Source organism: Indiicoccus explosivorum (assembly GCF_002167005.1).
GTDB lineage: Bacteria > Bacillota > Bacilli > Bacillales_A > Planococcaceae > Indiicoccus > Indiicoccus explosivorum.
Genome location: NZ_NHTN01000041.1, coordinates 1 through 48,205, shown reverse-complemented (window position 1 = coordinate 48,205; position 48,205 = coordinate 1). Strand labels below are relative to the sequence as shown.

Here is a 48,205-nt window from a genome sequence, read left to right as displayed (position 1 = left end):
CCGGACGCTTTTTGACCCACACGATGTGGGAAATGCAGCCAGCGCGACAGGACGTCGCGATGCTGGCTGCCCGGACGGACGGCCGAGCCACCGCCGCTCATGCTTCGCAGCGGTTGTCTCGGCCATCCGTTCTTCCGCAGGAGTCGCCGGTTTCCTGTCCATCCCAAGACCGGATAGGCAGGCGATCTGCTGGCTGCCCCTGTCTGAACTTATAGGAAAAAAACGACGGGAACGCAAAAAAGGCGGGAAGAGGGCATTAGTTCCTCTTTCCGCCTTTTCGGTTGGCAGTTTCGCTTCTGAGAGACAGGGCCGGCAGGAGCAAGCGGAAATGCGAAAAAAATTTCTGCTCCTGCGCAAGCTCGTCGCAAAGCCGCAGACGGCTCGCGCGCGGCCTGCAGCTTGCCCTGCGGAAAAACGGGCGGCTCAAGACCCCGCATGCCGGTGAAACCGGCAGAGGAGGCTTGAAAGGAAGAGGACCCGAGAGCGCGGCATCGTGCGGGCCCACGGCAACGGTTTTAACTGCGACGAGCAGCGCAGCTGCGCAGGAGCAAGTGTTTTAATGCGACGAGTAATCGCAGGAGCAAGCGAGCGTTTGCGCCAGCTGTTGCTGGTCCCTTCCAACTGAATTCTCCAATCATGATGAATCGGAAGAGACTTTTGGACAGCCGCTATTTTTACGTTCATTTTTCCGCCGTTCAGGAGATGTAGCCTTCGTGGATTTTGCTGATTCGCTGGCGGAATTCCTCGATATGCACGAATCTGGCTTCCCGGAGGACTTCCTTGCCGTCAGCGAATAAAATCAGGACCGGGACGGTGAAAATCGACAAATAGCCGGCCAGCGCTTCGATTTTTTCCGCATCCGCCACTGCCGTCCGGATATCAGGGAAGGCATCCATAACTTCCGCAACCTGCGGAAGCAAAGCATGGCAAACCCCTCAGCCAGGGCGCAGCACATACAAAAAGTTCAGGCCGCCCTGCTGTGTGAACGTTTCAGCAGCTGCGAGAGATGTCAGTTCCTCCATCCGTTTCCCCTCCTCGTGTGCGGTTTCTTCTTGCTTACCCTGTTTTGCGCCGTATAACCGCTGGAAAAAACGGGGAAACCTGCGGGCTCCGTTTACGGACGGCCCGGGGTGGCATACAATCAGCATATGGCTGTGGCCCACTGCAGCATTTTAGGAGGCGTTTATGTGTGAACGGAAAAAAGAGATTCAATCCCGACAATGCCCATCTTTTATTCAGCGAGGAGAGGAGAGCTTCCCTGCCGCCTGAGCAGGTTCTGCGTTACTTGAAAGTCAAGAGGGAGGACGAAGTGGCGGATTTGGGGGCGGGCAACGGGTATTTCACGATTCCGCTTGCCCGGCTGACAGACCGGGTGGTCCAGGCAGTCGATATTGAACCGCGCATGCTGGCCATGCTGAAGGAAAACGCGGAACGGGAACAGGTCGGGAATATCCGCTTCATTGAAAGCGATCTGGAAGCCCTCCCGCTTGAAGACAGCTCGGCTGATAAAGTGCTGACCACATTCGCGATCCATGAAGTGGGCGACCCGGAAAAAATGCTGCAGGAGATCCGGCGGATCCTGAAGCCGGGCGGAATGCTCCTGCTGACCGAATGGGAAGAGGTGGAAATGCGGGAAGGGCCCCGGAAAAGCCAGCTCATTCCTTCGGGGAAACTGCTGGCGGCTGTCAGCCGAAGCGGATTCGCCGCGGAGCGGATCCGGCTCAATTCAGCACAGTACGCATTGCGGGCATATGTGAAAAACAGGGGGAAATAAGAGCGGATACCTATAGATAAAAGAATTTTTTGAATTCCGACCGATTCCCCCTATAATGGAACTAACCATAGGGACGGAGGGATCGCATGGAAGATAGACGCAGTGAGACGATTTATGAAGTGCAGATGAACCAAAAGGAAATAGAATCCATTCTGCATGCATTCAAAGTGACAGGAAATGAAATGGGATTCACAGAAACAGACAAACAAGTGATCCGTAAAATCGCAAAACTCGACGACCGGTTTCTCGCTTATATAAAAGATCAGAACTGGTTTCGGGCCATGTTCAAGTAAAGCAGCGCGCCGGAATACAAAAGCAGCCGCAAGCGTTGAGCCTGCGGCTGCTGCTGTTCACTCAATGAAGATCGAAGTGGGTGCGGACCGCATCGAAGTTCTCTTTAAGCGATTTGCTGTCATCGACCTGGATCGATTCGAAGCCATACTTTTTTACGCTCTCCCGCACGCTGCGGGCGAAACCCATCTCTTTTTCCATCCATCCCTGGAACGCCAGATCCGGATCTTCGGTGAGTTTGAGGATGTGATGGATCCATTCACGCTGTGAATAGTGCTTCACTTGAAAATCGGGGGTCGGGAACAGCCAGATCGCCCGGTTCGGATCCGCGAGAAGCGGTGCGACTTTCTTTGGCAGCACGACAGAACCTTCCACCAGCACCGGCGAGGTATCGGGAAGTGCCAGAAGGTCCTCGACCACCATGGAAAACTGCTCTTCATAAAACCCGATCGATTCCTCCACCTGGCGAGGGACGGGAACGGTCGAGAAGCGCGCCGACCAGTACTCACCCCACGTGAGATGCCGGGACCGGTTCATGTTCGGATGCTGTTCTTCCGTGCTCCGCTCGACGTGCGCAGGATGCTCATCATCCGCTTTGTAATAAATAAAGCCATACTTCTCTTTGAGCATGCGGGCGACCGATGTCTTCCCGGCACACGGGGAACCGCCGATCCAATAAACATGCGATAGTTTTTTCGCTAAATCACTCATACAAAAAAATCTCCTTCAGCTGATATCAATACTCGGTCTCCATCGTAACGCATGAACGGGAAGCGGGTACAGGATAACCATTTCCGGCTGGGAAGGCGGCTGAACAGTAACTCCCGGCCCGATGGGATTCAAGGGAACAAAAAAATCCCGTCCGCTTAGAAACGGACGGGACGGTCTTCGAAGCAGCCTGCTTCGTTTTGTCAGATACTTCAGCCGCCGGATGAGCAAGCCGCTTCTGAAGCTGCCGCAGTCTCATTCAGTTCGGACAGAACCGTGCCGAGCACGAAGGCATTGCATGAATCGGTCAGAGCGGTTTGGTCTATGCGGATCTGGTGTTTAGCGAAGACGGCTTGTGTTTCCGGCCATTCCGCCACAATCGTCTGAGGGCTCATAGTGGATGTGATCACTTGTACAGACACTCCTTTTTCGTCGCTTCCATCACAATGGTTTACATTTCTTATCTTAATACGCTGGCTGCCGGGTTAGCAATCAATTGATTTCAGCAGTTGAAAAGGCCAGTCCGCAGAACCGGATGGCAGGACATCGGTGTCAAGTCTTTTTCGGTTCTTGTATAATGGAGGGATCAGGAGGTGACAGGATGAAGCCGAAGAAGTTTTTGGACAGGGTAAAAGAGCATACACCTTCCGTCCTCGGCCATGAGGATTTTGCAAAATATGCCGTGCTCCTGCCACTGATAGAGAAGAATGGGGAAACCCACGTGGTGTTCGAAGTGAGGTCCTACAGTCTCCGGAGGCAGCCGGGGGAAATCTGTTTTCCGGGCGGCCGCATCGACCGGGCGGATGAAGACGCAAAAGAGACGGCACTCCGTGAAACGGAAGAGGAGCTCGGCATCAGTCCGGCTGAAATCTCGGACGTCCATTCACTCGACTATCTCGTATCGCCTTTCGGCATGATGGTTTACGCGTTCGCCGGTGAGATCAGCGCAGAGGCGGAGCTTGAGTTGAATAAAGCGGAAGTCGATCACGTGTTCACCGTGCCGCTGTCTTTTTTCTTCAGCACACCGCCGAAAGTCTACCGGATCGGTTTTTCGGTACAGCCGGAACCCGATTTTCCGTTCGATCTGATCACAGGCGGGGAAGAGTATGACTGGCGGACCCGGCACATGGAAGAGTACTTTTATTCATACGGGGATAAAGTGATTTGGGGACTCACCGCCCGCATCCTCGCCCATTTTATCAGTGTGGTGAAATAAGGGGCCGTACTGCAGCGGACGCCAAGTATCGGAAACAAATGAATTCATAAATCAGCTTCGTCTAAATCAGCCTGTGAGGAGGTTCGGTGATGGAAAACCATGGATTGGTCATTGAAGAACGGAAAGAACGGAAAGCAAAGCCGGCGGAAGGGGAAATGCCGTTCGGCACGATTTTCACAGATCATATGTTCATGATGGATTACACAGAAGGCAAGGGGTGGCATGATCCGCGGATCGTTCCGTACGGGCCGCTGGAACTCGATCCTGCCGCCATGATTTTCCACTACGGACAGACCGTGTTCGAAGGCATGAAGGCATACCGCACACAGGACGGCCGCTCCCTTTTGTTCCGGCCGGAAATGAACATGAAACGGCTGAACAAGTCATGCGAGCGGATGAGCATCCCGCCGATCGATGAAGAAAAGGTGCTCGCCTGCCTGCTGGAACTGCTGCGCCTGGATCAGGAATGGATTCCCGAAGCGCCGGGCACTTCCCTGTACATACGCCCGTTCGTCATTTCGACGGAGCCCAATCTCGCGGTCGGCCCTTCACGCTCGTATCGGCTCAGCATCATCCTGTCGCCGGTCGGCCCGTATTTTCCGGGAGGGCTGAAACCGGTGACCATCCACGTGGAAGATACCTTCACACGGGCGGTCAAAGGCGGGACCGGCACGGCGAAAACCGCCGGCAACTATTCATCGGGCTATCGGGCACAGGCGAATGCGAAACAGCAAGGCAACGCGGACGTGCTCTGGCTGGATGGCATTGAGAAAAAGTACATTGAAGAAGTGGGCAGCATGAACATCTTTTTCAAAATCGGCAATGAAGTGATCACACCCGCACTGAACGGAAGCATTTTGGAAGGGGTGACCCGGAAATCGGTCATTGAACTGCTGGGATCGTGGGGTCTCCCGGTTACGGAACGGAAAATCGCGATCGAAGAGCTGTTCGATCTGCATGAAGCCGGGAAGGTGGAAGAGATTTTCGGGACCGGCACGGCAGCTGTGATTTCTCCGGTCGGCGAACTGAATTGGCGGGGAAAGAAGGCGGTCATCAACCAGCACGGAATCGGCGATTTATCGCAGCGGCTGTACGATACGATCACCGGTATCCAGAGCGGGAGACTGGAAGATGAGTTCGGCTGGACGGTGGAAATCGGATGAATGAAACAGGCAGGTCCGGAAAATCCGCGGAACGGTTTTCCAGACCTGCCGTTTGTATTTTTCGGACAAGCAATGCATCCGCCGGACAGAAGCTTCAGCGGATCAGGCGTCTTTCTCACTGACAAGCGCATGGATGTTCCGGTCCGGATCTTCGAAAAATACCATCCAGGATTCCGAATCGCCCATCTTGCCGACGACATGCGGTTCATCGATGAATGTGACGCCTTTCGCCAGGAGCGCTTCATAAGCCCCGCGGATATCCGCCACATCAAAGTAAAGGACAGAACTTGATTTTGCGAAACGCTCATCCTCGGGAATATTGAGTAAAACACGCGTGCCGCCGCATTCGAAAAACGCGAGATTTCCGGTCTGGAACAAAAGCGGCAGACCGAGTGTATCACGGTAGAACGGGATGGCGGTTTCGAGACTGTGGACAGGTACACTGACTTGGCCGATTTTCCGGATGGCTGCCGGCTCCATAATGATCTCCTCCATTTCCGTTGTCCCTAAATCATACAGGATTTTTCCCTGATTTTCTCGGGAATTCCCCGCTTAAGAACCGGGTGGATGATAGAATAAAAGAAAAAAGTCAACTTTAGGAGCATCTGATCATGGGTTCTTTTTTCAAACAAGGGGCAAAAACGTTATTCCCCGGATACTTTGCGCTCGTCATGGCGACCGGTGCGCTGTCGATCGGCGCTTTCCTGCTCGGCATGGCCATCATCGCCTACGCGCTTCTCTTCGTCAACGTCATCGCTTATGTGGCATTGTGGCTTTTGACCATCACCCGGCTCGTGCTGTACTTCCCGCGGCTGACGGACGATCTGACGAGCCATGCGCGGGGGCCGGGCTTTTTTACGCTCGTCGCCGCCACTTCCGTGTTCGGCAGCCAGCTCTTCGTCGTCGGCGGGCTGCACACGCTCCCGCTTTACCTTTGGTTTCTGGCCATCGTTTTGTGGTGCATCATCATGTACACATTCTTCACGGCTGTCACCATCCGGCGGAATAAGCCGACAATGGGCGAAGGGATCAACGGCGCCTGGCTCATCGCGGCGGTCGGAACGCAGTCCCTGTCCATTCTGGGCACGCTGCTTTCCCCGTTCGCGGAAGAAGGCCGGCCGGTCATGCTGTTTTTTACGCTCTGCATGTATTTCCTTGGCTGCATGCTTTACTTGAACATCATCACGCTCATCTTCTACCGGTTCACGTTCCTGGAGCTCCAGTCGTCGGCCCTGACGCCGCCGTACTGGATCAACATGGGCGCCGTCGCCATCACGACATTGGCCGGCTCGACGCTGATCCTGCATGCGGATCTGTGGCCGCTGCTCGGGGAAATCACGCCGTTCCTGAAAGGGTTCACCCTGTTCTTTTGGATTACGGGCACATGGTGGATCCCGCTTTTATTCATCCTGATGATCTGGCGCCACGTCATCCATGGCAATCCGCTGACGTACGACCCGCAGTTCTGGGGGATGGCGTTCCCGCTCGCCATGTATACGACGAGCACATTCCAGCTGTCCGAGGCGCTGGCTCTGCCATTCCTGGCGGTCATTCCGCATATCATGGTCTATATCGCTCTGGCGGCCTGGCTATCGGGATTCGCCGGCCTGCTGCACCATTTGTTTACCGGCTATCGGCGTACGAGGCGGCTGGAAGGCGCCGATCACTCAGCGTCCGGCTGATATGAAGGACAGAGAACGACAAAAGGAGAAAAACGATGGAGCTTTTCAGCACAATCAGGAAAGAGGGCGAGTACTGGCTCGTCGATCAGGTGAAACAGAAGGAAGTCAGTGAAGAACGGTACCGGGAAGCATTCGCCGGTCTCCTGTCCGAATGGCGCGGGGAGAAGTCGTCTTTCCTGTCGCTCCTCATGGACCCGGCATACGAGGACTGGCTGCTCGGTCAGGGCTTCCGGAAAATTTCCGTCATCACGGAATATTCCAAGCGGCTCGACGGCAGCGAAGAAGCCGGCGGGACGGTGCGGGTGGAGTCCCTCGGCGCAAGCTCCATGTTCGATCGGGAATTCGCCGATTTGTATGACCGCTGCCGGAGCGGCTCTGCCAACAAGAACAAGCTGTTCACCATGGACCAGATCATGGAGTCGCTCAGTCATGAGCTGGGTGACGGCTGGCGGTCCCACTGCTTTATCTTTTGGCAGGGAGAAGAGCCGGCCGGCGTCAGTATTCCGCACATCGAGGCCGGCACAGAAACCGAAGGCCGCCTGTTTTACTTCGGCGTCACGCCTGAAAACCGGGGGAAGGGGCTCGGCACTTTGTTTCACCGGCTGTCGCTCGGTCTGCTGCATGACCGCTTCGGTGCGGAAACGTATGTCGGCAGCACGGACGAAGAAAACCGGCATATGATCGGCATCTTCGAGCGCAACGGCTGCAGGCTGCGCGATAAAAAAGGGATTTACCGGCTGGAGCGGCAGTCCTGACAACAAGATCAGAAACGGCGGGAAGGAGAGCGGTCGGCTCCTTCCCGCCGTTTTTTGCACCCGGAAATTTTTATTTTATTCGGCCATCAAAGAGGGAATATAGAAGAATGCGGCTAGACAACAGCAGGAAAAAACGATAATTCATTGTAAAGGAAGGTGCTGACGCTATGGGAATAAAAGAAATCATCCGAAACCAGAACGCGCGCGATGACCGGTCGCGCGAGCATACTGTCCGCGGAAAATATGGCATGGCGGCAAGTGCGGTCGAGGAAGCGACGGAAGCGGGAGCGCAGGTGCTGCGGGACGGCGGCAATGCGGCTGATGCGGTGATCGCCATCCAGCTGGCGCTCGCGGCTGTGGAAGGCATGAACACCGGCATCGGCGCGAGCGGGTTCATTACGTATTACGATGCAGGGCGGGACGAGACAAAAGTGATCAATGCCCACACGGTCGCTCCGGAAGCGACCGAACCGGACCTGTTTTTGAACCAGGAAAATGAAGTGCCTCCCTTCATCAAACGGTCGACCCGGGCGGAGGCGGTCGGCATCCCGGGCATCATGAAAGGAATGGAGACCCTGCATGACAAGTGGGGGACGATGCCGCTTGAACGGCTCATCGATCCGGCGATCCGGCTCGCGGAAGAGCCATACCGGGTGGATTCCCTGTGGGAGAAAACGATCAAAATGATGCATTACCGGCTGCACGATGAAGCGAAAAAAGTGTTCATGCCAAAAGGGGTTCCGCTTGTCGAAGGGGATTCCGTCACGCAGAAGGATTTGGCGAAAACATTGAAAATCATCCAGGAGCACGGCTTCAGCGCTGTGTACGAAGGTGAGATCGCGGAGGCGATCACGGATACGGTCCGCGCCAATAACGGCCTTGTGACAAGTGAGGATCTCCGGAACTACCGGGTCTCCATCGATGAGCCGCTGCGCGGCAGTTACAGGGACTACGAATTCGCTTTCCCGGCTCCTCCGAACGGCGGCGGCTTCGCGGTCGCCCAGCTTCTGAAAATCCTGGAACCGTTCAACATCAGCCAGTACGGCGTCAATTCCTGGGAAAAATACTTTATCCTGACTGAAGCGCTGCGGCTGACGCTTGCCGACAAAAGCACGTATATCGCCGACCCGGAATTCAAGGAAATGCCGATCGAAGGTCTGCTGAGCGATGCGTACATCGCTGAGCGGCGCAAGCAGATCAGGCTGTGGAAGCGGAACAAGGACATCAGTTACGGGGATCCGTGGAAATACCAGGACGGGGAGCCGAACAGCTTGGTCCATTCCGAACCGGCTGAAGAAGGGAACGAGACGACCCATTTCACGGCTGTCGACCGATGGGGGAATGTCGCGGCGTGCACGTCGTCGATCGAGCGGATGTTCGGTTCGGGCATCATGGTGCCGGGCTACGGATTCCTGCTGAACAATGACCTGACAGATTTTAATCCCCACCCGGGAAGAGTCAACGAACCGGACAGCGGGAAGCATGCGGTCAGCTCCAAAACGCCGCTGATCGCGTTCCACGGAGGCAAGCCCTTCCTGACGCTCGGTTCACCCGGCGGTTCGACGATCGTATCCTCGGTCCTGCAGGTGCTGCTGCACGTGCTGGATTACGAGATGGACCTGAACGAGGCAATCGCGGTGCCGCGGATATTCAGCAGCGTGAACGACCCGGTGCAGCTCGAAGTGGAACTCGATGATGAAGTGAAGAAAAAGCTGAGCGCGATGGGATATGACCTTAACGTGAAAACGCTCCGGATCGGAGACGTGCAGGCGATTTTGATCGACCAGGAAAACGGGATACTGTACGGAGCGGCGGACAGGACACGGCCCGGCTTGGCCATCGGACTGCTGGAGCCGCCGGCTGGGGGATAAAAACAATACCGCTTCTCTCTGCGGGAAGCAACTGGAAAAAGACCTGGAAAGTCCGCTTTCGGGGTCTTTTTCCTTGGAGCAGCAGCTGATACTTTTTTTCGATAAAGAGACTGGCTGCAAGAAATACCTGCTATCCGCCTGCAGATCCTTGCGTTATAATTAAGTGAAACTAGGCCTTTTTTGCCAGACGGAGAGATTGCCATGCCCCCTGAACTTTTGCCTTATATTACACTGCTGCTGCTCGGAGGCGGATTGAGCAGTTTTTTAGGGATCTATGCGCTCGTGAAGATCCGCCGGGCTGCGGGCGCCCGTCATTTTATTGCAGCTTCATTCCTGGCTGCGGTTTTCACCTTTGCCTATGCCGCGGAACTGTCGAGTGATACGCTGCGGGAAATCCGTTTTTGGGCGGCTGTCGAATACCTCGCCTTGCCGTTCATTCCGCTTTTTGTGCTGTTTCTGTGCATCGAGTATACAGGGAAGAAAGTCCCGTGGCGCTGGCTGCCGCTGCTGGCGGCGGCACCCGTCATGACGCTCGTCCTGAACTGGACGAATCCGCTCCATCACCTTTATTACACGTCGGTCACATTGCGCGAGGACTCGCCTTTTCCTATAGCGGATTTCGAGCCGGGCCCTTGGCTCTACGTAAATTATCTCTACGTCTATACTTGCCTGGCAGCGGCCGCAGCTGTGCTCCTGCGCCAGTTCCGGAAAATGCAGCGCCCCTTCCGTCTCCAGGCGCTTACAATGATTTCCGGCATTTCGATCCCCCTTGTGTCGAGCCTGTTCTACCTGACGGGCAGCAGCCCATACGGCATCGACCTCGGAGCGGTCTCCCTCAGTCTCACGTTTTTATTCATCGGGGCGGCGCTGTTCTCTTTTCAGATGTTCGACGTCGTGCCCATCGCGCGGGACAGCGTATTTGAGAGCATGGCGGATGGCGTGCTCGTGATCAGCGAAGGACAGCTCGTTGTGGATTTCAACCCGGCTGCCGCAAAGGTTCTGCCGGAACTTGAAATCGGGAAGAAGGTGGAGGAGGTCCTTTCCGCCGATCATCCGCTTGCCGTCATTCTGGATGGCGGGCAAGATGGCGACTTCTCCATCACGAAAAACGGCGCTGAGCGGAATTTCAATGCCCGCCTGTCGGCTGTCAGAAATAAATACAGCCGGCAGATCGGCCGCATCGTGACGCTTGTGGATGTAACCGAGCGGGTGAGAATCCAAGAAAAGATGACGCAGCTTGCAAGCATCGACGGGCTGACGCAAGTGCTGAACCGGACTTTCTTCATCCAGGAAACCGGGCGGGCACTCGGTCATAGCCGCAGAGCGGTGCTTATCCTGTTCGACCTCGATTATTTCAAAAACATCAATGACACTTACGGCCATGCCGCAGGGGACCAAGTGCTGATCCAGACCATGGAGACTGTAAAGGCTTGCCTCGGGCCGGATGACCTCCTCGGCCGGTACGGCGGCGAGGAATTCATCATCCTCCTCCCGGATGCCACGCTGGAAAAAGGGTTTGCCCGCGCGGAAAAGATCCGGCTGGAGATCGAAAGGCAAAGCATACAGGCGGAGGGGCAGGAGATCCGGGTCACTTCGAGCTTCGGCGTCGCGGCGGCCGACTGGACAGACGGGAAGGCGCCGGATGCACTCGAATTGATGAGGCAGGCGGATAAAGTGCTTTACGAAGCGAAAGAGAACGGGCGGAACTGCGTCTATGTGTTCGGCACCGGCAGCGACTTCCTCAGGTTATGCTGAAGGCGGGATCGGCTGCTGCTGTTAACTTTCCCGGAGCCGGGCCGATATAACAGCTAAACAGCCGAAACAAGGCTGGATGATTATTGCGGGCAAATGCCAAAGACGGGTGAAAAAATGGAATCATTGACACAATCGGAATCCTTATTCGATATCTACAAGTCGCTTTTTGACTTTAATCCGGACGCCTGCTATGCCATCGACCTGGATGGCCGGTTCCGGCTCTTTAATGAAGCGGCTTCCCGCATCACCGGCCTCTCGCAGGAAGAGGCTGTCGGGTCGCCATTCTCTTCACTGATCCCGAAAGATCAGCTGCCCGGGACGGTATCGTTTTTCCAGCGTGTCCTCCAGGGGGAAAGAGGACAGTTCGACACCGCCATCCGAGGCAAGGACGGCAGCCGGTTGACGCTGTCCCTGACCGCAGTTCCTGTGTACGCGGACGGGGAAGTCTGCGGTGTTGTCGGAACGGCGAGAGATGTCACGGAAAAAAACAGGATCACCCTGCTGCTGAATGAGCAGAACCGGGTCCTGGAAATGATTGCGAACAGCCACCCTCTCCAGGAAGTGCTCGAGCAGATCCTCCAGATCGTGGAGCAGGTATCGGATCAGAACATCTGCTCCATCATGCTGGCTGACGAAGATCATGAATCCCTCTGGATGGCGGGATCCCGGAACTTGCCGGAAGCCTACAGTTCCCTGATCGACGGGATCGCCATCGGCCGGAACATCGGGTCCTGCAGCACGGCGGCCCATGATAAACGGGTAGTGGTCGCTTCGGATATCGCCAAGGACAGCCAGTGGCCGGTGTACCGGGAACAGGCACTTGAATGCGGTCTCCGGGCCTGCTGGTCGGCGCCGATCCTCGACAGCGGCGGAGACGTGCTGGGCGTGTTCGCCATCTACCACAGCAGGCCCCACGTCCCGACGGAAACGGATATGCACGTCATCGAGAAGACGGCCCATCTGGCCAGCCTGGCGATCCGGCATTACCGGGCGGAAGAGCACATCAAATTCATGGCGTTCTATGATCCGCTGACAGGCTTGCCGAATAAGCGCCTGTTCAGTCAGCGCGTCGCTGAAGCGGTCGGCAGATGCCGGACGAAAGAGAACGACACATTGGCCGTCCTCTATATCGATCTGGACCGGTTCAAGCTGATCAACGATACACTCGGGCACAGTGCGGGGGACAGTCTGCTGCAGCAGGTGGCCAAGCGCGTGGCCGGCTGCATCCGGAAAACGGACATCGCCTCCCGGCACAGCGGGGACGAATTCACAGTGCTTCTGGAACATACATCGAAAGAAGCGGCCGGACTGGTGGCCAAACGGATCCTCACTGAACTGGCGAATCCGTTCGACGTGGAGGATAACGAAATTTTCATCACGCCGAGTATCGGGATCAGCATGTATCCGCCGGATGGCGAAACCCCCGAAGATCTTTTGCGGAAAGCGGATATGGCGATGTACCAGGTCAAGAAAGAAGGGAAGAACTCCTTCCATTTCTATGATGAAACGCTCAGCAGCCGGACGTTTGACCGGCTTCAAATAGAGAACGAGCTGCGCAAAGCAATCGGGGCGGACCAGTTCTCGCTGGTGTTCCAGCCGATTGTGGATCTGACAACCGGAAAACTGGCCGGCGCCGAAGCGCTGCTGCGGTGGGAGCACCCTGAGATGGGGAACATTCCGCCGGACCGGTTCATTCCGGTGGCCGAAGAGACGGGCCTGATCATTCCGATCGGGGAATGGGTGCTCCAGACGGCATGCCGGGAATTGAGGGAATGGCAGAAAGCCGGAGCTGAAACGTTCACGATCGCAGTCAACCTTTCCCTCCGGCAGTTCTATCAGCCGGATCTGACGGAAATGATCGGACGAATTTTGGAAGAAGCAGGAATTTCACCTGAAAAATTGACAATCGAAATCACCGAGAGCATGACGATGAATGTCAAAAAAGCGACATCCATCCTGTACCGGCTGAAACATTCGGGCGTGAAGATCTCCGTGGATGATTTCGGGACCGGCTACAGTTCCCTCAGTTACCTGAAAGAATTTCCGATCGATTACTTGAAGATCGACCGCTCGTTCATCCGGGACATCGCCTTGTCGAACGGGAACAAAAATATTGCGGCCACCATCATCACGATGGCTCACAACCTCGGCATGAAAGTGATTGCGGAAGGCGTGGAAACGAGCGAGCAGCTGAGTTTCCTAAAACAGCAGAACAGTGACGAAGCGCAAGGGTACCTGTTCAGCAAGCCGCTCACCGGCCTTGAATTCAACATGCTCCTCGGGAATGGGCAGCAGGAAGCGAACTGAAGAGAAGGCTGTGCCGGCTCTGAAACTGTCCGGCAGGACCGCATGAAAAAAGCAGCATCCGCCTGCCAGAGGTGGATGCTGCTTTTCTACATGAATCTCTATTGGTGTCAGCTGAAAATGAAGCCGGCTCCGAGGAACAGCACAGCGGCGATCGAGGCGGCCGTCAGCGCGTATGGAAGCTGGGTGTTGATGTGGTCCATATGCTGACAGTCTGCACCGACCGACGACATGACACTGGTGTCGGAAATCGGTGAAGTGTGGTCACCGAACGTTCCGCCTGAAAGGACCGCCGCGGCGGCAAGAATCGGGTCGCCTCCCGTCGCCAGAGTCAGCGAGATGGCGATCGGCATCATAATGGCCCATGTTCCCCAAGATGTTCCCATCGAGAAGGAAACGAACGCTGAAATGATGAACACCGATACCGGAATGATGCCGGCAGGAATGACATCGCCCGCGACTTCGGCAAGGTAACCGGCGGCACCGGTCCCTTCAGGTGCCGGCGCGCGCATGATATCCCCGAGCGTGACCGCGAGGATGATGATGATTCCGCCAAGGATAACACTTTTGCTTCCTTCGAATAACTCATCCAAAAATTCTTTCGGCCTCATCAGCTTGCTGGAGACATACTTGATGAACGCGACCGCGATACCGATCGAAAAGCTGAGGATCAGCATTTGATTGCCGCCGAATGGAATGGTCGGCACATCCGCAAAATTGACGATCGTATAATTCCATAGGCCGAGAATGACGAGCAGTCCGACAGAGACAGCCAAAGGCACGACCATGTCCGACGCCTTGCCGTCCCGGATAACTTCCGCTCCGTCCTGGTCCGTATCCGAATAGGCATCCTCCGGGTCTCCGTCGAGGTCATCCGGCTCATATCCTTCACGAGCCCGCAGCTCCGCTTTCCGCATCGGTCCGTAATCTTTGATGACACCGGATGCAAGCAAGTAAACAAACACAATGATGAGCAGGTTATAGAAGTTGAATGGGATCGTCTGGGCGAGCCCGACAATCGGATCTTCGACGGATGGAATGTTGTCCACCATAAGCGCTCCCATAAATGCGACCCAGCCCGATATCGGAACGAGTACGTTGATCGGCGCTGAAGTCGAATCCAGGAAAAACGCCAGTTTTTCACGCGAAATTTTCATCCGGTCATAAATCGGCCGGAAGACGGTACCGGTCGCGAGCGAGCTGAAGTAGGCGCTTGTGAACAGCGCACTTCCCATGACCGCCGTTGAAACTTGTGCTCCATTCTTCGATTTCACTTTGTCGGCGAGCCACTTTCCGAAAGCGAAAGCGCCGCCGGAGCGGTTTAGCACGGCAATGAAGGCGCCGAGCAGCAGGACGACGATGACGATTTCCGCCCGTCCCGGACTGCTGACGAGCCCCATGCCGTAAATGCCCGCTTCCTCATCGGCCGGATGTCCCGCAATCGCGCCGAAAAGGTTCGTGATTGAAAATAATATGGCATGGAAAAATCCGTTTTCAGCCGTGTCGATGATGATGGTGCCCACCAGGATACCCAGCAGCAAGGACGGGATGACCCGCTTGGACCAGATGGCGAGTGTAAGCGCCAGGATGGAAGGCAGCAGTGAGATAATACCGAAGTGCTCCATCGGTTTTCCTCCTTTTTTCTGTTTTGGTCTCTTTGCATAACCCCTACCCTATCCGATACCCGAAAGGGAAGTCAAGAAATCTGTTAATATTCAAACTAAATTGTCAATATTGCAAGAGAAGGCAGGAAAAAATGGAAAATTACGGTCTGAAGCTGAAAGTCCGCAGCTTATCACGCAAATTATGTCACCCCGCTTCAATTCTTCGGAAAGAAAAAGGGCAAAAGGTTTTTACAAACCATTCTTTTGGGGTATCATTAATTAGGCATATTTTCCTGTTAAGAGTTCAACTGTAGGGAGAGAGTACCATGACGGAAGAATCGTTATTAAAATTGCGTCAGTCGGTGACAAGATTAAGAGCTGAGGGGAAGTACAAAGAAGCGATCGAAAGAAGCTACGAGCTGCTGGAGCTCGGCATGGCGGCGAATGACCACAAATCCATTCTGGTCGCTCACCTGAACAGCGCCGCTTCCTACTACTATATCGGGGAAGCCGAAGAGGCGTTCCGGAACATAGAAGCGTACCGCGAAATCTGCATCCGCTACGGAACGGAAGAGGACTATCTGCAGCTGTATAATATCCTGTTTCTGCTCCATGAATACAACAAAAATTACGACAAGGCGGAAGAATCATTGCACAAAAGCATTGAAATCGGCCGCCAGCTGAAGAAGTATAATATTCTGAGCAACAGTTACAGCAACTTTGCTCATCTTCTCATGGGGAAAGGGGAGTTCGAACAGGCGCTCGAGATGGGGAAACGCGGACTCCGGGCGGCTCAGCGGCACGAGCCGGCGAGCCGGATTCTGGAGTACCGGGTGAAGCTGAATATTACCCGGGCGTACATCGAACTCGGCCAGTTCCATAAATCCTGGCCGCATATCGAAGAAATGACTTCCGATCCGCTGCTGGATTCATTCGACCGGGAGAAAGCGCAGTCGCGCGATCTGCTCGGGCTGTGGTATGCGCGCCAGGATAAGCATGCGGAAGCTCTCGCCGCCTATACGGAAGCGAAAGAGATCGTGGAGAGCTACGGCGACGATTACATGCTGAAATCCATCCAGGAGGCGCGCATCAGCCTTTGTGAAGCGCTGGGTGACATCACCCTGGCTTACAGCGTGCAGAAAGAATACATCCGCCTCCTCAATGAAATCAGCCGGCGGGAGCTGTCGCTCGTAGCGATGAAACTGCAATTGAAGCACAGCATCGAGGAGATCGAACGGCAGGCGAATACGGATCATCTGACAGGTCTGTACAACCGCAGTTACCTGGAAGTGACGGCGGACCGATGGCTGGCGGAAGCGGCGGAAAAAGGCTGGAGTGTCGTTTGTATCGCGTTCGACATCGATAACTTCAAACAGATCAATGACGACTACGGCCATTTATTCGGGGACGAGGCAATCCGCCAGGTCAGTGAAGCATGTGCCGGTGCCTTCCGCAAACAGGACTTGATCGGACGCTACGGCGGAGATGAATTCGTTGTCGTCCTGCAGGATATGCCTTTTGAAGCGGGTCTCCAGAAGGCGCAGCAGCTGGCGGAGACGCTTCAGCATCTCCGGGTCGAACGGGCGGGAAGCGCGGCGTCCGTAACCGCCAGCATCGGGGTCGCGGATAATGACGGCGGGCGGATCCGGACATTCAATGAACTGTTCCACAATGCGGACATGGCCCTTTACCAGGCGAAAGGGGACGGAAAAAACCGGGTGGTGGCAAGCGGCTGAACAGGGGAGGGGAAGCGGGATCCGTACCCTGTCCGATCCAGCGCCATCCGCGGGCTTTACATGATTCATGCAATGGGTTAAACTGTTGGCAGCGAATAATCCCGAAACATGTATCAAACTTGGAACGGTAAAATATCACAGACCATTAGCGCTGCTGATAAAGCCGAAAAAGAGTCTTTCACCAGACTCTTTTTCGGCTTTTTTCGTGTTTTGTGAATAAAGAAGGGAGCACCATACGATGGCCTATTTCGTTGACCATGACCAGAAGAAAATCCATTGGAAAAGCTTTGCGGGGGACCGCTGCGGCTTCATCGGCACGCCTGCGGAACAGCGTGAATTCACCGATTCCTCTGCGTATGTTGAAGAACTTATGCAGGAAAGATCCTACCGGCGCTGTCCATATTGCAAATCCATGCAGGTCCCGACATAACCGGACGGCTTCATCAATTCTGCGTTTCCAGCATGATCACCATGTAGCCGGTATCCCCCGAAAAATCCCAATCGACGAACACTTCCCGGATAGGATGGTGCAGCACCGTTTCCATGTCCACCAGCTCAAGCGATCTCCGTTCGAGTGGCCGTTTCGCGATTTTCAGCGGTTCTGTGAAGCCATTAGCGATCAGTTCCTTTTCGATCTCCACGAGGATCTTCTCGCGCACGACCAGGACAGTCCGCTCATTCAGCCAGTAGACCGCCGTGCTGCCGGGCCGTTTCTCGACTTTCATGCTGGCCCTGTTGATGGTTTTGATGACCTCCTCGTGACTGACCCCTTCCGGCCATGCAAGTGTTTCCTGTGCGGTTTCCTCATCAAGTATGCAAAGGATCATGCCGGTTTCGGCTTCCAGGTTCCAGTCCGCGAACACATCTGTTACATCCAGCCCGGCCAGTTTCCACAGGTTGAGTTTAATCTGCGGGCGCAGTTCATCCATCAGCAGATCCCGGAGTTCCAGGAGACGTTTCGATTCCTGCTGTTTCAGCAAAATCCGTTCCATGGGGGACAGGAAGTCTCGCAGATGGATGAAGGCAAAAGGCGGTTTGATCAGAACATGTACAGAAGCGGGACCCTTACCGAAATGGTCGCGAAGTAAAGACGAAACATAACGGCCGACATCAGCGGCTTTTTTTTGGTTTGATTCCATAAAACCATCTCCTTGGATACAGTGCGCCATAAGCACTTCGAAAATTTTTTTCGGACGGCTGGAACGAAAGATTCCCTGTTCCATCATAACACTCCAGGGTGCCCGGCGAATCACAGGACTTCCATTGACGGCGGAAAATGAAAGATTTATACTGGCAGAGAAGAGGACAGCAAACACTAAAAAGAACGTTTACCGAAACAGAACCGGGAAACGTCTTTATTTTTCTTTTCAACTAAAACGTTTTCGGGATTTTCGTGAAAACGTTTTCAAATTTTTTTATCCGAAAACTAAAACGTTTTCGGAAAGGAGGGAAGCCGGTATGATGGATTACGGGCAGGGCAGCGGCCCATTAAAAAACTGGATTGTGGCAGAAAAAGGTTTTTCAACCGCCCATTTAGGGAAAAGTGAGGCGATACTGTCGCTTGGCAACGGGTATCTGGGACTGCGTTCTGCCACGGAAGAACCTTATCTCGGTGAAAAGCGCAATTTGTTCGTGAACGGAACGTTCAATCAGGCGGCTCCGAATGAAGTGACGGAACTTCCGAATATGGCGGATGTCACGCGGATCGATATCCGGGTGGATGGCGGGCGCTTCAGTCTGGAACTCGGCGGGACGGAGACTTACATACGGCAGCTGAACCTGAAGACGGCCGAATTGCAGCGGACCGTCGACTGGACATCACCGGGAGGCAAGAAATTCCGGTTCCGCTTCCGCCGTTTCGTTTCGCTCCAGAGCCTCCATCTCATCGGCATGAAGTGGGAGGCGGAAAGCCTTACCCATCCGGCGGAAGTGGCGTTCGATTCGGGTATCGACGCCCAGCAGAGCAATTCCGGCGCCCAGCATTTCCTCGAAGGGGAGCGGCGCGTCTTCGGGGATAGCATGCTCCAGCTTGTCCAGCGGACTGGGCAGTCAGGGGTCGATGCGGTGATCAGTACGGTCCATCGCCTTTCACTGAATGGACAGCCTGTCGGCGCAGCTCCTTCCAAGAACATGGCGCGCCGCAAAGTATGGCTGTCGTTCAGCGTGCAGCTCCAGCCGGGTGATAAGCTGGAGGCGGAAAAGCTGAGCACGGTCCATACGAGCCGGGACAGCGAGTGGACCGGCAAACCTTACAGCCTGGAAAAACTGCAGGAACGGTCGGTCCGTGAACTGGAGGAACACGCAGCGGCTGGATATGAGACGCTTTTCAGCCGGCATGCGGAAACGTGGAAAAAAGAAGTGTGGGACAAGAAGGCGGTCGTTGCGGACAGCGACGATCCGTTCGACCAGTTGGCGCTCCGCTTCTCGCTGTACCACCTGACCGTGATGGCGCCTGCGCATGATGACCGGATGGGCATCGGGGCGAAAGCGCTGAGCGGAGAAGGCTACAAGGGCCATTCGTTTTGGGACACGGAAATTTTCATCCTGCCGCATTTCCTCTATGCCGATCCTGGAACAGCGAAATCCCTCCTGATGTACCGCTTCCGCGGTTTGGAGGGAGCGCGGAAGAAAGCAAAAGCGAACGGCTTCCGGGGCGCGATGTACCCGTGGGAGATGGCCTGGCCGTCCGACGGGGAAGTGACGCCGGAGTGGGGTGACATCGACATCGTCACCGGCACCCGTCAAAAAATCCTTTCGGGACTGCTCGAACAGCACATTTCAGCCGACGTCGCATTCGCTGTGTGGCAGTACGTGAACACGACAGGCGACCGGGAGTTTTTGGAACACTGCGGTTACGAGATGGTTTTCGAAACGGCCGATTTCTGGGCGAGCCGCCTGGAGTGGGACAGCGGGCGCTGCGAGTACGTGATTACAGACGTCATCGGTCCCGACGAGTACAAGGAGCATGTCGACAACAATGCCTATACGAACTGGCTTGCGTATTTTAATTTGACCCTTGCCGTGAAGTGGGCAGAAGAGCTGGCGGCGGATGCATCGGCGCAGTTCGGCGGACTGCCGGCACGGATTGCGGAATGGCGGGAAAAAGCGGAAAAGCTTTATCTGCCTGGCCCGCGCCAAGACGATTCGGTGATCCCGCAGGACGATACGTACTTGCAATTGCCGGAAATCGACCTCTCGAAGTACAAGGAACAGGCGAAAGTCCGGACGATTTACCGCGATTACAATGCGGAGCAGATCAACGGATTCCAAGTGACGAAACAGGCGGACACGATGCTTCTGTTCGATCTGCTCGGACAGACGTTCCTGCATGACGACCCGCGTCTGTCGGAAGCGGCCAAGCGGGCCAACTTCGCTTATTACGAGCCGCGGACGCTCCACGACTCCTCGCTCAGCCTGGCGACGTATGCGATTGCGGCGAATGATATCGGCAATACGGCACTCGCTTATTCACTGTTCAAAAAAGCGTGCGGCATCGACCTCGGTCCGGCGATGGATACGTCCGATGAAGGCATCCACGCCGCGGCGATCGGCGGCATTTGGAAGACAGCGGTGTCCGGCTTCGGCGGCGTCCGTCAGAAGGACGGCATCCTGGAGATCAGCCCGCGTCTTCCGGCGGCCTGGCACGCATTGAAATTCCCGCTCCTGTGGCGCGGAAGACGGCTGACGGTCGAAGCAACAAAAGACCGTCTGTCCGTCAGCGTACAGGACGGCGGCCGGATCGAGTTCGAATCGCACGGCAGGAAGTACGGAGCGGAAGGCCGGATCGAGCTTCCCCTCGGCCGGAATTTAACTGTCAACCGGTAGCTGTAAGGCGGCTCTGCCGCTTTATTGACTATAGTATCTATCAAATCAAAGGGGGCAACACACATGATATTCAATAAGAGACTTGTTGCAGGTTTAGCGGCCGCCGCGCTGCTTCCGGCACTCGCTGCGTGCGGCGACGAACCGGCGGAAGAAGTGGCCGAAGAAGTGGAAGGTGAAGTGGAAGAGATTTCGATCTTCCAGAGCAAGGTGGAAATTTCGACCAGCTGGAAGCTGCGGCCGAAGCGTATGAGGAAGAGACAGGCATTGCCGTGGAAGTCATCGGGACGACGGGTGACGATTATTTTCAGCAGCTGCAGATCCGTCTGAGCAACGGCACTGGCCCATCGATCTTCAGTCTCCAGAATACTTCGGAGGCGGAGCGGCTGGAGTCGTACGTGTACGATCTGAGCGGTGAGGCGTTCACGGAAAACATCGCACCGAACATGGCCCTGATGCTGGACGACAAACTGGTCGGCATCCCGTACGGTGTTGAAGGATTCGGTCTCGTCTACAATGAAGAGCTCGTCAACCCTGAAGACATCACAGATTACGAGTCATTCGTCAGCACAATCGAGGAACTGGAAGCTGAAGGGATCACTGGCCTGAGCCTGTCGCAGGAAGCCTACTTCCTGATCGGGCACATTCTCAACTATCCGTTCTCTCTACAGGAAGATCCTGTCGAATTCATTGAACAGCTGAATGCCGGTGAAGTCAGCCTGGCGGAAACGGAGGAATTCCAGGAATTCGCTGATTTCCTTGAAGCGATCCGCGCGCAGGAAGTGAATCCGCTCGAAGTGACCTATGACACGCAAGTCGGTGATTTCGCAGCAGGCAACACAGCGATGATTCACCAAGGTAACTGGGTGGCGCCGATGCTTGAAGATTTCGGCGTGGACTTTGAAGTCGGTCTCGCACCGTTCCCGCTTGAAGGCAATGATAAAATTGCAGTCGGCGTCGGTTCGAACTGGGCTGTGAATGCCAATAAAGAACCGGAAGAGATTGCAGCATCCATCGCTTTCCTCGAATGGCTCCATACGAGTGAGGAAGGAAAACGCATCATCGTGGAAGAGTTCGGCTTTATCCCGGCGATGACGAACATCGAAGCGGAAGGACTCGATCCAATTTCGCAGGCGGTGCTGGAAGCGTCGAACAGCGGAGAAACGATCATGTGGTCACACAATTACTTCCCGGCAGGAATCATTCCGAACGATTTGGCACCTGCTGCACAGGAGTTCTTCATCTCTGAAGACATGACAGGGGAAGAATTCCTCGAGAACCTGGATGCCGCATGGGATAACGCAACAGCAGAATAACCTTGCCGGCCGGACAGGCAGATGAAAAGAATGGTACATCTAAGGACACGCCTAAATGGCGTGTCCTGCATTTTCAAGGGCCGCTTCGGCCAATTTTCACAACGGGAAAGAAGGGATGGACGTGGCAAATAAAAGCAAACTGGGCTGGTACCTGCTCTTTACCGTACCGCTGCTCATAATCTTCACCATTGTGGTCATCATCCCGTTTCTGATCGGGATTTATTACGCGTTTTTTGACTGGGACGGCATCGCGGCCAACCCGATGGAATTCGTGGGACTGGATAACTTCGTGACGCTGCTGCAGGATGACCGGTTCCTCCAGTCCGCATGGCTCACCGTGCTGTTCACATTGCTGTCGGTGATCACCGTCAACGTGGTCGGCCTCGCGTTCGCGCTGCTTGTCACATCGAAACTGCGGACAGCGAACCTGACGCGGACGATGCTGTTCATGCCGTATTTGATCGGCGGGCTGATCCTCGGGTACATCTGGCAATTCGTATTCCTCGATGTGTTTGCTTTCTTCGGTGAAGTGACGGGGCTGGATGCGGTTTTCTTCAACTGGCTGCTTGATGAGCAGTTCGCGCTGTTCGCGCTCGTGACAGTATTCACCTGGCAGATGGCCGGCTACGTCATGATCGTCTACATTGCAGGCATCCAGGGCATTCCGGGTGAAGTCATCGAAGCATCGAAAATCGACGGCGCCAGCAGCTGGCAGCGGCTGACACGCGTAACGTTCCCGCTCCTGATGCCGGCATTCACGATCAGCCTGTTCCTGACGCTGTCATACGGCTTCAAGATCTATGACGTCAACCTCTCGCTCACAGGCGGCGGCCCGGCGAATGCAACCGAGCTGTTCGCCATGAACATTTACAATGAGATTTTCGGCTACGGCAATTACGGCTACGGCCAGGCGAAAGCGATTGTCTTCTTCATCATCATCGCGGCGATCACGCTGACGCAAGTGTATATCACGAAAAAACGGGAGGTTGAGATGTAATGCGGAAAGCGAGCCGCTTATCGAAAGAGATTTTGCTGGTCCTGATGGCATTGCTCTTTTTGTCTCCTGTTTACATCATTTTTGTGAACTCCTTCAAAACAAGGAAGGAACTGTATGAGAATACACTGGCCCTTCCGGAAGACTTCAATTTCCGGTTTTATACGGAAGCGATGGAACAGATGGATTTTTTTAACGCGTTCATCAATTCGATGATCGTGACGGTCGTCTCCGTCGCCTTCATCGTCATCCTGTCATCCATGACGGCGTGGATGCTGGCCAGAACGGGCGGGAAGGTGAGCACGATCATTTTCATGACCCTCATCGCGACAATGCTCATTCCGTTCCAGACGATCATGATGCCGCTCATGCAGCTGGTCACCAATATCACTCAGAACCTCGGCATCCCGCTCTACAATACGCTCGGCGGCCTCATCTTCATGAACATCGGGTTCAATGCGGCGCTGTCCGTGTTTCTGTACCACGGCTTCGTGAAGTCCATCCCGCTGTCGCTGGAAGAAGCGGCGACGATTGACGGGGCTTCGAAGTTCGGTGTGTTTTGGCGGATCATCTTCCCGATTTTGACACCGATCACCGCGACGGTCATGATCCTGAACGTCATCCTGATCTGGAACGACTTCCTTCTGCCGTCACTGACGCTGATCGATAAGGAACTGCGGACGATCCCGCTGTCGGTGTTTTATTTCTTCGGCGAGTTCACCATCGAATGGAACCTTGCCATGGCGGGCCTGACACTGACCATCATCCCGGTCGTGATTTTCTACATCATCGCACAGAAGTACATCATCAAAGGCATCGGGGAAGGCGCCGTCAAATAAGCGGAACCGGCCTGGGAGGAGAGAACTGTTATGAAGGACCTGAAAGGCATCACCGGCGTCCTGTATGCATTCAGTGAATGGGTGATGCGGCTGTCGGCGGTCAATCTCATGTGGTTTTTGCTGAGCCTGCCGCTGTTCGCGGTGCTTTTGCTCCCTGACATCAGCACAGCGGCCGGTGTCGTGCTGTTCGGCATCGGCCTGCTGCTGTTCGTGCCGCTGCTGTTCTTCCCGGCGACGGCCGCCGCCTTCAGCGCGGCCCGCGACTGGGTGATGGACGAGCCGCAGCCTTCCGTGGTGCGCGCATACTTGAACTATTTGAAAACCGATTACATGGACAACCTGAAGGCGGGCGCCGTGTTTGCTGTCCTGTGGCTCGCCTGGTATTCCGGATTCTTGACAGCAGGGCCTGCAGACACCATCATAGGCATGGTGCATCTCATCGCCGGTGCCGGCCTGTTCGTCTATACGGCCGTTTTTCTGGCGGTCAGTGCCCATTACCGGATGAATCTCAAGGAGCGGCTGATGAATGCATTTTTCATTTCAGCCGGAAGCCCGCTGCTCGGTCTGTTCCTCATCGCCGTCAGCGGGCTCATCGTGTGGGTCAGCATCACGCAGCTGGTCGTGCTGCTGCCGTTTTTTACTTGCTCACTCAGTGCGTTCCTGTCCTTTGCGGCTTTTTACCGATACACACAGCGGATTGAACAGAAAGCGAAAGACCGGCAGAACGGCGAAGGAGGCCATGCGGCGTGACGACGATCAAAGATGTGGCCAAGCAGGCCGGTGTTTCCGTCAGCGTCGTCTCCAAGACGTTCAACAATTACGCCGATGTGAAAGAAGCGACACGCCAGAAAATATTTGCGGTCGCCAAAGAACTGGGGTACACACCGAACATCGTGGCGAAGAACCTGTCATCGAAAAAGCAGATGACGGTCGGGCTCATCTCTTCGGGCGTGCTGAACAACAACGACAAAGACAACAACGCGTTTGATATTTTCAAAGGCGTCTATACAGCGGTATCCGTCAGCGATTACGAGCTGTCGATCTACCTGATCGATACGGAAGAGCAGCAGGAAAAAAGCTATGCGCAGTACTGCCGCGAGCGGAACATCGGCGGAGCGATCCTGCAGGGCATCCGGACGGATGATCCGTACTATAAAGAGCTGATCGATACGAATATCCCGTGTGTGGTGCTCGATATCATGCGCGAGACGGAGAATGGCCTGATCGGCAGTGTCTCGATCGACAACGCGAAGGCGGCGGAGGACATCACGTCGCACCTGCTCGCCTGCAACCACCGGGACATCGTGATCATGGCGGGGACCGCCGAAACGTATGTCAATAAAGAACGGCTCCGCGGGGCGCGGAAAGCCTTGTCGGAAGCCGGCATACCGCCTGAAGCGGTCCAGGTGCTCGACGGGGAATTCTCTGAAGAGAAGGCGTACGAACTGGCCAAGCGGCACTTGCTGACGCACCGGCCGACCGCGTTCATCTGCTTCAGCGATCTCATGGCGTTCGGCGTCATGCGGGCGGCGGAGGAAGCCGGACTTAAAATACCGGATGACATGTCCGTCACCGGCTTCGATGATCTCGTGATCAGCCGCTACACACAGCCGCGGCTCACCACGATCCGGCAGGATTTCACGGAAATCGGCCGGACGGCGGCGCAGCTGCTTCTCGATCTCATCACCCAAAAAGAGGAGCGGCATCACATCACGGTGGGCCACCAGCTCATGGCACGCGGGACCGTGCGGACAATCGACCGGATGAACGGATGAAAGGAAGGGACGATACAATGGCACAGCAGCCAGAAGCAATCATTTACGATCTTGACGGAGTGATCACCGATACGGCGGAATTCCATTTTCTTGCCTGGAAAAAACTCGCGGACGAACTCGGCGCGCCGATCGACCGGCAGTTCAACGAACAGCTGAAGGGGGTCGGGCGGATGGATTCGCTCGAGCTGATCCTGAAACGCAATCCCGGGCTGAAAGGGATGCCGCAGGAAGAGAAGGAGCAGCGGGCTGCTGAAAAGAACGGGTATTACCTGGACCTCATTTCACAGCTCACGCCGTCGGATATCCTGCCGGGCATCGAAGAGCTGCTGAAGGCCAACCGGGCGTCCGGTGTGAAAATCGCACTCGGCTCTGCCAGCAAAAACGCCGCGTTCGTGCTCGATAAACTCGGACTCACCCACTATTTCGATTACATCGTCGATGCGGCGAAAGTGAAGAACGGCAAACCGCACCCGGAGACGTTCACGACAGCGGCGGACGCGCTCGGCGTCCCGTACGCAGCCTGCATCGGCATCGAAGACTCGGCGGCCGGCGTGGAAGCGATCAACGGCGCGGGCATGTTCTCGGTCGGTGTCGGGCCGGCGGAGCATCTGCCGCACGCCGACTGGCGCGTGGACAATACGGAACAGCTTGAATTCACTGAAATACTGAAGCAATACAGCGCAAAGGGGGAATGAGGACACCATGGCATGGAAAGTGATCAAATCCGAGAAGGATTTAAAGAACCTGCTGCTGAATGAAAGCCTCCTTTCACTCGGCAACGGCTACCTTGGTGTGCGCGGCAATTTCGAAGAGGGCTACACGGAAGACGCGAAAACCATTCGCGGCACATACCTCAACGCCTTCCACGATGAAACGGAAATCAAATACGGCGAACGGCTGCACGGCTTCCCGCTCACGCAGCAGAAAGTGCTGAATGTCATCGACGGCCAGTCGGTCGATATCTACATCGGTGACGAGCGGTTCTCCCTGTTCGAAGGGGAAGTGCTCGAGTTCGAGCGAAGCCTGCATATGGACCGGGGGTTCGCGGAACGGTTCATCCGCTGGCGGTCACCGGAAGGCCTGGAGACGAAGCTGCACTTCAGACGCCTTGTTTCATTCACCGTCAAGGAACTGTTCGCCATCAACATCCGTGTCGAACCGGTCAACCACAGCGAACCGGTGACGTTCGTCTCGACCGTGGACGGCGATGTATCGAATTACGTCGACGTCAACGATCCGCGGCTTGCGTCCGGCCATTCGAAGCGGCTCAACGTGACGGATGTCCGCCATGAGCACGGCCTGAGCATCGTCCGGGACATGGCGATGATCACGAATCTGGAAGTGGCCTGTGTGACCGCGACCGCGGTCGAAGCCGGCGCTTATATCTTCGCTTCCCACTCAACGGATACATCCGTCCAGGAAACATACGAATGCGAAGGCGGCGAAGCGGTGACATTCACGAAATTCAACGCCTATACGGACACGCTGCGCCACGGCAACGCGCTCGTGGAGACGGGGATCGCCATCCAGAATTTGCAGCGGGACACGAAATTCAACGACCTGCTCCGGGCGCAGCGGGAATACCTCGACCACTTCTGGAGCGTCTCGGATGTCGAAATCGACGGCGATGCGGAACTGCAGGAAGGCATCCGTTTCAGCCTGTACCAGCTGCTTCAGTCGGTCGGGAAAGACCCGTTCAGCAACATCTCGGCGAAAGGGCTGTCGGGCGAAGGATACGAAGGGCATTACTTCTGGGATACAGAAATCTATATGCTGCCGGTGTTCCTCATGACGCAGCCGGCGATCGCGAAAAACCTGCTCCTGCACCGGTACTCCATTCTGGAGAACGCCAAAATGCGCGCGCGGGTGATGGGGCACGAGAAAGGCGCACTGTTCCCGTGGCGGACCATCACGGGACCTGAAAGTTCCGCGTATTTCCCGGCCGGCACGGCGCAGTACCACATCTCGGCGGACATCGCCTACAGCTACATCCAATACTACCTCGTGACGAAGGACGAAGAGCTCCTGCGGAACGAAATGGCGGAAGTCCTGTTCGAGACGGCGCGTCTCTGGATCGAAGTCGGCCACATGCAGGACGGCCAGTTCCGCATCGACAGCGTCACGGGGCCCGACGAATACACATGCATCGTCAACAACAACTACTACACGAACGTCATGGCGAAGCATAACCTGGCGTGGGCCGTGAAAGTATACCGGTATCTCGAAAGGGAAGACGACAAGCAGCTCCGGAAGCTCGAAAAGAAAACCAGGCTCGAAAAGCATGAAGTGACCGACTGGCAGGAAGCGGCGGAGAACATGTTCCTGCCGTATGATGAGAAGTTGAAAATCAACGAGCAGGATGACAGCTTCCTCCGGAAAAAGCGCTGGGACCTCGGCAACACGCCGAAAGAGAAATTCCCGCTTTTGCTGCACTACCACCCGCTCACACTGTACCGCTATCAAGTGCTGAAGCAGGCGGATACGGTGCTCGCGCACTTCCTGCTGGAAGATGAGGAAAGCATCGAGACGATCCGGAACTCGTACGACTACTATGAAGAACTGACGACGCACGACTCATCGCTGTCCTACTGCGTGTACGGCATCATGGCATCGAAACTCGGCTATAAGGACAAAGCCTACAGCTATTTCAAAGAAACGGCGCGGCTCGACCTCGACAACATCCATGGCAACACGAAAGACGGGCTGCACATGGCCAGCATGGGCGGCACGTGGCTGTCGATCGTCTCCGGCTTCGGCGGGCTGCGCGTCAAAGAAGACGGGCTGTCGCTCGCTCCATGGCTGCCGGAAAACTGGAACGGCCTCGGCTTCCGGCTCCGCTTCCAGGACCGGCTCATCAAAGTGCGTGTCGAACAGAACCGCATCATCTACACGCTCATCGAAGGCAAGGATCTCACCATCACCCATCACGGGCGGGAGCTCCTGCTCGAAAGCGGCCGGGAGACCGTCATCCACCGGAACGGCAGCATGCAGAAAGCACTGATCTGATAAGGGGGGCCAACAGTGAAAGTACTCGGCGTGGACATCGGCGGAACAAAAATCCGCATGGGCGTCATCGACGAAAAAGGCAACATCCTGTACGACGAGCGCGTGCCGACCGAACTCCCGCTCTACCCGTACCTTGAAGAACAGGTGCTGCGCATGCTCCGGCAGCACCCCGGAATCGAAGCGGTCGGCATCGGCACCCATGGCTTCGTCGATCCCGTGGGCGGCCGCATCATCTATGCGACCGAAACACTGCCTGGCTGGACAGGCACGCCGGTGAAAGAAAAGCTGGAGAGCGCCACCGGACTGCGCGTTGAAGTGGAAAACGACGCGGCGTGCGCCGCGCTCGTCGAAGCGAAGCTCGGGGCGGCGAAAGGCAGGGACCGCATTGCGGTCCTCACGCTCGGCACCGGCCTCGGCGGTGGCATCATCTGGGACGGGAAGATTTTGAGCGGCGGTCCCCATGGCGGCGCGGCGGAAATCGGGCACATGATCCTCTACCCGGGCGGCGCGCTGTGCACATGCGGCCGGCGCGGCTGCTTCGAACAGTACGTCTCCGGCACCGGCCTGCGCCGGCGCATCGCGGAAGCGGGGCTGGATATGACGCCGGACGAACTGTTCAGGCGATCGGAGGCGGACCCGGAAGCCCGGAAACTGGTCGAAGCGTTCACCTATGATCTGGCCGTCGTGATTTCGACCTTGCAGGCGGCATTCGATATGGAGACGGCCGTCATCGGCGGCGGCGTCTCGGACTCGGCGGAATACTGGTGGGACAGCCTCCTCAGTAAACTCGATCCGCTTTTATTGCATCCGCTCGAAGTGAAGAAAGCGCAGTTCGGCAACGATGCCGGCATCCTCGGCGCAGCCCTGCTCACAGCGGAAGAACGGAATGCCTCCTGAAAAGGGGGCGTTTTTTGTTTGCGCCTAACTTAGTGAAACAGCCGGCTCCACAGGGAGGGCCGGCTGTTATGGAGAAGCGTTACGATCAAATTAATAATCGATACTATCGGAACTGCATCGGTTATTTCCGGGGTTTTTTCTTAATATTTACAATTATGATTTAGGTGTTTCCAAATAAAAGAAATCACCCGCGAATCATTGAAAATTGCCCAGTGGAGATTGCTGCCTTTCGATGCTTATTCTCGAAACAGAGCCGTTTATTCTCGAAACGGAGTCATTTATTCTCGAAATACCATCATTTATTCTCGAAACGCCATCATTTATTCTCGAAACGCAAAAAATCACCATTTGTCAGTATCTTTATCTTTGCAGCATTACACACAAATTAAACATGGCTACTAACTATTTGACCAGTGCCCAGTAATGCTCGCCGGCAGGCAAGATCTATGCAAAAACAGCCGGCCCTCAATGCGAGGGCCGGCTGTTCCGGTCAGTATCCGGGTTTATTGAGCAGCTTGAAGATGTTGTTCTTGTAATCTTCGACCCCCGGCTGATCGAACGGGTTGATGCCGAGCTGGTAGGCGCTGTACGCGCATGAGAGCATATAGAAATACAGCAGATGGCCGACGTGGAATTCATCGAGCTTCTCCACCGTCAGGCTCATCTGCGGCACACCGCCGGACAGGTGGGCTTCCGATGTTCCGCGGTAGGCGACGTGGTTGAATTCCTGCAGCGTAATGCCCGCCATGTAGTTGAGCTCATCGCCATCCTCATCCGCCTGGAACACGGTCACGTCTTCCGCCGCTTCCTTCACGAGCAGGAACGTCTCGAACAGGTTCCGCATGCCGTCCTGGATGTACTGGCCCATGGAGTGGAGATCCGTCGTGAAGACGACGGAAGCGGGGAAGATGCCTTTGCCTTCTTTCCCTTCACTTTCCCCGAACAGCTGCTTCCACCATTCCTGAACGAATGACAGTTTCGGTTCGAACACCGCACTCACTTCATTTGTATAGCCTTCCGTGTACAGGTAATGGCGCACGGCGGCATAGCGGACCGCGGTATTGCGTTCGAAGTCGAGCTCTTTGTACGCTTCCTCCGCGTCCCGCGCGCCCGCGAGCAGCTGTTCCACGGAAAAGCCCGCTGCGGCGATCGGCAGGAGCCCGACCGCTGTGAAGACAGAGTAGCGGCCGCCGATGTCATCCGGAACGACGAAGCGCTCATAGCCGCTCTCTTTCGCCAAGTTCAGCAGCGCGCCTTTTTCCGCGTCGGTCGTCACGATGATGCGGGATGCCGCCTCGTCGCCGTACCGGTCTTCCATGTACTTTTTCAGGAAGCGGAATGCGAGCGCGGGCTCGGTCGTCTTGCCGGACTTCGAGATGACATTGACCATCACTTCTTTGCCGTCGAGGTGGTCGAGCAGCTGCTTCAAGTATTCCCCGCTCACGTGATGCCCAGCGAATAAAATCTCGGTCCCGTTATCTTCTTGGCTGAAATACGGCGATAATGCGCTCAGCACGGCCTTCGCGCCCAGATAAGATCCGCCGATCCCGATGACGACGAGGACATCCGCCTTATCGCGGATCGCATCCGCCGTCTTCTGGATCCGTCCGAGCAGCTCCGGGTCGATCGTGCTCGGCCAGTCCAGCCAGCCGAGGAAGTCGGAGCCTTTCCCGGTTTTATGGTAGAGGCGATCATGGATCTCCTGGAGTTCATTCTTTTTCGTGTCTGTCAGCACCGATTCCATCGTGCCTGAAAACGTGAAATCAATCATGCGATCACTCCTTTCTTATATTCCATGATTGATTTTACCATACCGGGAACCCGCCAGGACAGCCGCGGGCGGAGCATCCGCGTTATCAGGCTTTCCGTTCCTGGGCTTCCAGAAAGACGGCCGCGAACGTCTGCGCGGCTAGCACCATCGCCGGTTCATGGAAGTCGAACTTCTCGTGGTGATGCGGCCAGGATGTCTCCGTGCCGGGCGGTTTCGCGCCGACAAAGAAAAACGCGCCCGGCCGGTGCTGAGTATAGTAGGCGAAATCCTCGACCGGCATGATGGGCTCGATATCGGTGTATCGGCTGCCGGCTGCCTGACGCACCGTCTCCATTTGTTCCGGATGGTTATAAAGCGAGTCATAGCCCTGTTCGACCGCGACGTCAGCAGTACAGCCGAGGCCTTCCGCCACCGACGCCGCTGTCGCCTTCAGCCGTCTCCGCGCAAGTTTCCGGAGTTCCGGGTCGAACACCCGGATGGTCCCTTCCATGACCGCGCGCTCCGGGATGACATTATCCGCTTCTCCGGCGTGGAACTTGCCGACAGACACGACGAGCGATTTCAATGGATCGGCATGCCGGCTGACGATGGCCTGCAGCGCGACCATAATATGGCTCGCCGCCAGGATCGGATCCGCGCCGAGATGCGGTTCCGCCCCGTGGGTGCCTGAACCGTTCACCGTAATGGTGAAAGTGTCCTCCGCCGCCTGCAGATAGCCGTCCCGTCCGTAAATAAACCCGGCTTCGAGCTGCGACTGCACGTGCGCTCCGTATACCTCGTCGACGCCGTCCAGGCAGCCGTCGGCGATCATGGCCCGCGAGCCGCCGGGCGGAGCTTCTTCCCCGAATTGATGGATAAGGATGACGTTACCGGACAGTTCATCCTTCATTTCGTTCATCGCTTCCGCAAAAACGAGCAACGCCGCGGTATGGCCGTCATGGCCGCACGCATGCATCACGCCGGGGACGGTCGACTTGTACGGCACATCCTTCGCGTCCTGGATCGGCAGCGCATCGAAATCCGCCCGGAAGGCGATCGTCTTTCCCGGTTTCCCGCCCCGGATCGTCCCGACGACACCCCGCCCGCCGACGCCGCGGCGCACTTCGATCCCGAGCTTCTCCAAGTAGGCCGCGATGAATTCCGGCGTCTCCGATTCCTGGTGGGACAGTTCCGGGTGCATATGCAAGTGACGCCGGATGCCGGTCATTTCCTGAAAACCGGTTTCGATCCGGCGGTGAATTTTTTCCTTCAGCATGGCGATCCCTCCTTCATTCCATAAAGATAACACGTTTTTACCCGAAATTTCTGTATACTGGGAGATGAATCGGCAAAAAAGAGGGGGAGAGAACATGGACATCATCGACTTACATTGCGATGCGCTTCTGAAGCTCGCGGACGCGAAAGGGGAGCTCGATTACCGGAACGCGCAGGAACTCCAGACCAATAAAACCCGCCTGCAGCAAGGAGGGGTGCGGGTCCAGTGCTTCGCCGTCTTCATCCGGCCGCAAATGAAAGCGGAGGAGAAGTTCCAGGCGGCGCTTGATCAGGTGCACTATTTCCACACGGAAATCCTCGACAAAAACCCCGATATGAAGCACATCCGGGAATGGCGCGACTTCGCTTCCCTGGAGGACGGGGAAATCGGGGCGATGCTGACGCTTGAAGGGGTGGATGCAATCGGCAACGACCTGCACAAACTGAGCATCCTCCACCAGCTCGGCGTGCGGTCGGTCGGCCTGACGTGGAACAATGCGAACCTCGCCGCGGACGGCGCAGGCGAACCGCGCGGAGGCGGGCTGACCCGATTCGGCAAGGAAGTCGTCGGATTCCTGAACGACAACCGGATGCTGACGGACGTCTCCCATTTAAGCGTGGATGCGTTCTGGGATGTCATGGAATTGGCGGATCATCCGATCGCGAGCCATTCGAACGCCCGCGCGCTGTGCGATCATCCGCGGAACCTGGACGATGAACAGGTGAGCGCGATGTTCGAAAAAGGCGGCCGGATCCACGTCGTCTACTGCCCGCCGTTCGTGAAAGCGGATGGGGATGCGGCGATCAGCGATGTGATCCGCCACATCGACCACTTGTGCAGCCTCGGCGGCAAAAAGCAGATCGGGCTCGGCTCCGATTTCGATGGCATCGCGACGTTCGTCGAAGGACTTGAAGATGCGTCGCGCCATCCGAATCTCATCAATGAGCTCTTGAAGCGTTACTCCGAGGAGGATGTGAGAGGGTTTGCGTCGCGGAACTTCCTGGATTATGTGGAAGGGAAGTTCTATTAAGAGCGGCAATGAGTATTACCAAAAGTGGTCCCGTTACTGCCAACTGGCTGAAAAGTGCCTAAGTTCCGGTGAAACATGCACACCATACATCGGTAAAAACCAAAACCCCCGCCGGTCATCCCGGGCGGGGGTTCATCGTTGCTTACTTATCCTTTTCCTGTTCGCGCTCTTTTTTCTTATCCATCATCCGGTGCGTTTTGTCGACCGTCGCGCTGGAGGAAATGGTGTCTTCCTTCGAAGGGTCATGTTTCACGTCTTCATTTTCAAGAATCGGTGATTCGTTGCGCCCGCCGACCATGTCGCTCTGGTCGAACAGCGCGTCGATTTTCTCGTCATCATCCGTCCAGGCGACATCGCGGTCATACGCCGCGTCCGCCACCGTCTGCTTATTCTCGGAACCTTCCATTTTCCGCATCTTTTTCTGGCGTTCGGCATTGCCGCCTTCGCTCGTGCGGCCTGTGCCTTCTTCGCGTTCCGCAAGTTCATCCTTCCGGTAACTGCGCTCCTGGCTGTCCTGATCGACCGGACTGCTGCCGAACCACTTCTTATCGCGTGCCTGATCCTTGTCTTTCATGTTGATTCACCTCTCCGGCATTTGACGTCTTACTTAGTATTTGACCGTTTTCGGGCGGAATTAAACCCGAGGCGGGCCGCCATCCAGTTTCACACCGATGAACTTGAGCTCGAGCATCTCGTCGACGGCGTATTTCACGCCTTCCCGTCCGATCCCGCTCTGCTTCACGCCGCCGTACGGGTAGTTATCCTGGCGGTACGTCGACGCGTCGTTGATCCAGACGCCGCCGCTTTCAATGCGGTCCGCCACCCGGAAGGCGCGGTCGATATTCTTCGTGAAAACCGCCGCCTGCAGGCCGTAGATGGAATCGTTTGCGCGCCGGACCGCTTCATCTTCCGTCCCGAAGGGAATGACGGCGAGAATCGGTGCGAACACTTCCTTTTGAACGACGTGCATATCGTCCGTCACATCCGTCAGAATGACCGGCGGCAGCATCGCACCGCTCCGTTCGCCTTTCAGCGCCGCTTTCGCCCCTTTGGACAGCGCGCTTTCCACCCATTCTTCCGCGCGTTTCGCTTCATCTTCCGTGATCATCGGCCCGATATCGACCGACGCATCCGCCGGATCGCCGATTTTAAGGTTATTGGCGAGGCGCACCAGCTCATCCGTGAACGAATCAAAGATGTCCCGATGCACGTAAATGCGCTGCGCTGAAATGCACGTCTGGCCCGAATAGCCGAAGCCGCCGGCGACGATGCGTTCCGCTGCATCTTTCCAGTCCGCATCCTCGAAGACGATGTTCGGTGAATTGGAGCCGAGTTCGAGCGTGACTTTCTTGAAGCCGGCCGCTTTCTGGATGCTTTTGCCGACCGGGACGCTGCCAGTGAATGAAATCTTCGCCACTTTTTCGTGTTCGACGAGCGGCGTGCCGATTTCCGAGCCGGTCCCGATGATGAGGTGCAGCGCGTCTTCCGGCATACCCGCTTCATGCAGCAGTTTGACGAGCTTGTAGCCGGTCACCGGCGTTTTCTCGGCCGGTTTGAAAACGATCGTATTCCCCGCGGCGATCGCCGGGGCGAGCTTATGCAGCGACAAATTCAGCGGAAAGTTGAACGGCGTGATGGCGCCGACGACGCCGAGCGGGGTCTTCTTCACGAACCCGAGCCGGTTGTCACCGCCGATCGCCGCATCCATCGGCACAACTTCTCCGCCGATCTTCTTCGCTTCTTCCGCCGCATAGAGGAGCAGCTGTTTCGAACGCTCCACTTCCTTGCGCGCCTGTTTGACCGGCTTGCCGGATTCCGCTGTGATCGACTGCTGGAACTCATCTTCGCGCTCCCCGAGCAGCCGGGCCGCTTTGCGGAGAATGTCCGCCCGTTCGTGGGCGGGCATCGCTTTCATCTTGTTTTCAAATGCTTTGTGCGCAGCTTCGACCGCCTCATTCAGGTCATCCGCGGTGGACAGCGCCAGCGTGGCGACCGTCGAGCCGTCGAACGGATTCTTCACTTCGTGGGTGGTGCGGCTTTTTTCATTGCGTTCCTTACCGCTGATAATTGAACCGATAATCATCGCACATCCTCCTAACAAAGAATTTCGCCGAGTTTCTGCGTCAGTTTCACGTTCTCGCTGTAATCCACCGGGCAGTCGATCAGCACGGGTCTATTCAGCGAAACCGCCCGCTCCAGCGTTTCGCGGAGCTCGGAGGAATCCGTCACTTCCATGCCTTCAAACCCGTACGCCTGCGCCAGTTTAATAAAATCGGGATTGCCGAACTTGATGTTCGACGGGCGGCCGAACTCATTCTGCTGCTTCCATTCGATCAGCCCGTAGCCGCCATCCCGCCAAAGCAGGATGACAATCGGCAGACCAAGGCGGACGGCCGTTTCCATCTCCGCACTCGTCATCTGGAAGGCGCCGTCCCCGACGACCGCCACGACGGTGCGTTCGGGATGGGCCAGTTTCGCGGCGATCGCACCGGGCACGGCGACGCCCATCGAAGCGAGTCCGTTCGAGATGAGGCACGTCTCCGGCTCATCGCAATGGTACATGCGGGCCATCCACATCTTGTGCGCGCCGACATCCGAAATGGCGATATCCCGCTCGCGGAGCACGCTCCGCAGATCATGCACGATTTTCTGCGGCTTCACCGGAAAATGGCTTCCGCCCTCGAACTGTTCCAGTTCATCCAGCGCTTCCCGCCGCACATCGGCGATCCAGCTGTTGTCCCGTGTCCGGCGTTCCGCAGCTTCCGTCAGTTTCCGGAGATTCGCTCCGATGTTGCCGGTGACGTTCAGCCTGACCGGATAATGGGCATCCGTCTCCGCTTCGTCCGTATGGATATGGAGCACATCCAATCGCTTGTCGGGATTCCACCGCTCCGGCGGGTATTCGACCATGTCGAAACCGACAGCGATGACGAGATCCGCTTTCGCAAACCCGCACGTAATGTAATCCTTTCCGCCGATGCCCGCTGACAGCAGGCTGTGGCGGTCTTTCCGCGACACCGTGCCTTTACCCATGAACGACTGCACAGCCGGCAGGTCCAGGACATCGATGAATTCGCGGAGTGCCTCCGAAGCGCCTCCGCGCGCCACACCATCACCTGACAGGATAAGGGGGTGTTCGGCTTCTCCGATCAGCTGCAGCGCTTGGGCGATCACGCTGTCGGCCGTTGCCGATTCCGCGTGGCCGATGACCGGCAGCACATCTGCGTCCGTCTCCATCGCCGCTACATCTTCCGGCAGTTCCAGGTGGACGGCGCCCTGTCGCTCGCGCGTCGCCGTGTGGAACGCCTTGCGCACCGCTTCAGGGATGACGTCCGGCGACTTGATCTGCGTATTCCACTTCGTCACCGGCCCATATACGTTCTCCATGTCATAATACTGATGCGACTCCTTGTGCTGACGGCCGAGTCCCGCCTGGCCCGTGATCGCGACAACCGGATTAAAATCCATGTTCGCATTCGCCACGCCCGTCAGCAGATTCGTCGCGCCGGGCCCGAGCGTAGCCAGGCAGACACCGGGCTTGCCCGTCAGCCGGCCATAGGTCCCGGCCATGAATGCGGCGCTCGTCTCATGGCGCGTGACGATGAACTCGATGTCCGAATCGAGCAGCGCATCCATCACATCCAAATTCTCTTCTCCGGGGACGCCGAATATGTATTCGACTCCCTCATTCTCCAGGCACTTCACCAATAACTCAGCAGCTCTCATACTTCGCCTCCTCGACTGGTGGGATCAAAAACCTCTATCTTTATTGTTTTTCACTGTTCAGGCAGAGATAAACCACCCGGCAGCGGGTGAAAAAGAATAAATTTCCGCTCTTTTCCCCCACATGGTGGCGGAAAAATGCGTTTTTTTGTTTTGGCTATATGAAAAAAGAGTAAAAAATATTAGAATTATAAGACAAAGGGTGCCAGGCACCGGTGCAGCGTCCCCGGTGAGGCTACAGAGAGAGCACGGACAGACGGACAGACAGACAGAGAAAAAGGGGTGTCACAACTTGACTTCAGCTGAATTGTGGAGAGCATTGCTGGTGAGGGCCGGAACATCCGGCTACGAAATTCATACGCGGCCGCGCATCAGCATCAAGCCGAGGTGGTTCTGGGTCAGTGTCGTCGGGGATACGCTGTTCATCGACAATGCCCAGCAGCATGTGCCGAGCGTCAGGCTGTCACGCGCGAGGCGCATCTCGTTCAAGGATTTCGATTACGTATACGGCTGTTACGTCCGGCATAAGGGGAATGCCGCCAAGGCGAAGCGGGAAGCCGTAAAAAAGTCACGGAACACGATCTACATCGTCGCGATGATTGAAGAAGCGAACAGCCATTACCGCGCGGTGACATGAACCGGAAGGGGGATCACATGAAAAAACTCGGCATCATCGGCGGGACAGGGCCCGAATCGACCATCGATTATTACCGGGACGTCATCGCCGGCTGGCAGGCGAGAGAAGGCACAAGAGATGAACTGCCCGAATTTTTCATTTACAGTATAAACATGTACAAAATCTTTCAGCTCCTCGAAGCGGACAAGTCCGGCGAACTGGCGGATTACCTGGCGGAAGCGGCGGATGCTCTCCGGCGGGCGGGTGCGGATTTCGCGGTCATGGCGGCGAACACGCCGCACATCGTCTTCGGCGAAGTGCAGGCGAAAGCGTCCATACCGCTCATCAGCATCGTCGAGGCGGCGCGCGATGAAGCGCAGCGCCTCGGGCTCGGCAAAGTTGCGCTCCTCGGGACGAAATTCACGATGGAGAATGACTTCTTTAAAATTCCGTTCCATGAAGCGGGGACCGACGTTATCGTGCCGGATGAAGAACAGCAGCGCTACATACATGAAAAGACACTCGCCGAACTCGAAAAAGGGATCGTCGAACCGGACACAAAAGCGGAATTCATCCGGATTGCGGAAGGCCTGATCAGGGAGGGCGGTGCAGAAGGCATCGTTCTCGGCTGCACGGAATTTCCGATGATCCTGAAACCGGAGGATCTGCCGGTTCCGCTGCTGAACACTGCTGAAATCCATATCGGCCGGATCGTCGGGCGGATGCGGGAGGATGACTGAAGCGGGGAGGAAGCAGGAATGGATATCATGGAGATCATCAAAAACCGGCGGAGCAACGGGCTCGTCACGGACGAAGCGGTGCCGGAGGAACTGATCCAAAAAGTGCTGGAAGCGGGCACTTGGGCGCCGAGCCACCACCGGACGGAGCCGTGGCGCTTTTTTGTGCTGACAGGAGACGGCCGAAAGCCGCTGGGTGAGACGCTCGCGAAGATCCAGGCGGCGAAAATGGAAGATCCGGAAAGCGAGACGAATCAGAAGAAACTGGAAGCGACGAAGCAGAAGCCGTACCGGGCGCCGGTCGTCATCGCGGTCGCCGTCGAACCGAGCGATAACCCGAAAGTGATCGAACAGGAAGAGCACGGGGCCGTGTACGCGGCCATCCAGAATATGCTGCTCGCAGCGCATGAACTGGGCCTCGGCACTTACTGGCGGACCGGCGCCCCGGCGTATGACCCGGAGATGCGCAAATTGTTCGGACTGTCGGACAAAGGCGAAGTGCTCGGTTTCGTCTATGTCGGTTATCCGAAGAAAGAACTGCCGGAAGGCAAGCGGAAGCCCGTGGCGGACGTCACGAAGTGGATCCGGGACGAACAGGATTTCAAGGAACTGTGATGAATGAAAAAGGCGCAGGGCTGACAGGAGCCTTGTGCCTTTTTCCGCGGTATAATGGAATCAACCACAATCGAAGGAGTGATCCGCATGTCCTCGAAGTTCCGCTGCATTGTCGTCGGGTACGATGGGTCGGATTGCAGCAAAAAGGCACTGGAAATGGCAGCATCTGTCGCCGGGGAAGAGCCGAAATCGGAAATCAGCATCGTTTCCGTCCTTGCGCCGTCTGTGATGTACTATCCCGCCATCGCCAATCCGGAGAATGTCGAGAAGGAACGGAAGGAACGGGCAGCGAGAATGCTGAAGGAAGCGGAAGAGCATCTCGGGCCGGGGCACGCAGTGAAGCAAGTGGAGCTGCTGCAGGGCAATCCCGCGAAAGAGATCGTCCGCTACGCCGAAGACAACGGCTGTGACCTCATCGTGGTCGGCAGCCGGGGACTGAGCGGCATCAAGGAATTCTACTTGGGCAGCACGAGCCACAACGTCGCACAGAAAGCGAAAATGCCGGTGCTGATCGTAAAGTGAACAACTTTTGAAAGCACGTCACCGGTATAGCGGATCGAACGCCGCCGATCAGCCGATCGGCGGCATTTTCATCCGCATATCCGCACTCCATGTTTTCGCGACATGACCGGCTGAGTAAGATCCGCTTTCATCAGCGCCATTCTGAACGCGGACCAATCCGGAACAAAAGGGGGAAAACCGGCATGATGTCAACCGGTCAGGAAACACAAACTATTTATGCGCCGCCGAAGCATATCGTTTCGGCCGCCGCAGTCGTATTGAACGGACAAGGGGAGCTGCTGCTCATCAAAGGCCCGCGCAGAGGATGGGAGATGCCGGGCGGACAAGTGGAAGAAGGGGAATCCCTGAAAGAAGCGGCCATCCGGGAAACGAAGGAAGAAAGTGGCATCGACATCGAGATCGTGAAATTCTGCGGCATTTTCCAGAATGTCGGCCGGTCGATCTGCAATACGCTGTTTTTGGCGAAAGCGGTGGGCGGCATGCCGACACCTTCCGAGGAAAGCCTCGAAGTGGGATTTTTTCCGGTCGAGACCGCGCTGGAAATGGTGACATGGAAAAATTTCAGGGAGCGGATCGAAGCCTGCCTGGACGAACATGCCCAGCCATTTCTGGAAGAGTTCGGAAACGAAAAAACCGGCTGATCCGGTATCAGCCGTCCAAAAAACCAGGCACAGCCGTTCCAGTGCCTGGTTTTCGTTTGCCGTTTTATATTCAATTCGCGATTTTGCTGCCGGCGTCCTTCAGACTGGCGAAAAAGAGGTCGTCATCGGTATCGGAAGGCATGAGCTGGAGCAGGCCGCGCCGGTGGGCGATTTTGACGAGATGGATCACTTTCGAGAACTTCCATTTTCCGCTGTTCTGACAGAAACAGGCGAACCCTTTCAGACTGATCCGGATCTTCTGGATTTTCGCTTTCTTGTACAGGGAGCTTCCCTGGAGGAACAGAAGGACTTCTTCTGCTTCATTGGCTTCATCCGTCGTGTAGGAAATCGTTTCCGCTTCCTTCAGCACTTCCTGCGAGAAGGAAGCTTCTTTTATTCCGAACAGGTCTTCCAGCTCAAGGACGGCATCGGCGAATTTCGGAAGGGCGTCGTTCGTCCCGCCGGCGGTGCAGATCAGCAGCGCCTGTTTGCCGGCATTGCGGATTTCTTGGAGAAGGGGCGCGAAATCCCGGTCGTTTGTGATAAGGGCATAGACGTCGGCGGCCGGCTGGCTGAGGTCTTTCATCACGTCGATGGTGATCTGGACATCCGTCGTGCTTTTCGTGCCGACGGAACAGTGCTTCGGTTCGACGCCTGCCGAAGTCAGCCACCCCTGTTCGCGCTGGGATTGGAAAAAGGGGCTGTCGAAATTGGCATAGCCCTTTATGGAAACGATGGTGAACTGTTTTTCGAGTTTGTGGCGCAGCCGTTCAAAAAAATTGACGTAGCGCACTTCTTTTCCCGTATGTTCCGGGAACGTGCTGGCGAGATTCTCATAATCCATGAAAATCTTCAGCCGCGGTTTCGGGTTGGTCAGCTGGTTAAGCATTCATTCAAATCCTCCTTGTGCAATCCTCTGTATTATTCATCGGTCCGGCTGCCGGATCCATACAGCCGCTGACGGAAATTCAAGCGTTTCTATTCCTGTTCCCTTCCTGCCGCTCTCCATAAACCTTCAGGCACCTCCGCCTTTCCGGTGCGGCTGTGATGCATCGCACAGCGAACGGGGGAAAAGGATGGTACGATTGAGGGTTTCCCCCTAATGTGCCGGGCGGCCGCATCCAGTATGATAAAGACAGAATCAGCCGGGATGCCGGAGGAAAGCGGGGGAAAGGCAAATGGTCACGATCTGTCCGGTAAGTAAATTGCACACGGAGCCGTCGCGCAACACGGATGTGTTTTCAGAGAAAAGTCTTACGCAGCTGGAGGCCTTGATGAATCACCAGAACTTCAGTAAAGGAGAGACGGTCTTTTCAGAAGGCGACCGGATGGACCGCCTGTATTTCGTCAAATCCGGGATGGTCCGGCTGACGAAATCGACCGATGAAGGGCACACCTTGTCATTCTACCATTTCCGCACCGGCGACTTGATCGGCCAGCTGGAAGGCGCCGGCCACACTTCAAGCTTCACCGCTGAAACCCTGACCGGCTGCCGGATCGGCATCATCCGCCGGCGTGACCTGGAGGAAGCCATCCGCAGGAACGGCGACCTTGCCATCGATTTCATGCGCTGGCTCAGCTTCATGAACCACTTTACGCAGACGAAGCTCCGCGATCTCATGTTCTTCGGGAAAAACGGTGCGCTCGCCTCGACCCTGCTCCGGATCGCCAACACATACGGGGTTCCGGAGGACGGAAAAATCCGTTTTACGATGAAGTTCACGAACGCCGAAATCGCCGACATGATCGGCGCCACCCGCGAAACGGTCAACCGGCTGCTGACGCAGTTCAAGAAGGACGGCATCATCGGCTACGAAAACGGCTCGATCGTCATCACGGACAGAGAGGCGCTGAAAAGCATCTGCCACTGTGAAAACTGTCCGCTCAGCGTCTGCCGGCTGTAAACACAAAAAAACCGCAGCTCCCCTTGTTTGGCGAGGGGGTGCTGCGGTTTTTCAGCTCAAAAAGTCGCCAGAGGGGTTCTCCCGTTTGGCTACGGTTTTCCATTTTTCCGCGTCTTTCTTTGTATGGAAAGACATATTTTCAGAAAGCGAATAGGTTTTAAGGAATTCAAGGAACAAAGCGGCGGCTTTAGAGTGGAAATCAGACTTATGGGTCACATAGTAAAAGCTGCTTTTATTCGTATAATCTTTTAAATTCACGGACCCCAGCGTGCCGGACTGGATATCTTTTTTAACGACGAATCTTGAGAGATAGGAGATGCCCAGTCCCAAGGCAACCGACTCTTTTATCGTCTGGGAACTGCCGAAACTCATAATTTTCTTAGGCGCGATTCCGAGCTGGGAGAAAAGCTTTTCTGTCACTTCCCGGGTGCCGGAACCGGACTCCCGGATGATCCACGTCTCCGCTTCCAAAATCTCCAGGTCGACGGCTTTATTTTTGATGAGCGGATGATTCGGTTCGGCCACAATGACCATTTGGTCCTGGGAAAACAAGTTGATGTTGACATCGAGATCCGATACCTCCCCTTCGACAATAAACCCGATGTCCAGCTCTTGCCGATGGATTTTCTTAGCGATGATTTCAGAATTCTGAATGGTGATATCCGGGATGATTCCCGGGTGTTTTTTATTGAACGCGTAAATAATGCTGGGCAGGAAATACTCTCCGAATGTATAGGCGGCACCGATGGAAAGGGGTGTGTGGAGAGAAGGGTCTGTTTCTTTCACAACGTAATACATATGCTCGTATTTAATCAGGATCTCTTTGGCATGGGTGTAGAGAATCTGCCCGGCTTCGGTAAGCTGAACATATTTATTCGTCCGGTCAAAAAGCTTCACCCCCATCTTTTTCTCCAGTGATTTTAAACTGAGACTGACCGCTGAGGGGGTCATATGGAGCAGTTCCCCCGCTCTCGTGAAGTTCTTCTGCTCCGCAATCGTTACAAAAATTTCTAATTTCTGATCCATGTCTTCACCCGTTTCTATGCGTTAAATATAATTAATCATAACATTAAATATAATTAATTTTACTTGTTATTAAAAGTTTCGTAAAATTTCAACTAATATAAATTCCTGGCTGGCTAAAGTCGACAGGAGAGACGGCCAAAAAAGAAAAGGGGTGAATCATCAACAGCTGCTGTCCGTCCGGGTCCGCGCTGGAAACTAATCGGAACAGCTGAAATAGCGATGGCAAAGCTCCTAATACATATCAGGCGGTACGAATAAAAACGGCGGGAAACTGAAAGATGATGAATTTTTCAAGATTGGATAAAACGGCTCCACATCATCATGCTGATCACTTGAGGGGGAAATGAAAATGAAAAGAAAAATTGGGAAATCCATAGGAATAGCAGGCACAATGATGCTGGCAGCGGCCATGCTGGCAGGTTGCGGAGAAGCTGAAGGGGCTGCTGAAGAATACCCCGAACGAGAGATAGAACTGACCATTCCCTGGTCTCCGGGCGGCGGCAGTGATATCGAAGGCAGAATCGTGGCGGAACATGCCGAGAAAAATATCGATACCTCGTTCGTCATCGTCAATCTGCCGGGTGTCGGCGGTACGGTAGGGCTTGAGGAGTTGGCGGAAAAAGAAGCGAACGGCTACAATATCGGCCAGATCCACGAAGGGCTGCTCGTCGCTCATCATACCGGCATTACAGAGATCAATTATGACACGTTCGAGCCGATCGCCTCCATGTCCTCTTCCGATCAGATTCTCGCGGTATCAAGTGATTTAGGTGTGGATACATTGGAAGAGTTCGTGGAATACGGCCAGAGCAACGAAGTGCGGTTCGGCGGTACCGTGGCCGGGATTCCGAGGGTATGGGTCGAACAGCTGGGCAGAAGCCTCGATATCAATTACAACCTTGTGGGATATGAAGGATTGTCTGAAGCGATCCAAGCGCTCGCGGGCGGCCACATTGATGCGGCGATCGTCGATTATGCATCTGCCCGGGATTTTGTTGAAGCTGGTCACATGAAGTTCCTTGCAATCGGTACAGAAGAACGGTCGGAAAGCCTTCCTGATCTCCCGACATTTACCGAAAAGGGATACGACATCACACTAAGTGTGGTCAGAGGTTACGTAGCGCCTGAAGGCACACCGCAAGAAGCGATCGACGTGCTGGCTGAAACATTTGAAGAAACCGCGAATGATCCGGAATTCGTAGAAGCGATCAGAAACGTGGGATCTGAGGTCAATTTCATGGGTCCTGAAGAGTACCGTGAATACCTGGATAAGCAAGACGCCATTATCGAGGAAATCTCGGCGGATATCGCAGAATAATCCTGCGGATACAGAAGCGTTCCGTCGCTTCCTTAGCAGAGGAGGGGCCGCAGAGGGCTCCTCTTTCTTTCATACAGGACAGACTATCCAAAAGTGCATTCGGAGGGACTTCAGTGGGAGAATTAGTGATCGGCATCATTTTAATAATTATCAGCATCACCTTTTATGTAACGGCCGGCGGTTTTCCCGCCTTAAGCGATGCGCCTCTTCAGGCGGGATCGTTCCCTCAGTTCATCGCGGTGCTGCTGGGTTTCCTTTCCCTCATTTTCGTGCTGATCAAGGCGAAAGAGCTGGCTGGCAGAAAATCGGGAAGTACTCAGGAGAGCATGGGAGATAAAATCCGTCATTTCTACGAGGAACACAGACTGGTCCTCATTACGCTCGTCAGTCTCGTTCTTTATATCATTCTAATGCAGTTGATCGGGTTCGTCATCACGACGATCGTGTTCATCGTGGTCACCGGTTATATCATCGGTCCGAAAAAGAAAAAGGACCTCCTCATCCTGTCGGCCGTGGCGGTCGTCGTCACGCTGAGCGCGTTCTTTTTCTTTGAAAATGTATTGTACGTCAGATTTCCATCGGGGCTGCTGTTCTAGCGGCAGACAGGAGGTACTGGAATGCTGGATTTGTTATTGCTCGGCATGACTGAGCTGCTTCATATCAAACTGCTGTTCATTATTTTACTTGGCGTCATCGTCGGAATCCTGGCAGGGCTCATCCCGGGTTTCACGGTCACAATGGCCATCGTCCTCACACTTCCGCTTACATTCGGAATGGAGCCGGTAGCCGGTGTGGCCGCGATGATCGGGGTATTCGTAGGCGGAATGTCCGGCGGCCTCATCAGTGCTGCGCTTCTGGGCATACCGGGCACGCCCTCGTCGGTGGCGACGACGTTCGATGCGTTCCCGATGTCCCAGAACGGGGAACCGGGTAAAGCCCTTTCCATCGGCATATGGGCCTCATTTTTGAGCTCCATCGTCAGTTTTTTCATCCTGATTTCAATCGCTCCGCAAATCGCGGATTTCGCTTTACTGCTGGGACCGTGGGAAATGTTCTCCCTGATTGTCGTGTCACTGACAATCATCGCCAGCGTGACCGGGGATTCCATCATTAAAGGGCTTATCACGGGCGCATTCGGACTCCTGATTTCCACAGTCGGAGCAGATCCCATCATCGGCATCCCGCGTTTTTCGTTCGGTCTGGATACGCTGCGGGCCGGTATCCCGTTCCTGGTCGTGCTGATCGGCATGTTCGCCATTTCCCGTCTTTTCCAGTCGCTGGAGAATAAAGAAATGGTGCAGGACAAACAAAGACGGCAGGAGGAAAAACTGAAGGAAGTCAAATTCATCCTCCAGCCGCTGAAAACAATGAAAACCGTTATGAAGAAACCCGGCACACTGGTAGGCTCTTCCGCCATCGGCTCCATTATCGGTGCAATACCGGGAGCAGGCGGCAGCATCGCCAACATCGTCGCATACGACCAGGCAAAAAAGTGGTCGAAAAATCCGGAAAAGTTCGGGACCGGCTGTGAAGAGGGCGTCATCGCCTCCGAAGCCGGCAACAACTCAACGGTTGGCGGGGACCTGATTCCGACGATTGCCTTAGGAATCCCCGGTTCCGCGGTGACGGCTGTTTTGCTTTCCGCACTGATGGTGCACGGCATCACCCCGGGTCCGCTTTTGATTGTCAATGAACCAAGTGTCGTCGGCGGCATTTTTTCCGCCTTCCTCATCGCTTCGTTCTGGATGCTGATCACCCAGTTTGTCGGAATCCGATATTTTGTCAAAGTGACGCAAGTGCCTGTGCACATGCTGGTCCCGATTATCCTGGTCCTTTGCGTCATCGGTACATTCGTACTGAATAACCGGCTGACCGACCTGTACATCCTGTTGGCGATGGGAATCATTGGCTACCTGTTCGCAAAGTACGGCTTTTCACTTGCCCCTGCCATTATCGGTGTCATTTTAGGGCCGATTGCGGAAGTGAATCTGAGAAGGGCAGTCATGTCCGATCCGGACTGGACCCTCTTCTTCACCCGTCCGATTTCACTCATCTTCCTGGTGCTGGCTGTTCTGTCCATTCTCTTTACGGTCTGGCAGTCAGCTAAGTTGAAGCGCCGGTCGGCCGGAAGCCTTTAGATTGCCTGTTGCTTCCGTCCATACAGAAAGCCCCATCCGCCTGGCTGCGGATGGGGCTGTTTTTGTCAGCCGTTCAGGCTCTTCCGGACAAAATCCTCGAGCGGTGTTTCTTCGCCGATGAACTGCTTCAAGTCATCCGACGTCCGTGAGGTTTCCCCGTTCGCCACGTTTTCATAAATCGATGCGCTGAACAGCGCCATCCCTTCCGGAAGTCCGACCCGCTGCAGGTACTCGACCTGTTCGGCGAACGGCACAGTGCGGTGCTTCACGTCTTTTCCGCTCACCCGGCTCAGCACGTCGGCCAGTTCATCGAACGTCCATGTCTTGGACGAGACGAAATTGTAAGTCTGATTTTCGTGGCCGTCACCCGCGAGCACAGCCGCCGTCCCTTTCGCGAGATCGTCGCGCGTGACCGTGTTCAGCTTGCCGGCTCCCGTGTTCGTGATGATCTCACCGCTGTCGACGCTCGCCGCGAGATCCGCATTGACGAACACATCCGTATACAGCGAATTCCGGAGAAACGTATACGGAATCCCGGTCGTCCGGATGGCGTATTCCGTCGCGACGTGCAGCGGCGCGAGCGACAGCTCGGATTCATCCGCGAAGGCGATGCTCGTATAAAAGATGTGGCCGACACCGGCATCGCGCGCCGCCTTCACCGCATTGGCATGCTGGACGACCCGGAGCGGATCGTCGTAGGACGGGCTCGAAATGAGCAGAAGCTTATCCGCGCCTTCAAACGCATTCGGCAGCGTCGCCGGCTCGTCGTAGTCGCCGAAACGGATCTCAACGTCCGATCCGTTGAAAATGTCCCGCGCCTTGTCGATATCCCGTGCAATGGCAATGAGGTTCTCACCGGTGTTCCGTTCCTGCAGGTACTTGATGACCGCGCTGCCGAGCTGGCCGGTCGAGCCTGTAACGACAATGGACATCTGGAATCATCCTTTCTTTGATTGCTGGAGATCACTGCATCAGTTTTCCTTTTCCCTTTAGAAGGAAATAAAACACCGTGCGGGCTGAGCACCAGCCGATTCTCCTCTACTTGTCCGGTTCTTTTTCCAATGCATTGCTGATGATGCCGCGTATAAATTTCATCGTCCGTCCGAATGCCTCTTCACTCGTATAGTATCCCCGGTTATTCAAGAAGTTGACGAACATGCCAAGCCACAGCATATTCGTCATTTCATTCAGTTCGTCAGCCCTCTGTTCATCCAGCAAACCCTCCTGTACAAGCGGGATAAGTGAATAACGGCCTCGGTTCAACAAATTGCGGTCCATTAAAATCAGACGGAGTTCTTCCGGGACCGCGATGAGGTCTGAAGGATACATCTCATAGTAGTGTTTCAGCAGCTTTTCCGGATGATCGCCAAGGTCCATCAGGAAAACCGCCTGAAAAACATC

Annotated in this window: 45 protein-coding genes and 1 pseudogene; 31 read left to right on the top strand and 15 right to left on the bottom strand. The window is 55.6% G+C overall.

The window, feature by feature from the left end:
* Nucleotides 1-695: 695 nt before the first annotated feature.
* A complete protein-coding gene (locus CCE92_RS16245) occupies nt 696-896 on the bottom strand; it encodes a YbbN family protein (protein ID WP_241536017.1) in 201 nt (66 codons plus the stop codon).
* Nucleotides 897-1,189: 293 nt separating this feature from the next.
* Here CCE92_RS16245 and CCE92_RS11855 point away from each other — a divergent pair, with 293 nt between their 5' ends.
* The gene (locus tag CCE92_RS11855) at nt 1,190-1,774 is read left to right on the top strand and encodes a class I SAM-dependent methyltransferase (RefSeq protein ID WP_241536016.1); all 585 of its coding nucleotides are present in this window, start codon (nt 1,190-1,192) and stop codon (nt 1,772-1,774) included.
* 86 nt (nt 1,775-1,860) lie between these two features.
* Nucleotides 1,861-2,067, top strand: coding sequence for a hypothetical protein (locus tag CCE92_RS11850; RefSeq protein WP_088008142.1), 207 nt, complete (start codon nt 1,861-1,863; stop codon nt 2,065-2,067).
* A 61-nt stretch (nt 2,068-2,128) separates the two neighbouring features.
* Here the strand turns inward: CCE92_RS11850 and CCE92_RS11845 are convergent, their stop codons facing one another.
* Both CCE92_RS11845 and CCE92_RS11840 read right to left on the bottom strand, forming a co-directional pair.
* Nucleotides 2,129-2,776, bottom strand: a complete 648-nt coding sequence (locus CCE92_RS11845; RefSeq protein WP_088008140.1) for a nucleoside/nucleotide kinase family protein — start codon at nt 2,774-2,776, stop codon at nt 2,129-2,131.
* A gap of 209 nt (nt 2,777-2,985) precedes the next feature.
* A complete protein-coding gene (locus CCE92_RS11840) occupies nt 2,986-3,183 on the bottom strand; it encodes a hypothetical protein (RefSeq protein ID WP_162287870.1) in 198 nt (65 codons plus the stop codon).
* 191 nt (nt 3,184-3,374) lie between these two features.
* Here CCE92_RS11840 and CCE92_RS11835 point away from each other — a divergent pair, with 191 nt between their 5' ends.
* Both CCE92_RS11835 and CCE92_RS11830 read left to right on the top strand, forming a co-directional pair.
* A complete protein-coding gene (locus CCE92_RS11835) occupies nt 3,375-3,989 on the top strand; it encodes an NUDIX hydrolase (RefSeq protein WP_088008136.1) in 615 nt (204 codons plus the stop codon).
* An 89-nt stretch (nt 3,990-4,078) separates the two neighbouring features.
* Nucleotides 4,079-5,152, top strand: coding sequence for a branched-chain amino acid aminotransferase (locus CCE92_RS11830; RefSeq protein ID WP_088008135.1), 1,074 nt, complete (start codon nt 4,079-4,081; stop codon nt 5,150-5,152).
* Nucleotides 5,153-5,254: 102 nt separating this feature from the next.
* Here the strand turns inward: CCE92_RS11830 and CCE92_RS11825 are convergent, their stop codons facing one another.
* The gene (locus CCE92_RS11825; RefSeq protein WP_420913239.1) at nt 5,255-5,647 is read right to left on the bottom strand and encodes a VOC family protein; all 393 of its coding nucleotides are present in this window, start codon (nt 5,645-5,647) and stop codon (nt 5,255-5,257) included.
* Nucleotides 5,648-5,763: 116 nt separating this feature from the next.
* Between CCE92_RS11825 and CCE92_RS11820 the strand changes: the two genes are divergently transcribed.
* The 5 genes from CCE92_RS11820 (at nt 5,764) to CCE92_RS11800 (ending at nt 13,522) form a co-directional block, all read left to right on the top strand.
* Complete coding sequence (locus tag CCE92_RS11820) at nt 5,764-6,834, top strand: tellurite resistance/C4-dicarboxylate transporter family protein (protein ID WP_088008131.1); 1,071 nt, start codon at nt 5,764-5,766, stop codon at nt 6,832-6,834.
* 35 nt (nt 6,835-6,869) lie between these two features.
* Entirely contained in the window at nt 6,870-7,589 is a 720-nt protein-coding gene (locus tag CCE92_RS11815; protein ID WP_088008129.1) for a GNAT family N-acetyltransferase, read from the top strand.
* A gap of 167 nt (nt 7,590-7,756) precedes the next feature.
* The gene (ggt, locus tag CCE92_RS11810; RefSeq protein ID WP_088008128.1) at nt 7,757-9,460 is read left to right on the top strand and encodes a gamma-glutamyltransferase; all 1,704 of its coding nucleotides are present in this window, start codon (nt 7,757-7,759) and stop codon (nt 9,458-9,460) included.
* A 201-nt stretch (nt 9,461-9,661) separates the two neighbouring features.
* Complete coding sequence (locus CCE92_RS11805) at nt 9,662-11,215, top strand: histidine kinase N-terminal 7TM domain-containing diguanylate cyclase (protein WP_088008126.1); 1,554 nt, start codon at nt 9,662-9,664, stop codon at nt 11,213-11,215.
* A gap of 114 nt (nt 11,216-11,329) precedes the next feature.
* A complete protein-coding gene (locus tag CCE92_RS11800) occupies nt 11,330-13,522 on the top strand; it encodes an EAL domain-containing protein (RefSeq protein WP_162287869.1) in 2,193 nt (730 codons plus the stop codon).
* A gap of 107 nt (nt 13,523-13,629) precedes the next feature.
* Here the strand turns inward: CCE92_RS11800 and CCE92_RS11795 are convergent, their stop codons facing one another.
* Nucleotides 13,630-15,144: a Na+/H+ antiporter NhaC family protein gene (locus tag CCE92_RS11795; protein WP_088008123.1), complete on the bottom strand. Its 1,515-nt coding sequence runs from the start codon at nt 15,142-15,144 to the stop codon at nt 13,630-13,632.
* A gap of 305 nt (nt 15,145-15,449) precedes the next feature.
* On the opposite strand from CCE92_RS11795, the gene CCE92_RS11790 reads away from it, so the two are divergent.
* Both CCE92_RS11790 and CCE92_RS11785 read left to right on the top strand, forming a co-directional pair.
* The gene (locus CCE92_RS11790) at nt 15,450-16,859 is read left to right on the top strand and encodes a tetratricopeptide repeat-containing diguanylate cyclase (protein ID WP_088008121.1); all 1,410 of its coding nucleotides are present in this window, start codon (nt 15,450-15,452) and stop codon (nt 16,857-16,859) included.
* Nucleotides 16,860-17,097: 238 nt separating this feature from the next.
* Nucleotides 17,098-17,289, top strand: coding sequence for a hypothetical protein (locus tag CCE92_RS11785; protein WP_088008116.1), 192 nt, complete (start codon nt 17,098-17,100; stop codon nt 17,287-17,289).
* Between the two features lie 13 nt (nt 17,290-17,302).
* Here CCE92_RS11785 and CCE92_RS11780 read toward each other — a convergent pair whose 3' ends face one another.
* A complete protein-coding gene (locus CCE92_RS11780) occupies nt 17,303-17,998 on the bottom strand; it encodes a Na-translocating system protein MpsC family protein (RefSeq protein ID WP_088008147.1) in 696 nt (231 codons plus the stop codon).
* 319 nt (nt 17,999-18,317) lie between these two features.
* Here CCE92_RS11780 and CCE92_RS11775 point away from each other — a divergent pair, with 319 nt between their 5' ends.
* The 10 genes from CCE92_RS11775 to CCE92_RS11735 all read left to right on the top strand — a co-directional run bounded on the left by CCE92_RS11775 (nt 18,318) and on the right by CCE92_RS11735 (nt 29,508).
* A complete protein-coding gene (locus CCE92_RS11775; RefSeq protein ID WP_088008115.1) occupies nt 18,318-20,684 on the top strand; it encodes a glycoside hydrolase family 65 protein in 2,367 nt (788 codons plus the stop codon).
* A gap of 63 nt (nt 20,685-20,747) precedes the next feature.
* On the top strand, nt 20,748-21,011 hold the full coding sequence (locus CCE92_RS16240; protein ID WP_241536014.1) for a hypothetical protein: 264 nt from the start codon (nt 20,748-20,750) through the stop codon (nt 21,009-21,011).
* Entirely contained in the window at nt 20,954-21,997 is a 1,044-nt protein-coding gene (locus tag CCE92_RS11770) for a sugar ABC transporter substrate-binding protein (RefSeq protein ID WP_241536012.1), read from the top strand. The genes CCE92_RS16240 and CCE92_RS11770 overlap by 58 nt, the downstream gene beginning before the upstream one ends.
* A gap of 121 nt (nt 21,998-22,118) precedes the next feature.
* Nucleotides 22,119-22,994 carry a carbohydrate ABC transporter permease gene (locus tag CCE92_RS11765; protein ID WP_241536010.1) on the top strand — a complete coding sequence of 292 codons (876 nt, stop codon included), beginning with the start codon at nt 22,119-22,121 and terminating at the stop codon, nt 22,992-22,994.
* The gene (locus CCE92_RS11760; RefSeq protein WP_088008111.1) at nt 22,994-23,830 is read left to right on the top strand and encodes a carbohydrate ABC transporter permease; all 837 of its coding nucleotides are present in this window, start codon (nt 22,994-22,996) and stop codon (nt 23,828-23,830) included. Before CCE92_RS11765 ends, CCE92_RS11760 begins: the two co-directional genes overlap by 1 nt.
* 30 nt (nt 23,831-23,860) lie before the next feature.
* Nucleotides 23,861-24,580 carry a YesL family protein gene (locus CCE92_RS11755; RefSeq protein WP_088008110.1) on the top strand — a complete coding sequence of 240 codons (720 nt, stop codon included), beginning with the start codon at nt 23,861-23,863 and terminating at the stop codon, nt 24,578-24,580.
* Complete coding sequence (locus tag CCE92_RS11750) at nt 24,577-25,605, top strand: LacI family DNA-binding transcriptional regulator (RefSeq protein ID WP_088008108.1); 1,029 nt, start codon at nt 24,577-24,579, stop codon at nt 25,603-25,605. Before CCE92_RS11755 ends, CCE92_RS11750 begins: the two co-directional genes overlap by 4 nt.
* Before the next feature lie 17 nt (nt 25,606-25,622).
* Nucleotides 25,623-26,300 carry a beta-phosphoglucomutase gene (pgmB, locus tag CCE92_RS11745; protein ID WP_088008107.1) on the top strand — a complete coding sequence of 226 codons (678 nt, stop codon included), beginning with the start codon at nt 25,623-25,625 and terminating at the stop codon, nt 26,298-26,300.
* A 7-nt stretch (nt 26,301-26,307) separates the two neighbouring features.
* Nucleotides 26,308-28,611 (top strand): glycoside hydrolase family 65 protein, encoded by a 2,304-nt coding sequence (locus CCE92_RS11740; protein WP_088008105.1) that lies wholly within the window; start codon nt 26,308-26,310, stop codon nt 28,609-28,611.
* Nucleotides 28,612-28,626: 15 nt separating this feature from the next.
* Nucleotides 28,627-29,508 carry an ROK family protein gene (locus tag CCE92_RS11735; RefSeq protein ID WP_088008103.1) on the top strand — a complete coding sequence of 294 codons (882 nt, stop codon included), beginning with the start codon at nt 28,627-28,629 and terminating at the stop codon, nt 29,506-29,508.
* Nucleotides 29,509-29,998: 490 nt separating this feature from the next.
* Here the strand turns inward: CCE92_RS11735 and CCE92_RS11725 are convergent, their stop codons facing one another.
* The gene (locus tag CCE92_RS11725; RefSeq protein ID WP_088008099.1) at nt 29,999-31,279 is read right to left on the bottom strand and encodes a glucose-6-phosphate isomerase; all 1,281 of its coding nucleotides are present in this window, start codon (nt 31,277-31,279) and stop codon (nt 29,999-30,001) included.
* Between the two features lie 85 nt (nt 31,280-31,364).
* The gene (locus tag CCE92_RS11720) at nt 31,365-32,534 is read right to left on the bottom strand and encodes a M20 metallopeptidase family protein (protein WP_088008097.1); all 1,170 of its coding nucleotides are present in this window, start codon (nt 32,532-32,534) and stop codon (nt 31,365-31,367) included.
* 94 nt (nt 32,535-32,628) lie between these two features.
* Here CCE92_RS11720 and CCE92_RS11715 point away from each other — a divergent pair, with 94 nt between their 5' ends.
* The gene (locus CCE92_RS11715) at nt 32,629-33,564 is read left to right on the top strand and encodes a dipeptidase (RefSeq protein ID WP_088008095.1); all 936 of its coding nucleotides are present in this window, start codon (nt 32,629-32,631) and stop codon (nt 33,562-33,564) included.
* A gap of 142 nt (nt 33,565-33,706) precedes the next feature.
* On the opposite strand, the gene CCE92_RS11710 is transcribed toward CCE92_RS11715, so the two are convergent.
* The 3 genes from CCE92_RS11710 to CCE92_RS11700 are packed head-to-tail and all read right to left on the bottom strand — an operon-like array spanning nt 33,707 to nt 37,290.
* On the bottom strand, nt 33,707-34,138 hold the full coding sequence (locus tag CCE92_RS11710) for a hypothetical protein (protein WP_088008093.1): 432 nt from the start codon (nt 34,136-34,138) through the stop codon (nt 33,707-33,709).
* A 60-nt stretch (nt 34,139-34,198) separates the two neighbouring features.
* Complete coding sequence (locus CCE92_RS11705; protein ID WP_088008091.1) at nt 34,199-35,647, bottom strand: aldehyde dehydrogenase family protein; 1,449 nt, start codon at nt 35,645-35,647, stop codon at nt 34,199-34,201.
* Nucleotides 35,648-35,658: 11 nt separating this feature from the next.
* Nucleotides 35,659-37,290 carry an acetolactate synthase large subunit gene (locus CCE92_RS11700; RefSeq protein ID WP_088008089.1) on the bottom strand — a complete coding sequence of 544 codons (1,632 nt, stop codon included), beginning with the start codon at nt 37,288-37,290 and terminating at the stop codon, nt 35,659-35,661.
* Nucleotides 37,291-37,579: 289 nt separating this feature from the next.
* Here CCE92_RS11700 and CCE92_RS11695 point away from each other — a divergent pair, with 289 nt between their 5' ends.
* From CCE92_RS11695 to CCE92_RS11675, 5 genes are all read left to right on the top strand, one after another.
* Complete coding sequence (locus tag CCE92_RS11695; protein ID WP_144391013.1) at nt 37,580-37,924, top strand: hypothetical protein; 345 nt, start codon at nt 37,580-37,582, stop codon at nt 37,922-37,924.
* Nucleotides 37,925-37,941: 17 nt separating this feature from the next.
* On the top strand, nt 37,942-38,643 hold the full coding sequence (locus tag CCE92_RS11690; protein ID WP_088008085.1) for an aspartate/glutamate racemase family protein: 702 nt from the start codon (nt 37,942-37,944) through the stop codon (nt 38,641-38,643).
* Nucleotides 38,644-38,661: 18 nt separating this feature from the next.
* Nucleotides 38,662-39,255: a nitroreductase family protein gene (locus CCE92_RS11685; protein WP_088008083.1), complete on the top strand. Its 594-nt coding sequence runs from the start codon at nt 38,662-38,664 to the stop codon at nt 39,253-39,255.
* Nucleotides 39,256-39,342: 87 nt separating this feature from the next.
* Nucleotides 39,343-39,777 carry a universal stress protein gene (locus CCE92_RS11680; RefSeq protein ID WP_162287868.1) on the top strand — a complete coding sequence of 145 codons (435 nt, stop codon included), beginning with the start codon at nt 39,343-39,345 and terminating at the stop codon, nt 39,775-39,777.
* A gap of 182 nt (nt 39,778-39,959) precedes the next feature.
* On the top strand, nt 39,960-40,418 hold the full coding sequence (locus CCE92_RS11675; RefSeq protein WP_241536009.1) for an NUDIX hydrolase: 459 nt from the start codon (nt 39,960-39,962) through the stop codon (nt 40,416-40,418).
* A 70-nt stretch (nt 40,419-40,488) separates the two neighbouring features.
* Here the strand turns inward: CCE92_RS11675 and CCE92_RS11670 are convergent, their stop codons facing one another.
* Entirely contained in the window at nt 40,489-41,307 is an 819-nt protein-coding gene (locus tag CCE92_RS11670) for an NYN domain-containing protein (RefSeq protein ID WP_088008079.1), read from the bottom strand.
* A 385-nt stretch (nt 41,308-41,692) separates the two neighbouring features.
* Here CCE92_RS11670 and CCE92_RS11665 point away from each other — a divergent pair, with 385 nt between their 5' ends.
* On the top strand, nt 41,693-42,322 hold the full coding sequence (locus tag CCE92_RS11665; RefSeq protein WP_162287867.1) for a Crp/Fnr family transcriptional regulator: 630 nt from the start codon (nt 41,693-41,695) through the stop codon (nt 42,320-42,322).
* Between the two features lie 51 nt (nt 42,323-42,373).
* Here the strand turns inward: CCE92_RS11665 and CCE92_RS11660 are convergent, their stop codons facing one another.
* Nucleotides 42,374-43,348, bottom strand: a complete 975-nt coding sequence (locus tag CCE92_RS11660) for a LysR family transcriptional regulator (protein ID WP_088008074.1) — start codon at nt 43,346-43,348, stop codon at nt 42,374-42,376.
* Nucleotides 43,349-43,697: 349 nt separating this feature from the next.
* Between CCE92_RS11660 and CCE92_RS11655 the strand changes: the two genes are divergently transcribed.
* From CCE92_RS11655 to CCE92_RS11645, 3 genes are all read left to right on the top strand, one after another.
* Nucleotides 43,698-44,666, top strand: coding sequence for a Bug family tripartite tricarboxylate transporter substrate binding protein (locus CCE92_RS11655; RefSeq protein ID WP_162287866.1), 969 nt, complete (start codon nt 43,698-43,700; stop codon nt 44,664-44,666).
* A gap of 113 nt (nt 44,667-44,779) precedes the next feature.
* Nucleotides 44,780-45,262 carry a tripartite tricarboxylate transporter TctB family protein gene (locus tag CCE92_RS11650; RefSeq protein ID WP_162287865.1) on the top strand — a complete coding sequence of 161 codons (483 nt, stop codon included), beginning with the start codon at nt 44,780-44,782 and terminating at the stop codon, nt 45,260-45,262.
* Nucleotides 45,263-45,283: 21 nt separating this feature from the next.
* Entirely contained in the window at nt 45,284-46,804 is a 1,521-nt protein-coding gene (locus CCE92_RS11645; protein WP_088008068.1) for a tripartite tricarboxylate transporter permease, read from the top strand.
* 65 nt (nt 46,805-46,869) lie between these two features.
* Here CCE92_RS11645 and CCE92_RS11640 read toward each other — a convergent pair whose 3' ends face one another.
* The gene (locus tag CCE92_RS11640; protein ID WP_088008066.1) at nt 46,870-47,736 is read right to left on the bottom strand and encodes an SDR family oxidoreductase; all 867 of its coding nucleotides are present in this window, start codon (nt 47,734-47,736) and stop codon (nt 46,870-46,872) included.
* 106 nt (nt 47,737-47,842) lie between these two features.
* A pseudogene (locus CCE92_RS11635) lies at nt 47,843-48,205 on the bottom strand (TetR/AcrR family transcriptional regulator); the annotation flags it as partial.

Excerpts from the sequence above, each read along its gene's own strand:
- CCE92_RS16245 (WP_241536017.1), bottom strand. The coding sequence starts at position 896 with ATGGATGCCTTCCCTGATATCCGGACGGCAGTGGCGGATGCGGAAAAA.
- CCE92_RS11690 (WP_088008085.1), top strand. The coding sequence starts at position 37,942 with ATGAAAAAACTCGGCATCATCGGCGGGACAGGGCCCGAATCGACCATC.
- CCE92_RS11795 (WP_088008123.1), bottom strand. The coding sequence starts at position 15,144 with ATGGAGCACTTCGGTATTATCTCACTGCTGCCTTCCATCCTGGCGCTT.
- CCE92_RS11725 (WP_088008099.1), bottom strand. The coding sequence starts at position 31,279 with ATGATTGATTTCACGTTTTCAGGCACGATGGAATCGGTGCTGACAGAC.
- CCE92_RS11680 (WP_162287868.1), top strand. The coding sequence starts at position 39,343 with ATGTCCTCGAAGTTCCGCTGCATTGTCGTCGGGTACGATGGGTCGGAT.
- CCE92_RS11710 (WP_088008093.1), bottom strand. The coding sequence starts at position 34,138 with ATGAAAGACAAGGATCAGGCACGCGATAAGAAGTGGTTCGGCAGCAGT.
- CCE92_RS11815 (WP_088008129.1), top strand. The coding sequence starts at position 6,870 with ATGGAGCTTTTCAGCACAATCAGGAAAGAGGGCGAGTACTGGCTCGTC.
- CCE92_RS11645 (WP_088008068.1), top strand. The coding sequence starts at position 45,284 with ATGCTGGATTTGTTATTGCTCGGCATGACTGAGCTGCTTCATATCAAA.
- CCE92_RS11655 (WP_162287866.1), top strand. The coding sequence starts at position 43,698 with ATGAAAAGAAAAATTGGGAAATCCATAGGAATAGCAGGCACAATGATG.
- CCE92_RS11675 (WP_241536009.1), top strand. The coding sequence starts at position 39,960 with ATGATGTCAACCGGTCAGGAAACACAAACTATTTATGCGCCGCCGAAG.
- CCE92_RS16240 (WP_241536014.1), top strand. The coding sequence starts at position 20,748 with ATGATATTCAATAAGAGACTTGTTGCAGGTTTAGCGGCCGCCGCGCTG.
- CCE92_RS11685 (WP_088008083.1), top strand. The coding sequence starts at position 38,662 with ATGGATATCATGGAGATCATCAAAAACCGGCGGAGCAACGGGCTCGTC.
- CCE92_RS11660 (WP_088008074.1), bottom strand. The coding sequence starts at position 43,348 with ATGGATCAGAAATTAGAAATTTTTGTAACGATTGCGGAGCAGAAGAAC.
- CCE92_RS11640 (WP_088008066.1), bottom strand. The coding sequence starts at position 47,736 with ATGTCCATTGTCGTTACAGGCTCGACCGGCCAGCTCGGCAGCGCGGTC.
- CCE92_RS11790 (WP_088008121.1), top strand. The coding sequence starts at position 15,450 with ATGACGGAAGAATCGTTATTAAAATTGCGTCAGTCGGTGACAAGATTA.
- CCE92_RS11705 (WP_088008091.1), bottom strand. The coding sequence starts at position 35,647 with ATGATTATCGGTTCAATTATCAGCGGTAAGGAACGCAATGAAAAAAGC.
- CCE92_RS11835 (WP_088008136.1), top strand. The coding sequence starts at position 3,375 with ATGAAGCCGAAGAAGTTTTTGGACAGGGTAAAAGAGCATACACCTTCC.
- CCE92_RS11665 (WP_162287867.1), top strand. The coding sequence starts at position 41,693 with ATGAATCACCAGAACTTCAGTAAAGGAGAGACGGTCTTTTCAGAAGGC.
- CCE92_RS11700 (WP_088008089.1), bottom strand. The coding sequence starts at position 37,290 with ATGAGAGCTGCTGAGTTATTGGTGAAGTGCCTGGAGAATGAGGGAGTC.
- CCE92_RS11670 (WP_088008079.1), bottom strand. The coding sequence starts at position 41,307 with ATGCTTAACCAGCTGACCAACCCGAAACCGCGGCTGAAGATTTTCATG.
- CCE92_RS11760 (WP_088008111.1), top strand. The coding sequence starts at position 22,994 with ATGCGGAAAGCGAGCCGCTTATCGAAAGAGATTTTGCTGGTCCTGATG.
- CCE92_RS11715 (WP_088008095.1), top strand. The coding sequence starts at position 32,629 with ATGGACATCATCGACTTACATTGCGATGCGCTTCTGAAGCTCGCGGAC.
- CCE92_RS11845 (WP_088008140.1), bottom strand. The coding sequence starts at position 2,776 with ATGAGTGATTTAGCGAAAAAACTATCGCATGTTTATTGGATCGGCGGT.
- ggt (WP_088008128.1), top strand. The coding sequence starts at position 7,757 with ATGGGAATAAAAGAAATCATCCGAAACCAGAACGCGCGCGATGACCGG.
- pgmB (WP_088008107.1), top strand. The coding sequence starts at position 25,623 with ATGGCACAGCAGCCAGAAGCAATCATTTACGATCTTGACGGAGTGATC.
- CCE92_RS11740 (WP_088008105.1), top strand. The coding sequence starts at position 26,308 with ATGGCATGGAAAGTGATCAAATCCGAGAAGGATTTAAAGAACCTGCTG.
- CCE92_RS11800 (WP_162287869.1), top strand. The coding sequence starts at position 11,330 with ATGGAATCATTGACACAATCGGAATCCTTATTCGATATCTACAAGTCG.
- CCE92_RS11720 (WP_088008097.1), bottom strand. The coding sequence starts at position 32,534 with ATGCTGAAGGAAAAAATTCACCGCCGGATCGAAACCGGTTTTCAGGAA.
- CCE92_RS11825 (WP_420913239.1), bottom strand. The coding sequence starts at position 5,647 with ATGGAGGAGATCATTATGGAGCCGGCAGCCATCCGGAAAATCGGCCAA.
- CCE92_RS11820 (WP_088008131.1), top strand. The coding sequence starts at position 5,764 with ATGGGTTCTTTTTTCAAACAAGGGGCAAAAACGTTATTCCCCGGATAC.
- CCE92_RS11755 (WP_088008110.1), top strand. The coding sequence starts at position 23,861 with ATGAAGGACCTGAAAGGCATCACCGGCGTCCTGTATGCATTCAGTGAA.
- CCE92_RS11775 (WP_088008115.1), top strand. The coding sequence starts at position 18,318 with ATGATGGATTACGGGCAGGGCAGCGGCCCATTAAAAAACTGGATTGTG.
- CCE92_RS11805 (WP_088008126.1), top strand. The coding sequence starts at position 9,662 with ATGCCCCCTGAACTTTTGCCTTATATTACACTGCTGCTGCTCGGAGGC.
- CCE92_RS11850 (WP_088008142.1), top strand. The coding sequence starts at position 1,861 with ATGGAAGATAGACGCAGTGAGACGATTTATGAAGTGCAGATGAACCAA.
- CCE92_RS11780 (WP_088008147.1), bottom strand. The coding sequence starts at position 17,998 with ATGGAATCAAACCAAAAAAAAGCCGCTGATGTCGGCCGTTATGTTTCG.
- CCE92_RS11785 (WP_088008116.1), top strand. The coding sequence starts at position 17,098 with ATGGCCTATTTCGTTGACCATGACCAGAAGAAAATCCATTGGAAAAGC.
- CCE92_RS11830 (WP_088008135.1), top strand. The coding sequence starts at position 4,079 with ATGGAAAACCATGGATTGGTCATTGAAGAACGGAAAGAACGGAAAGCA.